Source organism: Thioclava sp. F42-5 (genome assembly GCF_002213195.1).
Lineage (GTDB): Bacteria > Pseudomonadota > Alphaproteobacteria > Rhodobacterales > Rhodobacteraceae > Thioclava > Thioclava nitratireducens.
On sequence record NZ_NBNZ01000001.1, the window covers coordinates 622,835 to 678,119 of the forward strand.

Genomic DNA, 55,285 nt, shown 5'->3' on the forward strand with positions numbered 1-55,285 from the left:
AGAAGAAAAAGAAAAAAGCCGCGCAGGGATAGGCGCGGCTTTCTCGATTTCAGGGGGAAGCCGGGATCACACCAACCGGCTCTGATCCAACGCGGCCTTGATGAAGCCCGCGAACAGCGGATGCGGAGCGAAGGGCTTCGATTTCAGCTCGGGATGGAACTGCACGCCGATGAACCACGGGTGATCCTTGTGCTCGACGATCTCGGGCAGGCGGCCATCGGGCGACATGCCGGAGAAGGTCATCCCGCATTTCTCCAACGGCTCGCGATACTTGATGTCGACCTCATAGCGGTGGCGGTGACGCTCCTCGATATCGGTCGCGCCATAGACCTCGGCGACCTTCGAGCCCTCCTTCAGCGCCGCCGTGTAGGCGCCCAGGCGCATGGTGCCGCCCTTGTCGTCGGTGACCTTGCGCTCGACCCTGTGGTTGCCCTGCACCCATTCCTTGAGGTGATAGACGACCGGGGTGAAGCGCTTCTTGCCCGCCTCGTGATCGAACTCTTCCGAGCCCGCATCATTGACGCCCGCGAGGTTCCGCGCGGCCTCGATGACGGCCATCTGCATACCCAGACAGATGCCCAGGTAAGGAACGCCCTTTTCGCGCGCGAATTGGGCGGCGCGGATCTTGCCCTCGGTGCCGCGCTCACCGAAGCCACCGGGCACAAGGATCGCGTGGTAGTTTTCCAGATAAGGTGCCGGATCTTCGTTCTCGAAAATCTCGGCGTCGATCCATTCGGCCTTCACGCGCACCCGGTTCGCCATCCCGCCATGGGTCAGCGCCTCGGCGATCGACTTGTAGGCGTCTTCGAGCTGAACGTATTTGCCCACGATCGCGACGCGCACCTCGCCCTCGGCATGATCGAGACGGTCCATCACGTCTTCCCAGCGGCTCAGCTCCGGCTTCGGCGCGGGAGAGATGCCGAACGCGTCAAGCACCGCCTGATCGAGACCGACGCGGTGATAGGCCAGCGGCGCCTCGTAGATCGACTTGAGATCGTAGGCGGGGATCACCGCCTCGGGGCGCACGTTACAGAACAGCGCGATCTTGCCGCGCTCCTTGTCGGGGATCGGCTGCTCCGAGCGGCAGACCAGCACGTCGGGCTGGAGGCCGATAGAGCGCAGTTCCTTGACCGAGTGCTGCGTCGGCTTGGTCTTCAGCTCGCCGGACGCCGCCAGATAGGGCAGCAGCGTGAGATGCATGAAGATCACCTGACCGCGCGGTCGGTCCTGGCTGAACTGACGGATCGCTTCGAAGAAGGGTAGACCTTCGATATCGCCCACCGTGCCGCCGATCTCGCACAGCATGAAATCGACCTCGTCATCGCCGACATCGAGGAAATCCTTGATCTCGTTGGTCACGTGCGGGATCACCTGGATCGTCTTGCCCAGATACTCCCCGCGGCGCTCCTTCTCGAGAACGTTGGTGTAGATCCGCCCCGAGGAGATCGAGTCGGTCTTGCGGGCCGACACCCCGGTGAATCGTTCGTAGTGACCAAGGTCGAGATCGGTCTCCGCCCCGTCATCGGTGACGAAAACCTCGCCATGCTCGAACGGGCTCATCGTGCCCGGATCAACGTTCAGATAGGGATCGAGCTTGCGCAGCCGAACCGAAAAGCCGCGTGCTTGCAGCAATGCCCCCAGGGCGGCGGATGCCAAACCCTTTCCGAGCGACGAGACGACGCCGCCGGTAATGAAGACATAACGTGCCATGAAGACCCCCGTGATCTGCGAAATTCGAATGGTTTCCCTGCCCCAAGAGGGCCAGGATCACGGGATTTAATGCTTACACGATTCGCGGCCTGCCCGCAACCAGACCGCAAGCTATTGAGTTTGGACAGGACGCACCCGCAAGTTTTTGTGGGTGCGAACCGATGGTTGACTGAAGTGACGGCTTAGTTGGCGGCGGGCGGCGTGACCGGACCGCTTTGCGTATCCGTCGTGGTTTCGCCCGCGTTTCCGCCGCTCGAGGCGTCCGAACCGCTGGCAGGCGGCGGCATCACCACGTCGAGCGAGGGCGTCGAACCGGTCGTGTCATTGGCCGGCGCGGTATCCGCCGGCGCGCTTTGCTGGGGCGCAGCGGTGTCGACCACCGAGCCGGTGCCCGCTTTCTGCGCGGCCAGAACCGTCAGCGTCACCGAGGTCGCGAAGAAGCCGGCGGCCAGAACCCAGGTCACGCGGGTCAGCGCATTGGCGGCCTGCCGACCGGTCATCAACCCGCCTACGCCACCGCCGGAGCTGTTGGACGACCCCATGCCGAGACCACCCCCTTCGGAGCGTTGCAGGAGCACCACGCCAATCAGCAGCAGCGCGAGGATCAGGTGGATCGAGAGAACGACGTTTTCCATGAACGGGTCCGGGCCTTCTTTCTTGCGACGCGCCTATCTAGGCGGATGAGGCTGAGGGCGCAAGGCCGCATAGGCGGATTTTCGGCTTTCGCGGGGTCAAATCGGCCCACGCCCGGCCTTCACGCGCGCTTTGACTTTCGTATTGGCCCAAATATCCCCGCCGGAGGCTCCTGCGCTGCCCGCCTGCGCGCGGCGTATGGATAGAGCGATCGCCTCTCGCAAATGCGGTCTTTCGCCCCGCGCGCTCAGCCGCTATACCTCGCGCGGTTTTACACCTGCCAAGGAGAGAGCAATGGCCAATGTCGTCGTCGTCGGCGCCCAATGGGGTGACGAGGGGAAAGGCAAGATCGTGGACTGGCTCAGCGAGCGCGCGGACGTGATCGCGCGGTTTCAGGGCGGTCATAACGCGGGCCATACGCTCGTGATCGACGGCAAGGTATACAAGCTCAACGCACTGCCTTCGGGCGTGGTGCGGGGCGGCAAACTCTCGGTGATCGGCAACGGCGTCGTGCTCGACCCGTTCCACCTGCTCGCCGAGATCGAGAAGATCCGCGACCAGGGGGTGGAGATCACCCCCGAGACGCTGATGATCGCGGAGAACACCCCGCTGATCCTGCCGATTCACGGCGAGCTCGACCGCGCCCGCGAGGAAGCGGCCTCGAAAGGCACCAAGATCGGCACCACCGGCCGCGGTATCGGCCCGGCCTACGAAGACAAGGTGGGTCGCCGTTCGGTCCGCGTGGCCGATCTCGCCGATGACGCGACGCTGGAGGCCCGCGTCGACCGCGCGCTGCAGCACCACGATCCGTTGCGCAAGGGGCTCGGTATCGAAGCGATCGACCGCGACGCGCTGATTGCCAAGCTCAAGGAAGTCGCCCCCGAGATCCTCAAATACGCGGCCCCCGTCTGGAAAGTGCTCAACGAGCAGCGCAAGCAGGGCAAGCGTATCCTCTTCGAAGGCGCCCAGGGCTCGCTGTTGGATATCGACTTCGGCACTTACCCCTTCGTGACTTCGTCGAACGTGGTTGCAGGTCAGGCTGCGGCCGGCACCGGCATGGGCCCGGGCGCGATCGATTTCGTGCTCGGGATCGTCAAGGCCTACACCACCCGTGTAGGCGAAGGCCCCTTCCCGACCGAGCTGGACGACGAGGACGGCAACCGCCTCGGCACGCGCGGCCATGAATTCGGCACCGTCACGGGCCGCAAGCGTCGCTGCGGCTGGTTCGACGCGGCCCTAGTGCGTCAGACCTGCGCGATCTCGGGCGTGAACGGCATCGCGCTGACCAAGCTCGACGTGCTCGACGGGTTCGAAACGATCAAAATCTGCACCGGCTACGAACTCGATGGCGAGAAGCTCGACTATCTGCCAACCGCCGCGGAAGAGCAAAAGCGCTGCATCCCCGTCTATGAAGAGATCGAAGGCTGGGCCGAATCGACCGAAGGCGCGCGCAGCTGGGCCGATCTTCCGGCCGCCGCGATCAAATATGTTCGCCGGATCGAGGAGCTGATCGACTGCCCGGTCGCGATGCTTTCGACCTCGCCCGAGCGCGACGACACGATCCTCGTGACCGACCCCTTCGCGGATTGATCCAATGGCGCTGAGCTACAAGGCCCGTCGCCGCCTCTCGCTTCTGGCCCTCGTCGTGGGGTTGCCCGCCTATGTCGTCGTCGCCGTCACGGTGGTGAACTGGGCGGGCGCGCGCTGGGGGCGGCTGCCGATCTGGGCGGAGTTCTGCGTCTATGTCGTGCTCGGCCTGCTTTGGATCGCGCCGCTCAAGCCGATTTTCAAAGGTGTCGGCAAGGACGATCCGGATGATCCACCGCGCGAGTGACACCCTCTGGCGGGCGCGCCGGAAAACGGGCAGGTTAGCCTCATGACCAGCGCGCCTTCCCCCCTCCCGCCCGATAGCCTAACCAATTCCGACATCACGGAATTGACCGCGTGGCGGCATCGTCTGCATCAGGATCCCGAGCTTTCGGGCGAGGAACGCGACACCGCCGCGCGGGTCGTCGCGATGCTGCTGCCAACCGCACCCGACCGGACGCTGACCGAGCTTGGCGGGCACGGGGTCGCCGCAATCTACGACGGCGCGGAGCCCGGACCCACAATCCTCTTGCGCTGCGAACTGGACGCGCTGCCGATCCATGAGACCGGCGCCCCGCCCTACCGCTCCAACTTTCCCGGCAAAGGGCATCTGTGCGGCCATGACGGGCATATGGCGATTCTCGCGGGAGTCGCACGCTGGCTGTCGCGCAATCGTCCCGCCCGTGGCCGCGCGGTCTTGCTGTTCCAACCGGCCGAAGAGACCGGCGCAGGGGCTGCAGCCGTGATTGCCGATCCGCGCTTTGTCGAGATCGCGCCCGACCTGTCCTTCGCCTTGCACAACATGCCGGGTGTCCCTCTCGGAACGGCGGCGCTGCAGGACGGGGTAATGAACTGCGCCTCGCGCGGCATGAAGATCACGCTCACCGGCTGGACCGCTCATGCTTCGTTACCAGAAAGCGGTCGTTCCCCTGCCCCGGCACTGGCCCGGCTGCTGACCGATCTAACGGCGCTCGGCAACGCGTTGCACCAAAGCGATCCCGATTTCGCGCGCGTCACCGTCACCCATGCGCGGCTCGGTGAGCCTGCCTTCGGCGTCGCCCCCGGCGCGGCGGAGCTTTGGGCGACCCTGCGCACCCAGCGCGATGCGGGGATGGCGGGGCTAGTCGACAAGGCCGAGGCGATGGTGCGTGACGCCGCCGATGCGCTCGGGCTGGAGCGCGAGATCACCTATCATGATATCTTTCGCCATTGCGAAAACGCCCCCGAAGCGAATGGCATCCTGCGGGGGGCGCTTCAGGCCGAGGGGATCGAGACCACCGAGACCGATCTACCGATGCGCGCCTCCGAGGATTTCGGTCGTTTTGCCGATCACGGACCCGCGGCGATGGCGCTTCTGGGCGCGGGCGACCGCCCGGCCCTGCACAATCCCGATTACGACTTTCCCGACGAGTTGATCGCCCCCGGCGCGCGCGTGCTGATCCAATGCCTGCGCGCACGGCTCTATTGATCCAATAAGAAAGGGCGGCCCCGAAGGACCGCCCTTTTCTGATCTTTCGCCGGGGTTACTGCCCCGAGGCCATCTTCGCCTCGTCCCAGTAGCGCGAGGCTTCGGTAATCGCGTATTGGCCGCGCTTCACCTTGGTGATCTTGCCCTGACGCAGCAGACGCCCGAAGACACGCATCCGCTCCTCGCGCGGCACATCAACCGCATCGTCCATGAAGGACAGCTTGCGCATGATCTGCGGCGGCGAGAAATGCGGACGCCCTTCGACGGCCGAGGTATAGGCCGCAGCGGCTTCCAGCAGATCGGAGAGACCCTGCGTACCAAGGCTTTCGGCGAATTCGGCGAAGCTCGTCGCCTGCTCGGGGTTCATCGGCATGGCTTCGGCCTCGTCCGCTCCGCCAGCGGCGAACTGACTTGCCGAGACACGGCGCGGGCGGATCGCGGCGGTGGGCTGAGGCGCGGGCTGCTCATCGGCGGCTTCTTCTTCCGCATCGACGCGCTGTTCCGAGACCAGTACCAGCGGCGCCGGTCGCATTGGTTCGGGGCGACGCGAACCCGTCTCGCCCGAGCTGACCGGGCGACGCGGGCGCACGGCTTGGGTCAGGTCGGCACGATAGGGCTCGGACCCGTCCTCGTCCTCGACGCCGCCTTTCGCGGTGTCCTGCCCCTTGGCCAGACGATCCGCGACGGTCGCAGCCACGGCGGCCTTGAGATGCGCGATCGCGGAGAAGCGGCGGCGCGTCTCGACACCTTCGGCCTGCTTGTCGGCCTCGGCGAGGAGGCGATCCATCTCCGCTTCGCGGTCGGTCTCTCTTTCGGAAAGCGACGCGACCTCGCGCGCGGCAACCTCGGTCGGGGCCTGCGCTTCTTCCGTGTCTTCCGCGTCTGCGGTCCCGGTGGCTTCGGTTTCTTCCGATGCCTCGGCAGCGAAAGTGTCGGCGCGGGTATCTTCCTCCGCTTCCGCCATGGCGTCATCTTCCGACATCGCCTCGACCTCGGCTTCCTCGGCCTCGATGATCGTGTTGCCCAGAACCAGCACGTCCTGCGCGTCGAGCGACGCGGTCTCCATGTGTGCCTCAGGCGTTTCCGCTTCGGGCGCCTCGGCCTCGTCCTGCGTCAGAACCAGCGGGGCGTCGACCGACTCGTCTTCCAGTTCGGACAGGTCGATTTCCGGCATCGCGTCGTCTTCGGCCACTTCGCCCTGCGCGACGGCCTCTTGCGGAGCCTCGTCGTCGGTCTCGATCTCGGACCCGGTGAAGAGGTTCTCCATCTGCAGTGCCGCGAGCTCGCGCATGAGATCGGCTTCGGCTTCCGGCGACAGGCCGCCAGGCACACGGCTGCCGTGATCGGCATCGTCCCGGGCGCGTGGCTGCTCTGCCTTCGGCGCCGGGCCTGCCTCCGACGAGGCGTCGCCCAGTTCCGCAGCCAGTCGCGCGGCGAGGTCGTCATCCTCCGCTTCTGCTTCCAGCTCTGCCTCGGTTTCCACCTCCTGCTCGGCCTCTGCGGCGACTTCAGGCTGTTCTTGCGCCGCATCGGCCTCGGCTTCGACCTGCGCCTCGGCCGGGGTCGCCTGATCTTCCTGGACTTCGGTGGTGGCAACTTCGGCGGTGGCACCGTCTTCGGTCTGCTCCGAACCCTCGTCAGTAGCGGCCGATGCTGCTTCCGCAGACTCGATGGTTTCGCGGCGGCGCACCTTGATCACGCGGGCACGCAAGCGCGGCGTGGCGGGTGCGTCGACCGGCGTTTCGGTGTCGAGGGTGACATCTGCCGAGGCCGCCTCGGCGCTGTCCTCGGATTGATCGGCGTCGGTCTCTTCGGTCGCGCCGAGTTCGTCCGCAGCGGCCTTGAGCGCCGCGATGCGTTTGGCACGCTTGGCCGAACGGCGCGCGCGGCGGGTCGCCTGACGGCGCTGCATCTGATCGTCGCTCGTGTTGAAGTCCGTGTCGGCTTCCTCGTCTTCGTCTTCGTCCGCGTCAGCCTCATCCTGCTCGGCGACGGACTCTTCGGCTTCAGCCGCTTCGATGCCTTCCGCGGCCTGTTCGAGCGCGACCTCTGCCGCTTCTTCTGCCACGTCTTCTTCGGGCATCTCGGCGTCGGGCTGCGAAGGCTCGGAGGCTTCGGGTTCGATTTCCTCGGCGCTCAGCGGGCCGGAGATGTCAAGGTCGTAGCCGAAATCCTCGGCTTCGCTCGACGGTTCAGCCTCGAAGCGGCCCAGAAGCGCCTCGGGGGCGGAAACGGGTTCGTCTTCCTCGGAGAAGCTGTCGGCCTGAACCTCGCGAGCACGGGCGACGGCTTCGCGGATACGCTGCAGCTTAGCGGCAACGGTTTCCGGCTGCGCGAAGCCTGCTTCGGGCTCGGCGTGCTGCGCCGCAACCTCGGCTTCGGGCTGCTCTGCGACCGGTTCGGGCGCTGCCACCGGCTCGGGCGTCTCGGCGACCTCCGGCTGCGCGGGCGTTTCGGCGGCAGGCGCGGCTTCTTGCGGCGCTTCCGACGTCACAAGCGGCTCTTCCTGAGCGGGCGCGGGCGCCTCGTCGGCTGCAGCCTCGCCACCCAGGAGCGTGTCTTGCTGGCGCAGCACGACGCCGTTTTCCTGAATTTTTGCCTCGACCCGGCGCTGAATCTCCCGCTCCGCGATACGGTGAAGCATCTCCGCATCGGGTTGGGGCGGCTCTGCGCCGAAATACCGGTCGTCGGCGGCCAGATCGCGGAAATACTCCGCAATCGCCTTCATCGTGTTGAAAGGCTCGTCAAATCCTTCCAAGGTGCACGAAAAGGTGCCGTAGGATACGGTCAGGATCTTGCTCGCACCAACCATGGACCACTCGCTTTCTATTGGACCTCAATGCGTCGACATTCCTGTCCAACTGGTTCTTTCGCGTGGACGAAAGAAGGCATTTGAAAGGTTTTTTACCGGTCTCGATTGTCTTTCTTTGCCACAATCGTCATCAATCAATCCATGATTAGCAGTATTGTCCATTCGTCAACCGGGGTTTCGCTTCTCGGCGCCGGCGCGATCAAACAGGCGGATGTTGACGAAGCGTTGACAATCGCCCCCTGCCTCGTGGCCGCCGATGGTGGCGGAGATCGCGCGCTGGCGATGGGCCTGACCCCGAAAGCGGTGATCGGCGATCTGGATTCTCTGTCGGATGCGGCACGGGCATCGCTGGGCCCACGCGTCCATCAGGTGGCCGAGCAGGACAGCACCGATTTCGCGAAGTCCCTGCAACGGATCGAGGCACCGTTCATCCTCGCGCTCGGTTTCACGGGGATGCGGCTGGATCACACGCTGGCCGCGATGACCGACCTGATCCGCACGCCGCATCGGGTGGTGATGCTTGCTGAGGAGGAGGTGATCTTCCGCTGCCCTCCGTCGCTCTCGCTCGATCTGGCGGAAGGCACGCGCGTATCACTGTTTCCTTTCGGCGAGGTAAAGGCGCGCTCGGAAGGGCTCCATTGGCCGCTCGACGGGATCGGCTTTACCCCCGCCGAGCGGGTCGGCACCTCGAACCGCGCGACGGGCTCCGTGAGGATCGTGATGGACGGCCCGGCACTGATGATGCTGCCGCGCGAGGAATTCGCTGCCGCGCTGGCCGGTTTGGGGATCGGCTGAGCCGCCCTAGCCCGCCTCGACCCGCAACGTCTCCTCCAGCCACGGCGCTTCCGCCAGAGCCGGTTCGACCACGCGTTCTTGCAGCAGCGTCCGCAGTCGGCCCGCCACTTTCGCAGGCCAATCCGCCATCATCCCGTCGCGCGCCGCCAGCACGATCCGCCGGGTCAAAGGCGGCCCGTCGAGCGGCGAGAGCGCCAGCCCCGCGCGCGGCGCATGGCGCACCGCCGAAGGCGTGAGGATCGTCCAACCCCGCCCCGCCGCGACCAGCGCAAGGATCGCTGGGTAGCTGTCGAGTTCCAGTTGATGCGGCGGAGCCTTGCCCGTTTGCGCGAGATGCGTGGCGATCTGTCGGCCCATCAGCGTGCGCTGGGAATAGTGGATCAGCGGCAGCGGCGGATCGCTCTGCGCAGGCGCATCGGCGGGATGGATGGCGAGGAACGGTTCCGTCAGAAGCGGATGCAGCTCGATCCCGTCGAGCGCGGCGCCCTGCGGCTCGGCGGCGACGGCGACATCCAGACCGCGCGCTTCGAGCTTCGACAGCAGGCGGTGGCTCGGCCCGGTTTCCAGCTCGAATCGGCAGGTGCTGAGCTCATCCGCCATCCCCGCCAGCAGAAGCGGCGTCACCTCGGCCTCGAAATCCTCGATCATGCCCAGCCGGAAACTCGTGAGCCCCGCCGGATCGGCTTGGCCCACCCCGGCGCGGCCCCGCGCCAATTCGTCCAACATCGCCTCGGCATGCGGCAGGAAGGCCCGCCCGGCAGCCGTCAGCGCGAACGGCCGGGCCGAACGGTCCACAAGCTCCGCGCCCAAAGCGCTTTCCAGACCTGCGAGTTGCTGGCTGACCGCCGAGGCCGAAACGCCGAGGCGGCGCGCGGCGGCGGTAGTCGCGCCTTCCTCTGCCGTGGCCACGAAGACCTCGACCGCCCAGAGGCTGATGCGGGGATGGGCGGCGGGCATGGGAGGCTCCGTGATCGGGGAGGCGATAAGTCTTGCCGCGCAGACTGCCCTGCCCCGCCCCGGTGCGCAAGCCGCGCGCAACCATGGGACATCGTAGAGCATTGACGCCGACCGCGCCGCGGATAGCCTCGCTTCCATCCATCGCCCATCCCGGAGGAGTCGCGAGATGAAAGACCAAAGCTGGCAGGCCCGCGCCGATGCGCATAGCTTCTACGGTTTCACCGATCTGCCCACGATCCATGACCGGGGCGCGGTCGTCGTGACCCATGGCGAGGGGCCGTACATCTTCGACACCGAGGGGCGGAAATATCTCGATGCGAATTCCGGGCTCTGGAACATGGTCGCCGGGTTCGACCATCCCGGGCTGATCGCGGCGGCGCAGGCGCAATATGCGCGCTTCCCGGGCTATCACGCTTTCTTCGGGCGGATGTCGGACCAGACGGTGATGCTGTCCGAGAAGCTGATCGAGGTCTCGCCTTTCGGCGACGGCAAGGTGTTCTACACCAATTCCGGCTCCGAGGCGAATGACACGATGGTCAAGATGCTGTGGTTCCTGCACGCCGCCGAGGGCAAGCCGCAGAAGCGCAAGATCCTGACCCGCAAGAACGCCTATCACGGGGTCACGGCGGTCTCGGCCTCGATGACGGGCAAGCCCTATAATTCGGTCTTCGGCCTGCCGCTGCCGGGGTTTCTGCATCTCACCTGCCCGCATTACTGGCGCGAGGGACATGAGGGCGAGACGGAGGAGCAATTCACCCAGCGCCTCGCGAACGAGTTGGAAGCGACGATCATCAAGGAAGGCGCGGAGACGATCGCGGGCTTCTTCGCCGAGCCGGTGATGGGCGCGGGCGGGGTGATCACGCCGCCGAAGGGCTATTTCCAGGCGGTCGCGAAGATTCTCAAGAAATACGACATCCCGCTGATCTCGGACGAGGTGATCTGCGGCTTCGGGCGCACCGGCAGCACATGGGGCTGCGAAACCTATGACTTCCAGCCCGACGCAATAATCTCGTCGAAAAACCTCACCGCCGGGTTCTTCCCGATGGGTGCGGTGATCCTCGGCCCGGAACTGTCAGCCCGCCTGCAAGCCGCCTCCGAGGCGATCGAGGAATTCCCTCACGGATTCACCGCCTCGGGCCACCCGGTCGGTTGCGCGATCGCATTGAAAGCGATCGACGTGGTGATGAACGAGGGGCTGGCCGAGAACGTACGCCGCCTGAGCCCGCGACTGGAAGAGGGCCTCGCCCAGATCGCGCAAAACCCCAATATCGGCGAACTGCGCGGCGTGGGCTACATGTGGGCGCTGGAAGCGGTGAAGGACCGCGAGAGCAAGACGCCTTTCGACGGGTCGCTCTCGGTCTCGGAACGCATCGCCAATGCCTGCACCGATCAGGGGCTGATCTGCCGACCGCTCGGGCAATCGGTGGTGCTGTGTCCGCCTTTCATCCTGACCGAGCCGCAGATGGACGAGATGTTCGAGAAGCTGGAGAGGGCGCTGAAGAAGGTGTTTGCGGAGGTGGGGTGAGCCTCCAAGCCGCGAGAACACCAGTTCTCCCGTTAGCCGCCCCGGCACATAACTCGGCCCAACTAACGAAAATTATGCTATCATTACCTTGCCCTTATGGGGCGAGGTAGATTGCGTTGGTCGGAGGAACGCGCATGAGCCGTCTTCTCAGAGTACTTTCCTGCGCCGCCCTGATTGCTCTCGGTGCGCTCTCGCCATCCCACGCCGCCGATAGCATCGGCAATGTCGGGAAGTGGAGCGTTTTCGAAGAGAGAAACGGAACCATCAAGACCTGCTGGGTCGCGACCGCGAATGATCGGCGCATTCTGCTGAATGGCTCGCTTCTCTACGTCGCGGTTACGAAGCATTCGGGGAGGCAACCGGAGGTGTCCGTTTATGCCGACCGACGGCTGCCGCGCTCTGGCGGAATGACCATCACCATCGGGCAGAGCAAATTCCGTCTGCGTTCGACCGGACAATATGCCTGGGTGGATGAACGGACCGACAAGCTTGCGATCAACGCGCTAAAACGAGTCGAGGCGGCAGGCGGGAAGGCGAATTTCTACGTTTCCATTCCGAAAGTGGGCGTTTTCGATTTTTCTGCAAACGGCTTCGCCGCGGCGTTAGACATCACATTGAAGCGATGCAGGTGAAGGCAGTGGATGCGTTTCGGTTGGATCGTTCGGACGCGCCTCACATAGACCGGACGGTCGAACTGAAACGGGCCGCATCTTGCGATGCGGCCCGGTGTCAATTTCATGCAGCGCCTGCGTTGCGCCGACGCGGGCGACGCCGCTTCGGCGTAGCGTTGCCGCCGGCGTCGACCTTGGGCTTGGCTTCCGCGCGCGGTTTCGAGCGCGCTTGGGCCTGAGCTTGACCCTGGCCTTGCCCCTGCCCCTGCGGTTTGTCCTGGGGCTTGCCGCCGCGACCCTTGTTGCCGCCGGAGCGCGGACCGCTGCGACCGCGGCCACGACCTGCGCGCGCGGAGGGGCGCACGGCCTCGGACGGGCGTTCGCCGCTCGCGGTCGGGATCTCGATCTTCATCAGCTTTTCGATCTGCAGGAAGTTATCCGCCTCGTCCGGCGAGCAGAAGGCAATCGCCTCGCCCTCGCGACCGGCGCGCGCGGTGCGCCCGATACGGTGGACATAGGCATCCGGCACGTCCGGCAGGTCGAAGTTCACGACATAGGACACGCCCGGAATGTCGATCCCGCGCGCGGCCACATCGGTCGCGACCAGCACGTTGACCTTGCCATCGCGGAAGCCCTTGATCGCGCGGTCACGCTGGCCTTGTGATTTGTTGCCGTGGATCGATTCCGCGTTGTAGCCGTCTGCGCGGAGGCTCTTCATCAGCTTTTCCGCGCCATGCTTGGTGCGGGCGAAGACGAGCGTCAGCGCGCCCATGTCGGCCGAGAGAATATCGCGCAGCTTGCGGGCCTTCTCGGCCTTGCTGTCGAGGAAGTGCACCGATTGGGTGATCTTGTCGGCGGCCTTGCCGGGGGGCGAGACCTGCACACGCTTCGGATCGGTGAGGTAGGCCTGCGAGATCTCCTCCATCTGCTTCGGCATCGTGGCCGAGAACAGCAGCGTCTGGCGCGGGGTGCCAAGGCGCGATGCGATCTTGCGAAGCGCGTGGATGAAACCGAGGTCGAGCATCTGGTCGGCCTCGTCGAGCACCAGATGGCGGGTGTAGCGCAGGTCGACCGCGCCGCGATCCATAAGGTCGATCAGACGGCCCGGGGTCGCGACGAGAATGTCGTTGCCGCGATGCATCATGGTGATCTGACGGTTGATCGACTGGCCGCCGACGACGGTGGCGACATTCATCTTGGTACCCTGAACGAGCCCCGAGAGGTTGTCGGCGATCTGGTTCACCAGTTCGCGGGTCGGCGCGAGGATCAGCGCCTTGCAGGTCTTGGGCGAAGGTTTGCCCGGCTGCGCCATCAGTTTGTCGATGAGCGGCAGGCCGAATGCCAGCGTCTTGCCGGTGCCGGTCTGGGCGAGGCCCAGCACGTCATGGCCCGCAAGAACCAGCGGAATCGCCTTTTCCTGAATCGGGGTCGGCTGGGTGAATTTTGCGCGTGCGAGCGACTTGAGAATGGCCGGGGAGAGCCCCAGCGAAGAGAAATCGGACAATGCCTATCCTTTATGGCCGAGGCTCCCACGCGGGGATACGCACGGCGATCAGCCCGGACGGGAGTGTCCGGAGCGCAGGTTGACGCAGACCTCGGGACAGGCGGGCTAGTCCCGCGTGGTCCGGTCTCGCGTGTCAGAACCCTGCGTGAATGGGAACTCGGGAGGTATCGCCGGTGCGCCTCTCTCGGGCGCGGCTTGCTCACGCGGCAGCGCGGCGATGTGGGCTAAATGCGCGTGATGGCGCTAAAAGTCAAGGGGGAGCGTGTTTTGGTGGCTTCCCTCGAAGTGATGGCCCGCCCGGGCGACCATCCCGGGCCGCGCCCGACCGCCCCCCAGGGCGCTTTCGCGCAACCTGCGCGCGCTCGGTCTTGGGGAGAAATGGCACGATTAAGTACCCGCCACCTATCGCGTGAGCGCCCACCCGCGATCGGGCGAGGCCCTCAGCACGGATAATGCATCCTCAGCAGTTCGGCACGTTCACCGCTAGCCCACCCAGGCTCGTTTCCTTGTAATGCTCGTGCATGTCGCGGCCCGTCTGGCGCATCGTTTCGATCGCCGCGTCCAGCGGCACGAAATGCGTGCCGTCTCCGCGCAGCGCCAGCGAAGCCGCCGACACCGCTTTGATCGCGCCCAGACCGTTGCGCTCGATACAGGGCACCTGCACCAGCCCCTTTACCGGATCGCAGGTCATGCCGAGGTGGTGCTCCAGCGCGATTTCGGCCGCGTTCTCGATCTGCTCAGGCGTGCCTCCCAGCACGGCGGCCAGTCCCGCCGCCGCCATCGCCGCCGCCGAACCGACTTCGGCCTGACAGCCGCATTCGGCGCCCGAGATCGACGCGTTGGTCTTGATCAGCCCGCCGACCGCCGCCGCGGTCAGCAGGAAATCGGGGATTTTCGCGGAGGATGCGGAAGGCACATGATCGAGCCAGTAGCGGATCACCGAAGGCAGCACACCCGCCGCTCCGTTCGTAGGTGCAGTGACGACCTGCCCGCCGGCGGCATTTTCCTCGTTCACCGCCATCGCATAGGCCGAGATCCAGTCGTTGATCTGATGCGGCGGAGCGAGGTTCTGGCCCCAATCCGCCTTCAGGCTCTCATGGATCGCCTTGGCACGGCGCTTGACCCGCAACCCGCCTGGCAATTCGCCCTCGCTCGTCAATCCGCGCTCCATGCAATCGCGCATCGTGACCCAGATTTTCGAGAGACCCTCGTCGATCTCCTTCGGACCACGGAAGCGCGCCTCGTTGCGCCGCTTCATCTGCGCGATGCTCAGCCCGGAGGCATGGGCCATCGCCAGCATTTCCTCGGCGGTCTTGAAGGGAAACGGCACCGGGCTCGGCGCGTCGCGGGCCGCATCGTCGACCGCGGCCAGTTCGGCTTCTGTGCGCACGAAGCCACCGCCGATCGAGTAATAGACCTCGTGCATCAACACGTCGCCCTGCGCGTCGCGCGCCTCGATCACCATGCCGTTGGCGTGGCCGGGCAGCGACGTGTCGTAGTCGAAGATCAGATCGGCCTCGGGGTCGAAGGCCAGCGGCGGCAATCCGTCAGGCTTCAACAGGTGATCGCGCGCATTCGCGGCCAGCAATTTCTCGGCCAGATCGTTATCGTAGCTCTCGGGCACAACGCCCGCGAGCCCGAGGATCGCCGCGCGGTCCGTCGCATGGCCCTTGCCGGTAAAGGCGAGCGAGCCGTGCAGCCGTACCCGCACCCCATGCGCGGTGAAGGGTGAGGCCCGGAGCGCGTCGAGAAACCGCGCGCCCGCCACCATCGGCCCCATCGTATGCGACGAGGACGGCCCGACGCCGATCTTGAAGATGTCGAATACGCTCAGAAACATGCGACCTCCCTGCCCTGATTTAGGCCCAGACTGCCGGTTTCGCCCGCCGACCAACAGCCCCAAAACGACCCCGTCACGCGCAAAAGCAACATCGTTGACGCGACATGGAGGAGTTTCGCGCAACCTGACGGGCGAAAGGACGCTCGGCAATGACCACGCCTTCGCGGTTCAGGCACGGCACCGACTCCCGATCCGATGCCGCGCGGCTGATGGCGGGCGGGATGCGACAATTCCTCCTGCGCTTAGCACGGATCGACAAAGCCCTCGCCTGAACGCCCCGGATTGCCTATAAGCGTCGGCAACTCAGACTGCCCATGAATGGAGTGCCAAATGGCTGCCGACCTCTCCCCGATCGACAAGGCGAAATTCGCCGCCGCCCGCCGTGCCGTTGACTTCGTCGAAGACGGGATGCGCGTGGGCCTCGGCACCGGCTCGACCGCCGCTTGGATGGTACGCTGCCTTGGCGAGCGTATTCGCGATGAAGGCCTGCAACTGATCGGGGTGCCCACCTCGACCCGCACCGCCGATCTCGCGCGTCAGGTCGGCATCAAGGTCGTGGCCCTCGACGAGGCGAAATGGCTCGACATCACGATCGACGGGGCGGACGAATTCGACCCCGACCTGAACCTGGTGAAGGGTGGCGGCGGCGCGCTGCTGCAGGAGAAGATCGTCGCCACCGCGTCGGACCAGATGATCGTCATCACCGACGCCTCCAAGGAAGTGAACCATCTGGGCGCCTTCCCCTTGCCCGTCGAGGTCGTCCCCTTCGGCTGGCAGGTCACCCGCGCGCTGATCGAGGAGCTGCTGGACTCGATGGATGTAATGGGCCGCCAGACTTCACTGCGCCTGAACGGTCAGCAGCCCTTCGTGACCGACGAGGGCAATTATATCGTCGATCTGCATCTCAACCGCATCGGCAACCCGCGTCAGCTGGCGCTGGTGCTGAACCAGATTCCCGGCGTCGTCGAGAACGGCCTCTTCATCGACATCTGCGACAAGGTCATCATCGGCGGCACCGACGGCAAGGTCGAGATCCGCGACATCAATGAGGGCACGGTCGCCAACGAGACCATCGAGTTCGCCGAGGACGAGAATATCTTCCGCGACATGGATTGATCCGCGCGGCGCGCGCCCGGGGATGCAAAGCTGCGCCGCATCCCCGTTCCGCGCGCCTCCCCCTCCCTCCCCCGCCTTGCTCCTGAGCGCATGGACCGCTAAGCCAATGCGCAAGGACCACAAGGAAGGAAGGCCTCCCATGAGCTTCGACTATGATCTCTTCGTCATCGGCGGCGGCTCGGGCGGGGTGCGAGCGGCCCGGATTTCCGCCGGTCACGGTGCGCGCGTCGCGCTGGCCGAGGAATACCGGATGGGCGGCACCTGCGTCATTCGCGGCTGCGTCCCGAAGAAACTGATGGTCTTCGCCTCCACCGCGCCGGCGGCCATCGAGGAGGCGCGCGCCTATGGCTGGAGCGCCGATGCAGGTCAATTCGACTGGCCCGGGTTCCGCGGCAAGCTGGATGCGGAGCTCGACCGGCTCGAAGCGATCTACCGCCGGGGACAGGAAAACGCGGGCGTGAAGGTCTTTGACCAGCGCGCGACGGTTTCGGGCCCGCATGAGGTCACGCTGGCCGATGGCACGAAGATCACCACCAAGCACATCCTCGTCGCGGTCGGCGGACGGCCCTTCGTACCCGAGTTCCCGGGCTGCGACCTGGTGATGACTTCGAACGACATCTTCAAGCTCGACACCTTGCCTGAGCGCATCCTGATCGTCGGCGGCGGTTATATCGCCTGTGAATTCGCCTGCATCCTCAACGGATTGGGCGTGCACGTCACGCAATACAACCGCTCGCCGCTGCTGCGCGGCTTCGACGGCGAGGCACGCGACCTGATCGTCGACCAGATGCAGGCGAGCGGCATCGAAATTCACACCCATGTCGTCATCACCGAGATCGAGAAGACCGAGAACTGCCTGAAAGTGACCTGCGGCGACGGGCGCGAGGACGAGTTCGACGCGGTGCTCTACGCGACGGGTCGCACGCCGAACACCGAGGGGCTCGGCCTCGAAGCAGCAGGCGTGGAACTGGGCGAGCGCGGCGAGGTCATGGTCGACCAATGGTCGCAGACCAACGTGCCCTCGATCTTCGCCGTGGGCGATGTGACCGACCGCATCAACCTGACCCCGGTCGCGATCCGCGAGGGCCACGCTTTCGCCGATACCGTCTTCGGCGCGAACGCCCGGCGCTCGGACCACGAACTGGTCGCCTCCGCCGTCTTCACCCAGCCCGAATTCGGCACCGTCGGCATCACCGAGGAAGAGGCCGAGGAGCGCGGCAATGCCGAGGTCTACGTCTCCAGCTTCCGGCCGATGCGCTCGAGCTTTGCGGGGTCCGACGCGCGTGTGTTGATGAAACTGATCGTGTGTCGCGAAACGCGCCGCGTGCTGGGTTGCCATATCGTCGCGCCCGAAGCGGGCGAATTGATCCAGATGGTCGGCATCGCCGTCAAGATGGGGGCGACCAAGGAACAGTTCGACGCGACCTGCGCGGTCCACCCGACGATGGGCGAAGAGCTCGTGACCATGCGGAACCCGGTAAGACATTATTGAAATCACGGAAAAGATACCCAACTGTCCGAGAAGATAACGGAAAGGTGAGGAGCATATGAGCAACGGAGGCCCCTGGGGCGGCGGAGGCGGTGGCGGCGACGACCGCGATGACGACCGCGAAGACAAACGCCCCGGTCAGCGACGTCCCGGTGAGGGCGGCCAGATCCCCGAAATCGAGGAATTCATGCGCAAGGGCTCCGAGCAGCTCCGCGTGCTGATGGGCGGCAAGGGCGGCGGCAATCGCCCCAACCGTCCCAATGGCGGCGGAGGCGGCAAGCCCCCCTTCCCGACCAAGATCGCCGTGATCATAGGCCTCGTGGCCGTGGTGGCTATCTGGCTCGGCTCCTCGCTCTACAAGGTAAACCCTGAAGAACGCTCGGTGGAGCTCATGTTCGGGCGATACCACGCGACCAAGGGCCCCGGCCTGAATCTCGCGCCGTGGCCCTTCCTCACCTACACCAAGGTTCCGGTGACCCGCGAACAGACCGTTGATATCGGCTCCGGCCGTGCCGGCACGAACGATACCGGCCTCATGCTGACCGGCGACCAGAACATCGTCGATCTGGAGTTCCAGGTGGTCTGGAACATCAGCGATCCGGCGAAATACCTGTTCAACCTCGGCGATCCGCAGGACACGATCCGCGCGGTCTCCGAATCCGCGATGCGCGACATCATCGCGCGCTCGAACCTCGCGCCGATCCTGTCGACCGCGCGTGGCGAGATCGCGGCCGATCTGCGCACGGCGGTGCAAAAGACGCTCGACAGCTACGATGCGGGCATCAACATCGTCCGCGTGAACTTCAACCGCGCCGATCCGCCGCGCGAGGTGATCGACAGCTTCCGCGAAGTGCAGGCCGCGCAGCAGGAGCGGGACCGTCTCGAGAAAGAGGCCGACGCCTATGCCAACAAGGTGACGGCAGGTGCCCGTGGTGAGGCCGCTCAGGTCAAGGAAGAGGCCGAAGGCTACCGCGCGCAGATCGTGAACGCAGCCGAAGGTGACGCCGCGCGCTTCAACTCGATCCTGACGGAATACGAGAAAGCGCCCGAAGTGACCAAGCGCCGGATGTTCTACGAGACCATGGGCAAGCTGTTGCAAAATGTGGACAAGGTTGTCGTGGACACCAAGGACGGCGCCGGTGGGGTCGTGCCCTACCTGCCGCTCGACCAGTTGCGCAAGAACTCCAGCTCGACGTCGAACAGCTCGGCGCCCAGCACCACCAAATCGACCGCCAACAATGGAGGAAGCAACTGATGCGCGGACCTATCGCAATTGCCGTTCTCGTTGTTCTGATCTTCCTCGGGCTGAACTCGGTCTTCGTGGTGGACGAGCGTGAAAAAGCACTCGTGCTGCGCTTCGGTGAGGTGCAGCAGGTGAAGACGGAGCCGGGTCTCGGTTACAAGATCCCGATCGTGGATACGATCGTCAAATATGACGACCGCATCCTGAGCCTCACCACGCAGCCGCTCGAAGTCACACCCGAGGACGACCGCCGTCTCGTTGTCGACGCCTTCGCGCGCTGGCGCATTGTCGATGCGGTGAAATTCCGCGAAGCCGTGGGCGGGGGCGGCGAGCAGATCGCCAAGAGCCGCATCGATGGCATCCTGAACAACGCGATCCGCGAAGTTCTGGGCTCGGTCCCCTCGACGGCGGTGTTGTCGGACGACCGGACGCCGCTGATGAACCGGATCCGCGATCTAGCACGGCGCGAGGCGCTCTCGCTGGGCGTCGACGTGATCGACGTGCGTCTGACCCGCACCGACCTGCCCGAGCAGAACCTGGCCTCCACCTATGGCCGGATGCGGGCAGAGCGTGAGCGCGAGGCCGCCGACGAGCGCGCCCGCGGCGCCGAGGCCGCGCAGCGCATCCGCGCAACCGCCGACCGTACTGCGGTCGAGGTCACGTCCGAGGCCAAGAAGCAGGCCGAGATCGTGCGCGGCGAAGCCGATGCGCAGGCCAACAAGGTCTATGCGGATGCGTATGGCAAGGATCGCCAGTTCTTCGCATTCGTCCGCGCGCTGCAATTCTACGCGCAGTCGATGAAGACGCAGACTTCCTCGCTGGTGACGCAGCCCGACAGCCTCTACTTCGATTACGGGCGCTTCCTGCGCTCGATCGGGGAGAACCCGGGGCCCGAAACCGGTGCAAGCCGGGGCAACGGATCTGCGAGCCAGGTCGGCCAGTGATGGCGATGCTTTTGACCGGTCTGGGACTGGTCCTTGTGATCGAGGGGCTGGCGCTTGCGCTGGCCCCTTCACGTATCGAGCAGGCGCTGGACGCGCTGCGCGCCATGTCGGCGGGGCAGCGGCGCACGCTTGGCCTTGCGACTCTGGCAGCGGGCGTGGCGATCCTCTGGGCGCTGCGCGTCTTCGGATAACCGCTCAGTTCCCCGCATCTTAGGCGCAAGAGAGCGCCCGCTTCGCCCCCCCTGCGACGCAATTTCCTGTCGTGAATTTTGGCGAATAACTTCCCTTCGTCCCTCGCTGCTCCTACATTTCAACTCAAAGAGAGCATCGCGCCGGCCTCCGGACCGGCGAAGCAAGGGAGAGCTACATGAATTTCCTCACCGGACCCGGATCGACTCTGCGCGCCGGATTCAGCGCCGCGACGCTTGCCGTCGCGCTCGCCTTCGCACCGCTGGCCGCGCCGGCCTATGCCCGCGCCGCCCCCGAAAGCTTTGCAGAACTTGTCGATCAGGTGTCCAATTCGGTGGTAAACATCACCACCTCGACCACGGTGGCCGCACCGACCGGCAACATGCCGAATTTTCCGCCCGGCTCGCCTTTCGAGGATTTGTTCCGCGATTTCGGCCTGCCGAACCCGAACGGGCCAAATGGCCCGAACGGGCGGGGCGCACCGCGCCGCTCGAACGCGCTCGGCTCGGGCTTCGTGATCTCGGAAGACGGCTACATCGTCACCAACAACCACGTCATCGAAGATGCAGACGAGATCGAGATCGAGTTCTTTTCGGGCAAGCGGCTCGATGCGAAACTCGTAGGCACCGACCCGAAAACCGACATCGCTCTGCTGAAGGTCGAGAGCGACTCCCCCCTGCCCTTCGTGGCCTTCGGCGACAGCGACGCCGTGCGGGTGGGCGACTGGGTGATGGCGATGGGCAACCCGCTGGGCCAGGGCTTCTCCGCTTCGGCCGGGATCATCTCCGCACGCAACCGCGAGCTCTCGGGCAGCTATGACGACTACCTGCAGACCGATGCGGCGATCAACCGCGGCAACTCGGGCGGCCCGCTCTTCGACATGGAAGGTGAGGTCGTCGGCGTGAACACCGCGATCCTGTCGCCCAATGGCGGCTCGATCGGGATCGGCTTTTCGATGGCATCGAACGTGGTCCAGAAGGTTGTCGAACAGCTCAAGGAATACGGCGAGACTCGGCGCGGCTGGCTAGGCGTGAAGATCCAGGACGTCACCGCCGACATGGCCGAGGCGATGGGCCTGCCCAAGCCGGAAGGCGCGATGGTCTCGGAAGTGCCGGACGGCCCCGCCAAGGAAGCCGGTATCCAGTCGGGCGACGTGATCACCTCGTTTGATGGCGGCGAGGTCAAGAATACCCGCGATCTGGTGCGCCGCGTGGCCGATGCTCCGGTGGGCGAGAAAGTCCGCGTGACCGTGCTGCGCGATGGAGAGACCAAGACGCTTCTGGTGACGCTGGGCCGCCGTGAGGCCGCCGAGGGCGAGCAGCCCCCGAAAGCCGTTCAGGCGCCGCAGGAGGTCGAGAAGGACATGCTCGGCCTGACCGTGACGCCGCTCACCGATGACCTGCGCACCGAGATGGGCCTGACCAAAGAAGCGAACGGCCTCGTCATCAAGCAGATCGACGAGACTTCCTCGGCCTTCGAGAAGGGCCTGCGTGTCGGTGACCTGATCACCGAGGTCGGACAGAAACCTGTCTCCGCGGTCGGCGATTTCGAAGAGCGCGTGCAGGCGGCGAAAGAGGCCGGGCGCAAGTCGATCCTGCTCTTGATCCGCCGCGCCGGCGAGCCGCGTTTCGTGGCACTCCCCGTGGAGTGATCCGCACCGTTCAAGACGAATGAGAAGGCGCCCCGCAGGGCGCCTTTTTCATTGCATTTCGCGCGCCTGCACCCGGCGGGCGGCAATGGTCAGGCTTCCGGCGGCGATCACGCACCACAGCGCCATGCCCAGCATCTGGGTCGGAAGCTCCACCCCCATATCGATCAGCACGCCGGTGATCCCGGGCCCCACTGCGGTCGAGAGCACCATCGAGGCCACGATGATCGCGCGGATGCCGCCCAGGTTTTTCACGCCGTAGACCTCGGGCCAGAGCGCGCCCATGAGCGTCCCTGTGAACCCGTTCGACATGCCCAGAAGGCCCATGAAGACATAGACGCCCCAGACCGGCGTCACGAGCGCGACCGTCAGCGAGGCCAGCGTCAGCGGCGCCAGTACAAATGGAAGCAGGCGCAGCGCGCCGAACCGGTCAATCAGCCCGCCGCAGACAAAGCCGAAGCCCACAGTGGCCGCCGACATCACCGGAAAGGCCGCGGCGAAGGCGAGCGGGGAGTAGCCGCGCAACTCCGTCAGGTAGCCCTGATGGAAGAAAATCACCGTACCGATGAAGGGCGGTGCGAGCAGCCCTGCCAGCAGCATGTAGAGGACCGGATCGCGGATCACCTCGGCGCGGGTCCAGTCGCGCGCTGTGCCCGATGCGCTCGATTGCACCTCGGTGGCGTTGGGCACCCGCTCGACCTGCATCAGGCGCATCAGGAGCGGCCATGCGATCATCACCAGCAGCGCCGCCGAGAGCCACCATGCGAGGTGCCAGTTGCCGCTCGCCTGCGCGACCAACACCACGAGAACCGGCAACACCGCGGAGCCGAAGGGTTGGCCCGGAACGACCAGCGACATCGCCTTGCCGCGGCTCGCGACGAACCAGCGACCGATCTCGGTGAAAGCGATCTCGGTCATCATGCCCTGCCCGAAGAGCCGCAGCATGTAGATCGCGAGCGTCAGGAAGATCAGGTTCGGCGCGAGCGTGATGCCGACACAGGCCAGCGCGAGAAGCGGGATGGTGAAGCGCACCACCTTCCAGCCGGGCATCAGATCGAGCGTGCGCCCGAGGAAGGGCAACGTCGAGGCCGAGGCCAGCGTCGCCACCATGTAGAGCGCGCCGAAGGTGCCGCCCGACAGGCCGAAAGTCGCCCGGATATCATTGCCCGACAGGCCGATGAAGAAAGTCTGCCCGAAGGACGAGAACAGCGTCAGCAGGAAACCCGCGCCGAGCCAGCGGGCGTTGTCGCGCATGAAGCGCAGGTTACTGCCGAATAACTTTCGCATGGTGCCCCCTGATCCCTTGATCCCCGGTTAGAGACGGTTCCGCCGACCGGCACAACCCCGCCGCCCGCGCAGAGGGCTGTGCGGCGCCGCGATGGCGGCGTGAGAGGGCTCAGTCCGACCAGATATAGAGACCGAGTTCCTGTGCTGCGCGCACCGAGAGCGTCGGGCTGTCGAGGCCGCGCGGCGCCTGATAGGCCGCGATCGCGCGGCCCGTCGCCGGGTCCAGCTTTCCGTCGGCGGGGCCGGAATAGAGCCCGCGCAGCGCCAGCGCACGCTGGGTCATCGCAACGAAAGCGGGCGTCAGATCCTCCGAGCAAACGGATTCGAAATAGCGCGGCTTGCCGCTATCGACGAGCTTCTGGCCGCTCAATTCGCGGTAGATCGCGGGCTGCGTGACCTTGCCGGTCTTCGGATCGCGCTGTTCGGGGATCACCTCTACCTGTCCAGTCACCGTCTCGACCTTGGCAGGGCCTTTGAGTTCGGTGAAGCAGCCCCGCGCATCATCAGCGGACGGACGGCTTTGCAGCACATGGGCGAGCGTCTTGGCGGGCAGGTCCTTCGGAGTAGCGTACGCCCCCTGCGTGCCGGGCTGACAGCCCGCCAGCCCCATCGCAACACCCAGCGCGACCAGCATCGCACGCGCCGTGCCGAAGTTTTCAGCGATCTGCCGCATTCTCGTCTCCGCCTGCCTCGGCGCGCAGAGTAGCCAATATCCACGCCGCGGCAATCCCTTGCCCGTGACCGCCCACCTCTGGCCAAATCGCCGAAAGCAGCTTAGATCACTTGCGACCGGCCCCGCCGGCATTCGCGTTTTGATCACGAACAAGAGGCCCCGAGCTATGGCGAAAATCACCTATGTCGAATTCAACGGCACCCGTCACGAGATCGACGTGAAGCCCGGCATGACCGTGATGGAAGGCGCGCGCGACAATGGCGTGCCCGGCATCGACGCCGATTGCGGTGGCGCCTGCGCCTGCTCCACCTGCCACGTCTATGTCGACAAGGACTGGATCGAGAAACTGCCTCCGCGCGATCCGATGGAAGAAGACATGCTTGATTTCGCGTACGAACCCGATCCCGTCACCTCGCGCCTGACCTGCCAGATCAAGGTCACAGACGAACTCGACGGCTTGATCGTCAACCTTCCCGAAAAGCAGATCTGATGCGCCGCGCGGTGACCCTCGCCTTTGCGCTGGTCACCGCTGCCGCCCTGCCCGCACGGGCCGAAATGTCGGTCGCCGCGCGGTTCACCGAGCCCACGGATCGCTACGGTCACCACGCACTCGGCCCCGAGCATGAATTCGCGAATCTCCAGATCGACGTGACCCGCAAGGCAGGCGACGCCAAGGCGCTCTTCTCAGGCCACAGCACGCTGACCTATGACCTGCGCCTCGATCCCGATCTCGTCTATGAGGACACGGCACCACGCCTGAGCGATCTCGACGGCGACGGGACCGACGAGGTGATCGTGGTGCAATCGCATCTCCGGCTGGGTTCGCGGCTCCTCGTGCTCACGGTAAAATCCGGCAAACCGAAGTTCCTCGCCGCGACCGATTTCGTGGGAGAGCCGAACCATTGGCTCGCGCCCATCGGCGTCGCGGATTTCGATGACAACGGGCATCGCGACATCGCGCTGATCGACGCGCCGCATCGGCTGGGCGTCTTGCGGATTTTCGAATATCGCAACGGCGCGCTGCACCCGAGCTTCGCGGGCGGGAGATTCACCAATCACCACTTCGGCTCGGACACGATCATGGGCGGCCTGCGCGATTGCGGCGCCGGGCCGGAGATGATCGTCGCCAGTTTCGACTGGTCGGGTCTGCTGTCTCTCTCGGTCACGCCCAAGCAAACCGTGGCATGGAGACGCCTCGCTGACGACACCTCGCCCGCGAGTTTCGCGAAGGCGATCGGCTGCGGCATCTGACCTCGCACGCGGGCGGTTCGGGAACCGGCCTGCCCGCACCGTGTTGATCCAGCACGACGACACCGGCGCGAGGTCGTTCCTCCCCGTCTCGCGCCCCGATCCAGGATTCCGTTCATGGCCGAAGCCCAAGCCTCCGAAGAAAAGCCGATTGCCGTCTATGGCGCGCTCGCAGCAAACCTTCTGATCGCCATCGCGAAATTCGTGGCCGCGGCGTTCACGGGCAGTTCGTCGATGCTGGCGGAGGCGTTCCACTCGGTGGTCGATACCGGCAATGAGGGGTTGCTGCTTCTGGGCCACAAGCGCAGCCGCAAGGAGCCGGACGAGAAACATCCGTTCGGCTATGGCAAAGAGTTGTATTTCTGGTCGCTCGTTGTCGCGATGCTGCTCTTCGCGATCGGCGGCGGGCTGTCTGTCTACGAGGGCATGGTCCATATCCAGCATCCAGAGCCGATCGAGAAGCCGATCTGGAACTACGGCGTCCTGCTCGTGGCGTTCTTTGCCGAGGGCACCTCTTGGGTGATCGCGATCCGCCAGCTCCTGAAGCAACGCAAACCGGGGGAAGGTTATTTCAAGGCGTTCCGCCGCTCCAAGGATCCGTCGATCTTCGTCGTCGTCGCCGAAGACAGTGCGGCGCTTCTGGGTATCCTCGCTGCAGCGCTTGGCGTCTATCTCTCGGTGACCTTCGAGAACCCGTTCTTCGACGGCGCAGCCTCGATCGTGATCGGGCTCATCCTGATCGTGGTCGCCATCATTCTGGTTTACGAGACTCGCGCGCTGATCATGGGCGAAGCCGCCGACCGCGACGTGCGCAAATCGATCCGGGAGATCGCGACCGGTTTCGACGAAGTCGCGGAGGTCAAACGGCTTCTGACAATGCATTTCGCCCCCGAGCAGGTGTTGGTGAATATCGAACTGAAAATGCAAAAAGGCCTGTCGCCCGAGGCGATCTTCCACGCGGTCGAGGAGGTTCAGAAGAAAATCCACGAGGCCCATCCCGAGGTCTCCAGCGTTTTCCTTGAGATCGAATCCCTGCGCGGCACACAGCGCGAAAACGCTGCAGCCTGACTCCGCGCGCCTCGCCCCCGACGCGATGCCGCTTTTCACCGCAACGCCGTCGCTTTCTCCCGCGCTCCTCCCCTGACACGGGGTGATTGTGTCCCCACCCCCGGCACGCTAGGAAACCGGGCGAAAGATCAAAAGGGATGCGACATGACCCAGACTGCCGACGCCTACGTTCTCACCGTTGCCTGCCCCTCCACGCGGGGGATCGTCGCGGGGATCGCGAATGTGTTGGCCGATCAGGGCTGCAACATCACCGACTCGCATCAATATGACGACCAGAAGACCGGTCAGTTCTTCATGCGCGTGAGCTTCGTCTCGGAGCAAGGCAAGGATGCGGACGCGATCCGCGCTGCATTCGAGCCGGTCGCCAAGGAGTTCGAGATGGACTGGGCCGTGCGCGACTCGCGCGAGAAGATGAAGGTTCTGGTGATGGTGTCGAATTTCGGCCATTGCCTGAACGATCTTCTCTATCGCTGGCGCATCGGCGCGCTGCCGATCGAGATCGTGGGCGTGGTGTCCAACCACATGACCTACCAGAAGGTCGTCGTGAACCATGACCTGCCTTTCCACCACATCAAGGTGACGAAGGAGAACAAGCCCGAGGCAGAGAAGCGCCTGCTCGACGTGGTCGATGAGTCGGGTGCGGAACTTATCGTTCTGGCGCGCTACATGCAGATTCTGTCGGATGCGCTGTGCCAGAAAATGTCCGGCCGGATCATCAACATCCACCACTCCTTCCTGCCGAGCTTCAAGGGCGCGAACCCCTACAAGCAGGCCTATGAGCGTGGCGTGAAGCTGATCGGTGCGACGTCGCATTACGTGACCGCCGATCTCGACGAAGGCCCGATCATCGAGCAGGACACCGTGCGCATCACCCATGCGCAGAGCCCGTCGGATTACGTCTCGCTGGGCCGCGACGTCGAGGCGCAGGTGCTGTCGCGCGCGATCCACGCCCATGTGCAGCACCGGGTGTTCCTGAACGACAACAAGACGGTTGTCTTCCCCGCCTCGCCCGGCGCCTACGCCTCCGAGCGGATGGGCTAATCAGAAATGTAGGATGCCCACCTCGGTCACGATCATGTCGAGCGGCTGATCCGTCGGCTCGGTGGGCACCTGCGGAACTTCCTGAGCGGCAAAGGCGAAACCGATCGCAGTGACGGGGCCGCGGGCGCGCAGCCCCTCCAGCGTGCGGTCGTAGAAACCGCCGCCATAGCCCAGCCGAAAGCCGTGCGCGTCGAAAGCCAGCAACGGGACGATCAGCACCTCGGGCGTGATCTCCTCGCCTTCCGCCGGAACATGCGCCCCGAAAGCGCCCGCGATCATCTCGGTCTCGGGTGTCCAGCGGTGAAAGACCAGGGGCTGCGCCTGCTCCACCACAACCGGCAGACAGAGCGGCCCGCCATGGTCGATCATCGCAGGGCGCGGATCGGGCTCGGTCCGGATCGGCCAATAGCCCGCCAGCACCTTGCCCGCGAAGGGCTCCAGCGCCGCCGTCAGCGCGCGGGTCGCGGCCCCTTCATCGGCGGCATGGGCGGCTCTGCGCGCCGCGAAAGCGTCCTTGCGCGCGAGATCCTTGCTCATAGCAACACGACGGAGGCGAGGCCGAGGAAGGCGAAGAAGCCCACCACATCGGTCATCGTCGTGACGAACGTGCCCGAGGCCAGCGCCGGGTCAGCGCCAAGCTTCTCCAGCGCGAGCGGGATCAGGATGCCCGACAAGGCAGCCACCACGAGATTGATGACCATCGCCAAGCCGATCACAATGCCAAGCTGCGCGCCCGAGAACCAGAAGGCGGCCACCGCGCCCATCACTACCGCGAAGGCGAGACCGTTCAGCAGCCCGACGATGGTTTCGCGTCGCACGACGCGCCAGACGTTGCTGTCGGTCAGGTCGCGGGTCGCCAGCGCCCGCACCGCGACCGTCAGGGTCTGCGTGCCCGCATTGCCACCCATCGAAGCCACGATCGGCATCAAGACGGCCAGCGCCACAAGTTGCTGGATCGTGCCCTCGAAGATCGAGATCACCGCCGAGGCGAGGATCGCCGTCAGCAGGTTCACGAAAAGCCACGGCAGGCGCTGACGTACGGTTTCCAGAACGGTATCCGAGATCGCGGATTCGTCGCCCACACCGGCGAGGCGGAGGATGTCTTCCTCGTGTTCCTCGTCGAGAACGGACATCGCGTCGTCGATGGTAATCACGCCGACCAGCCTGTCATCCTCGTCCACGACCGGGGCCGAGATCAGGTGATACTGGTTGAACGCGTAGGCCACGTCGCCCTCGTCCTGATAGGCCGAGATCTTGCGGAATTCCTCCTCGCAGATATCGGTCAGCTTCGAGGCACGCGGGGCCGACAGGATTCGTCCCAAGGTGACATTTCCGATCGGGTGGTGCCCCGGATCGACAAGGGTCACGTGATAGAACTGGTCGGGCAGCCATTTCGCTTTCCGCAGGAAGTCGATCGTCTCGCCCACTGTCCAATGCTCGGGCGCGGTCACGACCTCGCGCTGCATCAAACGACCGGCGGAATATTCGGGATAGCCCAGCGATTTCTCGACCGCGGCCCGGTCGGTCTCGTCGAGAGCGCCGAGGATCGCTTCCTGCTGCGGCTCTTCAAGGTCCTCGATCAGGTCGACGACGTCATCGGAGTCGAGCTCGCGCACCGCGTCGGCCAGGACTTCCGGCGGCAGGCTTGCGAGAACTTCCTCGCGAATGCCTTCGTCGATCTCCGTCAGGATCTCGCCGTCGATCTGGCGGCCCCAGAGCCGCAGGATTTCGCGCCGCTCGTGGCCGGAGACCTGTTCGATAAGGTCGGCGATGTCGGCGGCGTGCAGCGGCTCGAGCAGCTCGCTCAACCGCTCCGCATCTTCCTGTTCGACGGCATCGAGAATTTCCTCGACCAGCTCCCCGCTCAGCCGATAATCCTCTTCCTCGCGCTCTGTCTCTTCGGCAAGTGCTTCGGCCATATCGCCCCCGTTCGGATCGCGCGTGAAACATAGCTGTTTTCTCGCAGATGGACAGGGGGCGGAGCCGAAAAAGAAGCGCCGCCACGGCAGAGATTTACCTTCGCCCCGCCCCGCCCTAGCATGACGCGTCGGACAGGAGAGAATGATGGCTGAACTGCATCTTGGGCAGGTTCTGGAATATCGCGGCGACGCGCTCGTCGAAGGGCCCGAAGTGGTTGCACATCGCCGGCGCGGTGGCGTGCTGGTCGAGGGCGGCCTTATCGCCGCCGTAGGCGAGGCCGACGACCTGCGCGAGGATCATCCGCAGGCCGAGATCACCGATCACGGCGATCATCTGCTGTCGCCCGGCTTCGTCGACGCCCATGTGCATTATCCGCAGACTGCGATCGTCGCGAGCTGGGGCAAGCGCCTGATCGACTGGCTCAACACCTACACCTTCCCCGAGGAGATTTCCTTCGCCGATCCCGCCCATGCTGAAGAGATCGCGACACGCTATCTCGATCTGGCGCTGATGAACGGCACCACCTCGATGTGCAGCTATTGCACGATCCATCCCGTCAGCGTCGAAGCCTTCTTCGCAGCCGCGAAGGCGCGCGGGATGCGGGCGGCGGCGGGCAAGACCTGCATGGACCGCAACGCGCCGGAAGCTTTGCGCGACACGCCGCAATCGGCCTATGACGACAGCCGAGTCCTCTTGCAGAAATGGCATGGCGTGGACCGGCTGAGCTATGTCATCACGCCGCGCTTCTCGCCCACCTCGTCGGCCGATCAGCTGGCCGCGCTGGGGGCGCTCTGGGCGGAACATCCCGATTGCCTGATGCAAACCCATCTGAGCGAGCAGGTGGACGAGATCGCATGGGTCCGCGAGCTATATCCCACCGCGCGCGATTACCTCGACACCTACGAGACCTATGATCTACTGGGCGAGAACGCGCTTTATGGCCACGCGATCCATCTGGAGCCGCGCGAAGCCGACCGGATCAAGGAGGTCGGCGCGGCGCTGATCCATTGCCCGACCTCTAACACCTTCATCGGCTCGGGGCTGTTCGACTGGCCGACACGTCTTGCCGAGAGGCAGCGGATCGGGCTGGCCACCGATACCGGCGGCGGGTCGAGCTTCTCGATGCTGCGCACCATGGCCGCAGCTTACGAGATCGGCCAGCTGACGCATCAGCCGCTGCATCCCGCGCAGCTTTGGTGGCTGGCGACGCAAGGCTCGGCCAAGTCGATGCGGATGAGCGACAAGATCGGCGCGCTGGCGCCGGGAATGGAGGCGGATTTCATCGCGGTCGACCTCGCCTCGACGCCTGCCATCTCGCAGCGTGCCGACCGTGCGAACGACGTCTGGGAGGCGATCTTCCCGACGATCATGATGGGCGACGACCGCGCCATCGCGGGAACTTGGGTCGCGGGCAAGCGGCTGCATTGACCGATCCTGCCTTCGAGAGGATCTACGCCCGCGCGCCTTTCACGGTCGATTTACTTGACGGTGGCGGCGACGATCTGGTCATCTCTTTCGCCTCGATCGGACACGATCCCAGCCGCCCGCCCGCACCGGAATTCGTCGCCACCGCCACGGGGCGCGGCACGCCGGGCTTCCCACGCCGGGCGCTGTTCATCAGCGACGACAGCCGAAGCTGGACGAACGATCCTGGCTTCGCCCCCGCCCTGCGTGCAGCCTTGACAGAGGTGCGGCGCCGCCGCCCCGTGACCCGGATCGCTGCCATTGGGCTGTCGATGGGCGCGGTCTCGGCGCTGGTCGCAGCGGAGGTGATCCCGGTTGACGTGGTGCTGGCATTGTCTCCGCAATTCTCGGTAAAACCGGGCGTCGTGCCGGGGGAGGCTCGATGGAGCGAGTGGACGAGACAGATCGCGACCTTCGCGCGCGAGACGACTCCGCTTCCGCCCGCGACCTGCTGGGCGATCCTGTGTCACGGCGCGCAGGACGATCTGGCGCAGGCGATGCCCTTCCCGCACGCATCAAATGTCGATCACCTGATCTTCCCCGATCTCGGCCATTCCGACCTCGCGCCGCATCTGAAGGCGCGCGGAGGCCTCTCGGGGTTGATGGAGTCTGCCCTTGCAGGCGACCGTCGCCGCCTGCTGCGGATCGCCAGCGCCGCCGGGGCCGTGCGGCGCGAGAAATTCAGCCCATGAGTGCTGATGCGAGGCGGTTCTGCGTCTCGATCACGCGCGGCAGGTCGATCGTCACAACCTGCCCGTCGCGCACCACCTGTCGGCCCTCGACGAAGAGGTGTTTCACCTTGGGCGGCCCGCAGAGTACCAGCGCCGCGACCGGATCCCACGCGCCTGCCGCCGCCAGCCCCGAGACATCCCAGATTGCCACATCTGCCCGCTTGCCCGGCGCGAGGACCCCGCAATCGGGACGGCCCAGAACCTGCGCGCCACCTAGCGTCGCGATCTCCAGCGCCTCGCGCGCGGCCATCGCGTCGGCGCCGTTTTGCACCCGCTGCAGCAGCATCGCCATGCGCGCCTCGCCGATGAGGCTCCCTGCATCGTTCGAGGCCGAGCCATCGACGCCAAGCGCCACTTTAACCCCCGCATCGCGCATCTGGCGCACCGGCGCGATGCCCGAGCCCAGACGGCAATTAGAGCACGGACAATGCGCAACCCCGGTCTGCGTGCGCGCGAACAGGTCGATCTCGCCCGCATCCAGCTTCACGCAATGCGCGTGCCAGACATCCTCGCCGGTCCAACCGAGATCTTCGGCATATTGCCCCGGCCGGCAGCCAAACTGCTCCAAGCTGTAGGAAATATCCTCATCATTCTCGGCAAGATGGGTGTGCAGCATAACGCCCTTGTCGCGCGCGAGCAGCGCCGCGTCGCGCATCAGCTCGCGCGAGACGGAAAACGGCGAACAGGGCGCGATCCCCACCCGGCACATCGAACCTTCGTTGGGATCGTGGAACGCGTCGACGACCCGGATGCAGTCGTTCAGGATCGCTTCTTCGCGCTCGACCAGGCTATCAGGTGGCAGGCCGCCGTCGCTCTCGCCGATGCTCATCGCGCCGCGCGTGGGATGGAAGCGCACCCCCAGTTCCGCCGCCGCGTGGATCGTGTCCTCCAGCCGCGCGCCATTCGGATACATGTAGAGGTGATCGGAACTGGTGGTGCAGCCGGTCAGCGCCAATTCCGCCAGTCCGACCTGCGCCGAGACGCGGAGCTCCTCGGGACCCATCTTCGCCCAGATCGGGTAGAGCGTCTGCAGCCAGCCAAAGAGCAGCGCATCCTGCCCGCCCGGCACCGCACGGGTCAGCGTCTGATAGAGGTGATGATGGGTGTTCACGAGCCCCGGCGTGACGACGCAGCCCTTGGCCTCGACCACCTCGCCCATGCTTTCCAGCCCCGGCCCGACAGCTGCAATCTGGCCGTCGCGCAGCAGCAGATCCGAGCCCTTCAACTCGCGCCGGGCGCCGTCCATCGTGACGACCACCTCGGCGCTCCGGATCAAGATCTCGCCCATCGCGCGTTCCTCCTAGCTGGCCCTCTTTCTGATCTTGCCAGACCCTAGACCGCGCGGATGGGCGAAGACCAGAGGCGCTCAGCGCCCCATCGCATAGAACTCGGGGTTCGGCGGGATCGAAGCCATGTTCACCAGCCGGTTCGACAGGCCGAAGAACGCCGTTATCCCGCCGATATCCCAGATATCGTCATCGGTGAAACCATGGGCGCGCAGCGCTTCGTAGTCAGCCTCCTCGACCTCCTGCGCCCGCAGGCTAACCTTCATCGCGAAATCGAGCATCGCCCGCTGGCGCGGCGTGATGTCGGACTTGCGGTAATTCACCGCGACCTGATCGGCGATCAGCGGGTTCTTGGCGCGGATGCGCAGGATCGCCCCATGTGCAATCACGCAATACTGGCACTCATTTGCCGCCGAAGTCGCCACGACGATCATCTCGCGCTCGGCGATCGTCAGGTTGCCAGGCCGCTCCATCAGCGCGTCGTGATAGGCGAAGAAGGCGCGGAACTCGTCGGGGCGATGCGCCAGGGCGAGGAAGATGTTCGGGATGAACCCGGCCTTCTCGTGAACCGCCTCGATCCGCGTGCGGATATCCTCTGGCATGTCGGCGAGTTGCGGCACCGGGTGCCGGCTGATCTGGTCTTGCATCTGGGGTCTCCTCTCTTTCGCCGCCACTATGCACAGTCGCGGCGAGGCCGAGGAAATGACGTTGCGGCAACCGCGATCAGACGTCGAGCGTGATCCAGACCGGAACGTGATCAGAGGGCTTGTCGCGGCCGCGGATTTCCTTGTCGATGCCGACATCGCGCAACAGGTCCGCCGCCTGCGGGGACAGCAGCAGATGGTCGATCCGGATGCCATTGTTCTTCTGCCAGGCGCCCGCCTGATAGTCCCAGAACGAGTAGTGCCCCGGCCCCTGCACCCGGGCACGGAAGGCCTCGGTGAAGCCAAGATTGAGGATACGGCGGAACGCCTCGCGGCTTTGCGGAAGCGCCAGCGCATCGCCGCGCCACGCTTCGGGCTTCGCGGCATCCTCGTCCTGCGGGATGATGTTGTAATCGCCCGCCATCACGAAGGGTTCTTCCAGCGCCAGCAGCGCCTCGGCCTGCGCCTGCATCCGCTCCATCCACGCGAGCTTGTAGGCGTATTTGCCGCCCGCGACAGGTCGCCCCGCATCGTCGAGTTCCACCGGGTTGCCGTTGGGCAGATAGAGGCCACAGAGCCGCACCGCGCCCTTCTCGCCGACGACGGTCGCCTCGATCCAGCGCGCCTGCTCATCACCCTCATCGCCGGGCAGCCCCCGCGTCACATCCTCCAGCGGCAGTTTCGACAGGATCGCAACGCCGTTGAAACCTTTCTGCCCATGTGTCTCGACCGCGTAGCCGAGGTCCTCGAACAGCTCGCAGGGGAAGCCCTCGTCGACCGACTTGATCTCCTGCAGCAGGACCACGTCCGGCTCGGCCTCCTTCAGCCAATCGACCAGCGCCTGATGGCGCGCCTTGATGCCGTTGATGTTGAAGGTGGCGATTTTCATGAGAGGCTCCGGCTTTGACAGTCGCGACAGGTGTAACGGATCGCGGCGGGCGCGGACAGGTCGGAGTTACTTCTCCGCCTCGTCCCCCTCTTCCTTTTCGATGCCGTGGCGCTCGAAAAGCTTGGTCTGCGACATGATGAAGACGATCAGGATGATCGGCAAGCCGAAAGTCTTGAAATCGACCCAGATCTCGTCCGACATCGTGCGCCAGACGATCTCGTTGGCCACCGCGAGCGCGAGGAACAGCCCCACGAAGCGCTTGGTCAGGATCATCCAGCCCTCATGCGCCATCGGGATCGCCTCGTTCATCACCAGCTGCAACCACGCCTTGCCGCGGATCAGCCCCGCCCCGAGAATACCCGCGAAGAGCAGATAGATGATGGTCGGCTTCATCTTGAAGAAGGTCGGATCGTTCAGCCAGACCGATAGCCCGCCGAAAATCAGCACCAGAACCAGCGTCGCGATCTGCATCGCCGAGATCTTGCGCGTCAAGGCCCACAGGATCAGCGTCGAGGCGGCGATCAACGGGATGAACAGCGCGGTGGCCACGACGAAGCCCGAATAGTCGGTGCCGAGGATCGCGTAGGTGCCGTCCTTGAGCCGGTTGAAGGCGACGAAGAAGACGATGAGCGGCCCCCAGTCGAGCGCCGCTTTCACCCACGGGGAAATCTTTTTCTCTGCCATCTGCCTTTACCTGCCTGCTATCTCAACGATCACGGCCCCCGCCGCGATCAGCGCCATCAGGGCCGTACGCCGCGGCCCAACTTTCTCGCCCAGCACGAGCCAGCCGATGAGGGCTGCGAAGACCGTCGAGGTCTCGCGCAGCACCGCCGCCTCGCCCACCTTGTCGAGCCGTGTCGCCAACATGATCGAGCCAAAGGAGAAATAAGCAACAATCGCGCCGATAACACCCCTCTTGATGAGCGGCACCATTTCCGAACTCGGCAGCTTCGTCCAGCGCCGCGCGGTGAAGATCGGCATGAACCAGCCGTCGATGAAGAAGAACCACGCCAGGAAGGTGAAGGGATCGGCGGTCGCCCGGATGCCATAGGCGTCATAGGTGGTGTAGAGCGCGACGAAGGCACCGGTCGCCACGGCGAGCATCAGCGCCGGCACCATCGTCTCTCGATCGACCGTCACATTGCGCAGGTTGTAGATCGCAAGACCGTAGATCCCGGCAAGAAGCGTGGCCACCCCGGCCCATTGGCCGATCGTGAAATGCTCTCCGAAGATAATCCCCGCCCCGATCACCGCGAAAAGCGGCCCGGTACCACGCACGACCGGGTAGACCACCGTATAGGCCCCACGCTGGTAGCAGGCCGCCTGCAGCAGCTTGTAGCCGACATGGATGAAGAACACGCCCACGAAGATCGGCCACATGTAGGGCTCGGGCCACGGCACCACGAAGAGCGCGAAAGGGGCCGCGATGATCCCGTAGCTCGCATCGATCGCGGCGCGGCTGAGCCACGGGTCGTGCCGCCCCTTCTGCAACGCCCCGAACAGCGCGTGCAGAAAGGCCGCGAGCAGCGCGAGGCCCAGCGCGAGGTGCTTGCCGGTCTCGGTGCCCGAGACAGATATGATCCAGTCGCTCAAGGGGAAGTCCTTCGTGATCTCGGGCGCTAGGGGGCGCTGCCCCCTCTGGCCTCAGGGCCATTCACCCCCGGGATATTTCCACCAAGGGGAAGAGGAAAGGCGCAGGGCTCTATTCGGGCTTGCACAAATATCCCGGGGGGCGCGCGCAAGCGCGGGGGGCAGCGCCCCCAAATCGCGGGTTCAGTCTTCGAGGCCCACGAGGGCCTGCGCGAATTCCTCCGGATCGAAGGGCGCCAGATCGTCGAGTTGCTCTCCCACCCCGATCGCGTGGATCGGCAGGCCGAACTTGTCGGCCAGCGCGACCAGCACGCCGCCTTTCGCAGTGCCGTCGAGCTTGGTCATCACCAGCCCCGACACGTTCGAGATCTTGCGGAAGACATCGACCTGCTGCAGCGCGTTCTGCCCCGTCGTCGCATCGAGCACGAGAAGCGTGTTATGCGGAGCGGTCTCGTCGACCTTGCGGATCACGCGGACGATTTTCGCCAGCTCCTCCATAAGATCGGCGCGGTTCTGCAACCGGCCTGCCGTGTCGATCATCAGAAGGTCCGCCCCCTCGGCCTCGGCCTTCTTCATCGCGTCATAGGCTAGCGAAGCCGGGTCGGAACCTTCGGGCGCGGTCAGGACCGGCACGCCGGCGCGATCGCCCCAGACCTGAAGCTGTTCGACGGCGGCTGCGCGGAACGTGTCACCCGCCGCGATAACGACCTGCTTGCCGGCTGCGCGGAATTGCGAGGCGAGCTTGCCGATCGTCGTGGTCTTGCCCGACCCGTTGACGCCCACCACCAGCACGACCTGCGGCTTCTTGGGGTAAAGCGGCAGAGGTTTCGCGACCGGCTCCATGATCCGGGCGACCTCTTGGGCCAGAAGCCCCTTGATCTCGGAAACCGAGAGCTTGCGACCCATCCGCCCCTCGGCAAGGTTTGCCGAGACGCGCAGCGCGGTGTCGACGCCCATGTCTGAGGCGATGAGCAGCTCTTCGAGGCTTTCCAGCATCTCGTCATCGAGGACACGGCGCGGCTCGGCGGGTTTCGCCTCTCCGCCGCCGAAGATGCGGCCTAGAAGGCCGGGCTTCTTCGACTCGGAGCTGGGACGCTCGGGCGCGGGCTCGACGTCGAGCGGTGCCTTTGCGATCTGCGCGTGTTCCTCTTCGACCGGTTCGGTCACCGGCGCGGGCACGTAGCCGGGTGCGGGCGGCGTCGGATCGGGGAGGTTGATCGTCTCATCATGCCGGGGCTCGGGTTCCTGCTCGGGCTCGGGTTCGGCACGGCTCCGCGGCGCGGCCTCGGGGGAGGTCTCTGCGGGCGTCGCGGGCGCCGAAGGTTCCGGCGTCTCGGCGACCTCGTCTTCACTGGAGGCATTCTCGGCGACGATATCCTCGAGCCCCTGCTCGAGCTTTGAGGAAGAACGCGTCAGACGCGATTTGAGCTTTTTGAAAAACGACATGGATCAGGCCTTTCCTTACGCTCCACCTAGTTCATCGCAGTCCCGGATGGAAGGCTTATCCCCCGGCGAAACCCGATCCCGCGCCCCAGCCGATCAGCGCCTGACCGCCCCAGTAGAGCACCCAGAGCGCGCGCGCCGCGATCCGCTTACGTCCGGCGTCGTGCAGCACGAACATCTCCAGCGCGAGGATCAGGTCGGAAAGCACGAAGGCGAGGCTACCCAGGATCACCAGCAGATAGCCCGCGGGCAGGCCCATCGCCACCGCCGCCATCGCGACGATGATCCAGATGTAGGCCCGCACCGGCCAGCACAGCCCGCCCGTCCGCGGCAGCAGCCAGAACTCCGCCGAGAGTCCCAGGGCGATGAGAGGGATGGTCCATGCCGAGGGCTGCGCGCCCATCTCGAGAAAGCCGATCAGATAGGCCAGATGCCCCGCCGCAAAGGCTGCCATGCCAATCAGGAAGGCGCGCTGGCCAGAGCGCGACAGGGCGAAGTCGCCCGCTGCACCAAGGGCGAGCCCCGCGAGGATCGCAAGCGGCGCGCCCAGGGCGGCCGCCATCGGGATCAGCGCTACGACGGAGGCGGTCTTCACGAGGGTTTTCGCGCTGCTTTCCCCCGCCCCCGCATGGCGTACGAGGTAGATTGCCGCGAAGACGGCGGCGATAACGAGGCTGATCGGAGCTGCGGACATCATCGCCACATCTGGCGCAGAAAAGCCCCGCCCCCGCAAGCTGAGTCACAAAATGGTCGAAATCGCCGAAAGAATGGCGCAAAACGATGGAACTTCCCATGTCGAGCGAACCGGACCCGCAGCACGTGACCCAAGGCAATGACCCGACGCGCAAGCGCCGCCTTCGCGGTTCGTTTGCAAATCTGCTGCGGCTCTCGCGCGAGATTCCGGGCGTCGACAGCTTCGCGGTCGTGACGCTTCTGCCGGTGCCGCTTTTGCTGGTGGCGGGCGTCTTCGGCGGGCTCGCGGCCAGGGCGGCGCTGGTCTGGATCGCGCTGTGCATGTTCCTCCTCGACGAGGCACTGAAGCATCCCTCTCCAGATGCGCCGGAGGGCTCGGAATTCCCGGCGGCCGATGCGCTGTCGACGACGCTGGCGGTGGTGCATTTCGTGCTGCTCGTGCTCGGCGTGGCGGCGATGTCAGGACATACGATGCTGGAGGGCCCGAGCTGGATCGCGGTCTGGCTGGCCTTCGGGCTGTTCTTCGGACAGGTGTCGAATTCCAACGCGCACGAGCTGATCCACCGGCCGGACAAACGGCTGTTTCTGCTGGGCAAATGGGTCTATATCTCGCTGCTCTTCGGCCATCACACCTCGGCGCATCGGCTGGTCCATCACCGTTTCGTCGCTACGCCGGACGATCCGAACTCGGCACAGCTTGGCGAGGGCTTCTGGTCCTTTGCGCCCCGGGCCTGGATCGGTAGCTTCGTCGGCGGCTACGAGATGGAGCGCAACCGCTTCGCCCGCCTGCCCGCGATCGATCCGAACGCACCGCTGAGCGCGCAGATCAAGGCGAGGATCGCGCGGCTCGGCCCCTACCCGTCCTATCTGCTGGGCGGGCTGTGGTTCGCGGTGCTGTTCGGACTGCTCTTCGGGGCCGAGGGCGTGGTGGCCTATATCCTGCTCTGCGCCTATGCGCAGCTGCAGATCCTGCTCGCCGATTACGTCCAGCATTACGGGTTGTCGCGGCGGCGGCGGGGCGATGGCAGCTTCGATCCGGTCGATGCGCATCACAGCTGGGACGCGCCCGCGCCGATCACCTCGCTGTGGATGCTCAACGCGCCGCGCCATTCGGATCACCATGCGCATCCGGCGCGGGAATATCCCGCCCTTCGGCTTGGCGATCTGACCGAGCCGCAACGGCCCGTCCTGCCGCGCAGCCTACCCGCGATGGCGGCGCTGGCGCTGTTCCCGCCGCTCTGGCACCGCGTCATGGACAAGCGCGTGAAGGCGCTGCAGCAGGACGAGCCACGCGGCGCCGAAAGGGCGAGCGCGCGCTAGGCAAGCGGGCCGCGATCTGGCAGGTTGGATCAATGCAACAGCCGGAGCCTCCCTCGATGCGGCCGATACTGATCCTGATGCTGGCCCTCGCGCCGAACCTGTCAGCTGCGGCCGACCCGCTCGGTCCGCCTCTCAATGCAGAGCAGTTCGATCAGCGCACCGTCGGGCGCACCATCACCTATTCGGTCTTCGGCCAGCCCTACGGGTCCGAGCAATACAAGCCCGGCCACAAGGTGATCTGGGCCTTCACCGAAAGCGAATGCAAGGAAGGTGACTGGTATCAGGACGGGCAGTATATCTGCTTCGATTACGGCGAATACGCGCCGCTGCAATGCTGGACCTTCTATGACACGGCGAAGGGGCTGGTCGCGCAGTTCAAGGGAGATCCCTCGCAGGAACCACTGGTGAGCCTGTCGGAAAGCCACGACCCGCTGATCTGTCAGGGGCCGGACGTCGGCGTATAGGTTTCAGAACAGGCTACCCTGAGACGGTCCCGGATCGGGCTTTTTCTTCTTCGGCTTCGGCGGCGTCGCACTGCCGCCACCGCCCGGAATGACCGCGAGCTTGCCATCGGCGAACTCGATCTCGAGACCGGACTGTTTCTCCGCCACCACCTGCGACGTCACCACGCCGTCGGGCCCGCGCACCACCGCATAACCACGCTTGAGCGTCTCTCGATAGCCCAGCGTCTGGCGCATCCGGTCGAGCCGCTCGAGCCGTTCGCGCTGCGCTTCGATCCGTGCGGGCAGGCATCGCTCCAGCCGGGTTTCCAGTCCCGTCAGCCGCTCCGCCCCTTCGCGGTTGCGCCTTTGCGCATCGCCGATCATCCGCACCCGCGCCGCATCCAACCGCCGCGCAAGCTGCGTGTGATCTTGCTTGGCGCGCCGCATCCGCGCCGCAGGTGCCGGAGCGAGCCGCGCCGACAGTCCGTCGATCTCCCGCGACCGATCCCGGATGAAGCGCCGAAGCAGGTTCGGCGAGATTTGCGCAGCCAGCGGCGCGAAACGGGTATTCTTGCGCAGGACCAGCGTGCGCAGCGCAGGCCCCAGCCGCTCGGCCCAGAGATCGAAGCTTTGCCTCGCCGGTTGCGTCAGCGCCTCGGGACGGCCCAGACCACGGGCCAGATCGCGCAGTCGCTGGCCCCGCTGATCGAGCCGCCCACGCGCCGCCCGCATCATCCGCGTCTGCGCCTCCGACAGCCAGGCGGCCAGTTCGGCGCGCACCGGCACCGCCATCTCAGCTGCGGCGGTGGGCGTGGGCGCGCGCCGGTCGGCGGCGTGATCCACAAGCGTCGTATCGGTCTCGTGGCCCACCGCCGAAATCACCGGGATGTCGCTTTCGGCCACGGCGCGGACCACGGCCTCTTCGTTGAAGCCCCAGAGGTCTTCGATCGAGCCGCCGCCGCGCGCGACGATGATCAGATCGGGGCGCGGGATTTTCCCGCCCGGCGCCAGCGCGTTGAAGCCCCGCACCGCGCGCGCCACTTCCGGAGCGCAAGCCTGCCCCTGAACCGCCACCGGCCAGATCAGCACATGGCGCGGGAAGCGGTCAGCGAGGCGGTGCAGGATGTCCCGGATCACCGCCCCCGAGGGCGAGGTCACCACCCCGATCACCCGCGGCAGCCACGGGATCGGCTTCTTGCGGCCCGCATCGAACAGCCCCTCGGCGGCCAGCGCCTTGCGCCGCGCCTCCAGCATCGCCATCAGCGCGCCTGCGCCCGCCGGCTCGACATTCTCGACGATCAGCTGGTATTTGGATTGGCCCGCGAAGGTCGTCATCCGGCCCGTGGCGATGACCTCCATCCCCTCCTCTGGGCGGACCTGCATTTTCGCCACCTGCCCCTTCCAACTGACGGCAGCGATCACCGAGCGGTCGTCCTTTAGGTCGAAATACATATGGCCCGAGCGCGGCGTCGAGACACGGCCTACTTCGCCGCGCACCCGGACGCGGCCGAATTCCCCCTCGATCACCCGCTTCACCGCCCCCGAGATCTCGGAGACCGTGTAGTCATGCGCGTTCGAGCCGTTTTCGTCGTCGAGAAGGTCCATCTGCCCGCCTTGTTTCGCGTTGGTCCGGGGCGCCTTGCCTCGGGGTTTCGCGCAGCTTAGAAGGCAGCAAAGCGAAGGCCAAGGGGGCGAGCGATGAACATTCTGGTTCTGGGCGGCGGCGGGCGCGAACATGCACTTGCTTGGGCGATCAAGCAAAATCCGAAATGCGACCGGCTGATCGTGGCCCCAGGCAATGCCGGGATCGCGCAGATCGCCGATTGCGCGGCGATCGACCCGAGCGATGCGGCGGCGGTGCTCGAACTTTGCGAAGCGAATGCGATCGATTTCGTGGTGATCGGGCCGGAAGCGCCGCTCGCCGCGGGTGTGGCCGATGCGCTGCGCGATCAGGGCATCCTGACCTTCGGCCCCTCGGCGGAGGCCGCGAAGCTGGAAGCCTCGAAAGCGTTCACCAAAGAGATTTGCGACGCCTGCAACGCGCCCACCGCAGCCTATGCCCGCTTCACCAGCGCGGAAGTCGCGAAGGGCTATGTCCGCGAACAGGGCGCCCCGATCGTGGTCAAGGCAGACGGTCTGGCCGCCGGCAAGGGCGTGATCGTCGCGATGACGCTCGATGAGGCCTTCAACGGCATCGACGAGATTTTCGGCGGCGCCTTCGGAAGCGCGGGCGCGGAAGTCGTGATCGAGGAATTCATGGAGGGTGAGGAAGCCTCTCTCTTCGTGCTTTGTGACGGCGAGAACGTGCTGGCCGTCGGCGGCGCGCAGGATCACAAACGTGTCGGCGAAGGCGATACCGGCCCGAATACCGGCGGTATGGGCGCCTATTCCCCCGCCCCGATCCTGAGCCCCGAGATCGAGGCGAAGGCGATGGACGAGATCGTCCGCCCCACCGTCGCCGAGATGGCCAAGCGCGGCACCCCTTTTCAGGGCGTCCTTTATGCCGGTCTGATGATCGAGAACGGCCAGCCGCGTCTCGTGGAATACAACGTACGCTTCGGCGATCCCGAATGTCAGGTGCTGATGCTGCGGCTCGGCGCACAGGCGCTCGACCTGCTACTGGCCTGCGCGGAAGGGCGGCTGAACGAAGTGCAGGCGCAATGGGCGCCCGATCATGCGATGACGGTGGTTATGGCGGCACAGGGCTATCCCGGCGCCTATGAGAAAGGCTCGGTGATCGGCGGCCTCGACGCGCTGCCCGAGGACGGCTCGCACATGGTCTTCCACGCTGGCACCTCCGAAAAAGACGGCAAGATCGTCGCGAGCGGCGGCCGGGTTCTCAACGTGACAGCCCGCGGCGCGAACCTGCAGGAAGCGCGCGACCGCGCCTACGCGATGGTCGACGCGATCGACTGGCCCGAAGGCTTCTGCCGCCGCGATATCGGCTGGCGGGCGCTGAACTGACCTGATGCATGGAGGGGGCTCTGCCCCCGCTCGCGTTCCGCGCGCCCCCCGGGATATTTCCACCAAGTCGAAGGCGCGCAACGAAGTCTTAACGACAGCTGCGTTAACAAAGAATCGCGGAACAGGCGGGGACGCCGATGACCGCCCAAGACGAAAGTGCCCGGCTCGCCCGCCCTTCTGCGGATCGAGTCGGGCATTTTTCGTTTTCGGCTTGGGTCAAACATCCCGGGGGGACTGGCGCAGCCAGCGGGGGCAGAGCCCCCTCGCTTGGCGCATCCTGAGCCCGCCGGCTTGCGGTCCTCTTACCTCGCGAGGCGCTTCCAACGCACCTCACTGCCGCCTGCCGAAACGTCAGGCAGAAATTTTCCCCTTCGCGCAAAATTTCCTCTTGCAGCCTACGCCGCTATCCCCTAAATCCGCCTCCACCGAACCGGCGCGGGCGTAGCTCAGGGGTAGAGCATAACCTTGCCAAGGTTAGGGTCGGGCGTTCGAATCGCCTCGCCCGCTCCAGTTCGGTCAAATACCCAAGGATGCGGGCGTAGCTCAGGGGTAGAGCATAACCTTGCCAAGGTTAGGGTCGGGCGTTCGAATCGCCTCGCCCGCTCCAATACAAAAAAGCCTCCCTTCGGGGAGGCTTTTGTTTTTCCGCCGCACCGATCCTGCAATCGACAGCAGCCTGCTTGAGCGCGCCCCCTGCCCCGGCCTATAAGGCAATGAGTTTCAAGGAGGCGCCCAATGCGCAAGGCCACGATCAGCCGCAACACCGCCGAGACCGAGATCAGCGTCGAGATCGATCTCGATGGCACCGGTCAGTATGACAACAAAACGGGTGTGGGCTTCTTCGACCACATGCTCGACCAACTCGCGCGGCACTCGCTGATCGACATGACCGTGCGGGCGAAGGGCGATCTGCATATCGACGATCACCACACGGTCGAGGATACCGGGATCGCGCTGGGTCAGGCCTTGGTGCAGGCGCTTGGCGACAAGCGCGGCATCCGCCGCTACGGCCATTTCGCACTGGCGATGGACGACACGCAGGTCTCCTGCGCGCTGGATCTGTCCGCGCGGCCGTTCTTCGTGTGGAATTGCGACATGCCCACCCCGAAGATCGGCACGTTCGACACCGAGCTGGTACGCGAGTTTTTCCAGGCCCTCGCCACCCATGGCGGGATCACGCTGCATATCGACCGCCTGCATGGCTTCAACAGCCACCACATCGCCGAAGCCGCGTTCAAATCGGTCGCCCGCGCCCTGCGCATGGCGGTCGAGCCCGATCCGCGCATGGGCGGCGTGCTGCCCTCGACCAAAGGGGCGCTTTGATGCTCACGGCACTGGTCGATTACGATTCGGGCAACCTTCACTCGGCAGAGAAGGCGTTTCAGCGCATGGCGAACGAGACGGGTCACGGCACGATCGTCGTGACCTCGGAGCCCGACGTCGTCGCGCGCGCCGACCGGATCGTGCTGCCGGGCGACGGGGCGTTTCCGTCCTGCAGCGCGGCGCTCTATCGCTTCGAGGGGCTGGCGCAGGCGATCGAGGAGGCGGTGACCGTGAAGGGCCGCCCCTTCCTCGGGATCTGCATCGGCATGCAGATGCTCGCGACGCGCGGGTTGGAATTCCGCGAGACCGAGGGCTTCGGCTGGATCCCCGGCGAAGTGGTGAAGATCGAACCCTCCGATCCGTCGATGAAAGTCCCGCATATGGGCTGGAACGATCTGGTGGTCGGCTACAATCACCCGGTTCTGAGCGGCATCAACACCGGCGATCACGCCTATTTCGTGCATAGCTACCACTTCAACGTAGCCGAGCCTGAGCACCGTCTGGCCTATGCCGAATATGGTGCGGAGATCACCGCGATCGTGGGCCGTGACAATATCGTGGGCACCCAATTCCACCCCGAGAAGTCGCAGGCGACCGGGTTGCGGCTGATTGCGAATTTCCTCGGCTGGAAGCCCTGATGGCCCCCAAGGCGGTTCTGTCGTGGTCGTCGGGCAAGGATTGCGCGATGGCGCTGCATGCTTGCCGGACCGAAGGCCACGCGGATGTCGTGGCGCTGCTGTCGACGACCAACGAGGCTTTCGACCGGGTCGCGATGCACGGCACCCGCAATGAGTTGCTGCGCCGTCAGGCGAAGGCCACGGGCCTGCCGCTGATCGAGGTGCCGCTTCCCTGGCCCTGCTCGAACGAGGATTACGAGGCGCGGATGGCCTCTGCCATGGATCAGGTGAAGGCGCTTGGCGTAGAGACGATGGTCTTCGGCGATCTCTTCCTCGAAGACGTGCGCGATTACCGGATCGAGAAGCTGAAGCCGCTCGGCGTCGAAGCGCTGTTTCCGCTCTGGCAGCGCCCTACGGATCAGCTGGCGCGTGAGATGATCGCGGCGGGGTTCGTCACGCATCTGGTGACGGTGGACCCGAGCAAGCTCGAGCGAAGCTTCGCGGGGCGGCGGTTCGATGAAAGCCTGCTGGCCGATCTACCTGAAGGCGTCGATCCCTGCGGCGAGAATGGCGAGTTTCACACCGCCGTCAGTGCGGGCCCGATCTTCGACGCGGCGATCCCGGTGCGGGTGGGCGAAACCGTTATGCGCGACGGCTTCGCCTATGCCGATCTGATCCCGGACTAAGTCCGGCGAGAAATCCCGGCCCGCCGCATCCGCGCAAGGCCGGGGAGAAAAGTCACTTCACGCGCTGCCAGTCCTGCGATTTGCAGAAGAGGCCGCCGGCCACACAACCCGCCAGCGCCATCGCGTTGCCCTGAACGGTAATCTTGCCGAGGTAGATCTTGTTGTTCGACGGACGCCAGACCTTGCCCTTGTACTTGTTGTCGCCCTGGGGCTCCATTCCGATCACGAGTTGCTTGCCGAGATTCTCCGACTTGTACTCGCTGCCGCCCTTGAAGGTGCGCACGATGGTCCCGCAGAATTTCGCACCGCAGGGCGCGATATCCACATAGGCATAGGCGCCGTCATCGGGCTGCGTCTTCCAGGTGCCCTCGATCGGGTCGGCCAGCGCCGCGCCTGCGCCCAATGCCAAAGTCACCGCGGCGATCATCAATGTCTTCATGGCAAATCTCCTCCCTTTTGCCTGCTGGCCGCATCAGGCCATGCAAGACCGATTCCCGGCAAGACTGACGTGACGTCCGCGTCAGGCTTGGAAAATCCGCGAACCCGTGGCAAGAGGCGACGCGACAAATCAGGAGAGCCCCGATGATCCTCTACCCCGCGATCGACCTCAAGGATGGCCAATGCGTGCGCTTGCTGCATGGCGAGATGGACAAGGCCACGGTCTTCGGCGACGACCCCGCGGCGCAGGCGGCCAAATTCGAGGCGGCGGGCTGCGAATGGGTGCATCTGGTGGACCTCAACGGCGCCTTCGCGGGCGAGCCGGTGAACGCCGCCGCCGTCGAGGCGATCCTGTCGCGCGTCAAGGTGCCCGCACAGCTGGGCGGCGGTATCCGCGACATGGCGACGATCGAGCGCTGGCTGGATAAAGGGCTTGCGCGGGTGATCCTCGGGACCGTCGCAGTCGAGAACCCCGATCTGGTGCGCGACGCGGCGAAAGCCTTCCCCGGCCAGGTGGCCGTCGGAATCGACGCGCGCAACGGCAAAGTGGCGACCAAGGGCTGGGCGGAAGAGACCGATGTGATGGTCACCGATCTGGCGAAATCGTTTGAGGACGCGGGCGTCGCCGCAATCATCTACACCGACATCATGCGCGATGGCGCTATGGGTGGACCGAACATCGCCGCGACCGAGGCGCTGGCGCGCGCGGTCGAGATCCCGGTGATCGCGAGCGGTGGGGTCTCCTCCCTGCCCGACCTGATCGCACTGCGCGACACCGGCGTGATCGCGGGCGCGATCTCGGGGCGCGCGATCTATGACGGGGCACTCGATCTGACCGAGGCGCTGGCTGCGTTGCGCGCCTGACGCAGCGCAGAGGAAATCCCGCAAAAGTGACACAAATCATTGCGTGGTGTGATTTTCCGCGTGAGGCTGGAGCCAGCGTTAACACCAAGTGTGGAGTGTGCCATGAAACGCATGATGACGATTGCCGCGGTGACTGCTTGCCTCGCAAGCGCCGCGCTAGCGAATGATACAAAGGGGTTTGTGGGTCTGAACTGGACCTTCGGCCCGGGCGCGAGCGGCCTCGAAGGGGTGTTCGGGGCGATGAATTACGACCTCGATCCGGATGGTGACATCCACGGGGCGAAACTTTCGCTGCATCTCGGCATGGGCCCGGGGCCCGTGCAGGGCAAGATCAAGTTCGCGGGTGTCGCCGGTCAGGACGACGCGATGGCCGAGCTGGGCATGGGCTATGGCAGCCGTGGCTGGTTCGGCACGGGCGGGCTGATGGGCAAACATTGGACCGTTGGCGGCGATCTGTTCTTCAACGGCGGTTGGGAAGGCTTCGGCGGTATTCACAGCCTGAAATTCGATCCTCCGAAGGCTCCGCTGTCGCCCGGCTGAGTCAAATCGGGCAATCGATCGCATAAAGAGAGGGCGGCTTCGGCCGCCCTTTCACATGGCTCAGGCGCCCACGGACTTGCGCACCATATCCCAGTAGATATCGGCGACCATGGCGCGGCTCAGGCGTCCGCCTTCGCGGAACCATGTATTCACGCCGGTCAGCATCGCGATGATCGCCATCGTCGCGAGTTTCGTGTCCGGGATTAGGAACACGCCTTCGTCCTGCCCCGCCTTCAGGATCTCTTCCAGCTCGGTCTCGTAGGTCTTGCGCAGCCCCTCGATCACCGCGAAATTCTCCGGGCTCAGGTTGCGCAGTTCCATGTAGCTGAGGAACACAGCCTCGGCCCGCTCGAGGTTGAAGCGGATGTGGAAGCGCACGAAACGCTCCAGCCGCGCATGGGCGTCGCCCCCGGCAGACTCGGCGCGCCATGCGGCGATCAGCTCGTCCATATGGGTCTTGAGCAGATCGAAAAGCAGCGCTTCCTTGTCGGGCGTGTAGAGGTAGAGAGCCCCCGCCTGCACCCCCACCGCGCCCGCGATCTGGCGCATCGAAACGGCGGCAAAGCCGTACCGCGCAAAGAGCCTTTGCGCCTCGGCGCGGATCTTCGGGCCGGTAATCTCGGAATGGGAGCCTGTCTTGCGTGCCATGATACCGACGCTAACTGAACAAGCGTTCAATATCAAACCCGATTTGCGGTCCAATCGGCACTGGCAATGGGGCCGCGCGCGCAATAGTTTGGCAGCGTCCCGAGAGGAGAGACCATGCGCGCCCCTGCCCTGATCGCCCTGTTTGCCCTGCTGGCCTCGCTGACCGCCTGTTCGAAGCGGTCGACGGAGGGCTATCCGGCGCTGCTGCCGATGGACGAGATCCTGACCGATCAACCTCTCACCCCCGATCCGGCCCCCGAGCTGGAGGCGCGCGCCGATGCGTTGCGCGCCCGCGCAGACACGATGCGCAGCCAATAAAATCTCGCCACGGCGCGGTTGAAGCCGCACGCCGCGTTGCCCTGCCTGCGCTTTCCCGCTAACAGGGCGCAAACCACCAAGTTTCGCTCATGAGGTCCCTATGTCCGCCGTCTCCGATACCGCACCCTTGCGTCTTGGCATCGCGGGTCTCGGCACCGTGGGCATCGGTGTGGTGAAGATCGTGCAGCGCCATGCCGATCTGCTGGAAGCCCGCGCGGGCCGCCCGATCGAAATCACCGCCGTCTCGGCGCGCGACCGCACCAAGAACCGCGATGCGGACCTGTCGAGCTATGCATGGGAAGACGATGCGGTGACGCTCGCGCAGCGCGACGATATTGACGTCTTTGTCGAACTGATGGGCGGCCATGAAGGCCCCGCGAAGGACGCCACCGAAGCCGCGCTGAAAGCGGGCAAGGACGTGGTCACCGCGAACAAGGCGCTGCTCGCGCACCACGGTCAGGCGCTGGCGGAACTCGCCGAAAGCCTCGGCCGCACGATCCGCTACGAGGCCGCCGTCGCAGGCGGCATCCCGGTCATCAAGACGCTGACCGAAGGGCTTGCGGGCAACGGCATCCGCCGCGTGATGGGCGTGATGAACGGCACCTGCAACTACATCCTGACACGGATGGAAGATGCTGGCCTGCCTTATGACACGGTGTTCGAGGAGGCGCGCGCGCTTGGCTATCTCGAGGCCGATCCGAACCTCGATGTGGGCGGCATCGACGCGGGCCACAAGCTTGCCATCCTCGCCGCCATCGCCTTTGGCACGCAGGTCGCCTTCGACGACGTGACGCTGGAAGGGATCGGGCGCATCTCGATCGACGATATCCGCCGCGCGGGCGATATGGGCTACAAGATCAAGCTGCTGGGCGTCGCGCAGATGACCGGCCGCGGGCTGGAGCAGCGCATGACGCCGTGCCTCGTGCCCGCCACCTCGCCACTGGGACAGCTGACCGGCGGGACGAACATGACCGTGCTGGAAGGCGACTCGGTCGGCCAGATCGTGCTGCGTGGCGCAGGCGCGGGCGAAGGCCCGACCGCGAGCGCCGTGATGGGCGACGTGATGGACCTCGCACGCGGGCTGCGGCTGCCGGTCTTCGGCCAGCCCGCCGACAAGCTCGAGGCCCCCACCCCCGCCGTGACCGCGATTGCGGCACCCTATTACCTGCGCCTGCAGCTGTCGGACAAACCCGGCGCGCTGGCGAAAGTCGCGACCGTTCTGGGCGAGGCGGGCGTCTCGATCAGCCGGATGCGCCAATACGGCCATGCCGACACCTCGGCTCCGGTGCTGATTGTCACCCACAAGACGACGCGCGACGCGATCGACGCGGCGATCAACGCGCTGCCCGCGACCCGCGTCGTCGAGGGTGAGCCGGTCGCAATCCGCATCGAAGAAGTCTGAGCATCGCGCGGCGAGAGCCATTTCGCCGCGCACCGCATTCCTGCTGATCTGACGCCGGGCGGCACCATAAGGCGCGCCCTATCCTCTCACGCCGGTTACATCGCCGTATCTTTTCACACCGCAAACGGCATAAGACCCCGGCTTGCGCGCCATTTTTCGCCGCGACAGGGGCTCGCCCCGCATGTTAGCGCTCCCGGGGTTGCCCTTCGGTCTCCCACAGGCTTTACCTGTCCGCAGCCCGTAACGCCCAGGCAGACAGGAAGACCTAAATGACCCCTCCGATTGATTTCAACGACCGCATGCTTTCGCTGGGCCTCGCCCGCGTGTCGGAAGCGGCGGCTCATGCATCAGCCGACCTGATCGGTCGCGGCGACGAGAAGGCCGCCGATCAGGCCGCGGTGAACGCGATGCGCGATCAGCTCAACAAGCTGGAAATCCGGGGCACCGTGGTCATCGGGGAAGGCGAGCGCGACGAGGCGCCGATGCTCTATATCGGCGAGGAAGTCGGCCAGGGCGTCGGCCCCGAGGTGGATATCGCGCTCGACCCGCTGGAAGGCACGACTCTGACTGCGAAGGACATGCCCAACGCGCTGACCGTGATCGCGATGGCGCCGCGCGGCACGATGCTGCACGCGCCCGACGTCTACATGGACAAGCTCGCGATCGGCCCGGGCTACGAGAAGGACGTGGTCTCGCTCGATATGACCCCGACCGAGCGCGTTCAAGCACTGGCCAAGGCGCAAGGCGTCGAAACCAAGGACATTGCGGTCTGCATCCTCGACCGTCCGCGCCATGAAGACATGATCGCCGAGGTTCGCGAGACCGGCGCGAAGATCCGCCTCATCACCGATGGCGACGTGGCGGGTGTCATTCACTGCGCCGAGCCCGATTTCACTGGCATCGACATGTATATGGGTTCGGGCGGCGCGCCCGAGGGCGTGTTGGCAGCCTCGGCGCTGAAATGCATGGGCGGCCAGATGTGGGGCAAGCTGTTGTTCCGCAACGACGACGAGCGGGGCCGCGCGAAGAAGGCGGGCATCACCGACCTCGACAAGGTCTATGCGCGCGACGACATGGTGCGCTCGGACGTGATCTTCGCCGCGACCGGCGTGACCGACGGGTCCATCGTGAAGGGCGTGAAGCGCGAGCCGACCTATATCGAATCCGAGACGATGCTGATGCGGTCGAAGACCGGCTCGCTGCGCCGCGTGATCTACCGCAACCCTGTGAAGTAACCGGCGCGCCTAGGTATTTTTATCGAGAAGAAGAGAAAGGCCGGAGCGCGGTGCTCCGGCCTTTCGTCATTTTGGCTGGCGGTTACTCTGCCGCGTCGGCGTAGCTCTCGACCGGCGGGCAGGTGCAGATCAGGTTGCGGTCGCCGAAGACGTTGTCGACCCGGCCCACGGGCGGCCAGTATTTGTCGACGCGGAAGGCGCCTGCCGGGAAGCACCCCTGCTCGCGGGTGTATTTCCGGTCCCAATCGGCCACGAGGTCTTCGACCGTGTGCGGCGCGTGGCGCAGCGGACTGTCCTCGGGGGTGATCTCGCCCGCCTCGATGTCGCGGATCTCATCACGGATCGAGAGCATCGCGGTGATGAAGCGGTCGATCTCGGCCTTGGTCTCGGATTCGGTAGGCTCCACCATCAGCGTGCCCGCCACCGGCCAGCTCATCGTGGGGGCGTGGAAGCCGTTATCCATCAGGCGCTTGGCGATGTCGTCCACCGTCACGCCCACCTCCGAGAAGGGCCGCGTGTCGATGATGCATTCATGCGCGACACGTCCACGATTGCCCATGAAGAGGATCGGGTAGCCCTCTTTCAGCTTCGCAGCGATGTAATTGGCAGCGAGGATCGCCACGCGGGTCGCCTGCGTCAGGCCCGGCCCGCCCATCATCAGGATATAGGCCCAGGAGATCAGCAGGATCGAGGCGGAGCCATAGGGCGCGGCACTCACCGGTCCCTCTTCGCCGCCGGTCTCGGGGTGGCCGGGCAGGTAGGGTGCGAGGTGCGATTTCACCCCGATCGGCCCCATGCCCGGGCCACCACCGCCATGCGGGATCGCGAAGGTCTTGTGCAGGTTGAGGTGGCTCACATCCGAGCCGACCTCGCCCGGTTTCACCAGCCCCACCAGCGCGTTGAGGTTCGCACCATCGAGATAGACCTGACCGCCATATTCGTGGGTGATGTCGCAGATGCGCTTTACCGTCTCCTCGAACACGCCATGGGTCGAGGGATAGGTGATCATGCAGGCCGCGAGCTTGTCGCCCGCCTCTGCAGCCTTCGCTTCGAAGTCTTCGAGATCGACGTCGCCGTTGGGCGCCGATTTCACGACGACAACCTTCATCCCCGCCATATGCGCCGAGGCCGGGTTCGTGCCATGCGCCGACATCGGGATCAGGCAGACATCGCGCTGATCGTCGCCATTGGCGCGGTGATAGGCGGCGATGGTGAGAAGCCCTGCATATTCGCCCTGTGCGCCCGAATTGGGCTGCATCGAGAAGGCATCATAACCGGTGATCTCGCACAGTTTCGCGGTCAGATCGTCGATCATCTCCGCATAACCCTGCGCCTGATCGAGCGGCACGAACGGATGCAACGTGCCGAATTCCGGCCATGTGAGCGGCATCATCTCTGCCGCTGCATTCAGCTTCATCGTGCACGAGCCCAGCGGGATCATTGCGCGGTCGAGCGCGAGGTCGCGATCCGAGAGCCTGCGCATGTAGCGCATCATCTCGGATTCGGCGCGGTTCATGTGGAAGACCGGATGGGTGAGGTAGTCGCTCTCGCGCAGCAGCGCATCGGGCACCGCGGGCTGCGTCGCCTTCGGCGCGGGGTCGGTGATCCCGAAGGCGTCGAGCACCTTGGCGACGACGCCCGGATCGCTGGTCTCGTCGAGCGAGATACCGACCCGATCGCGGCCCACCTTGCGCAGGTTGATCCCGCGATGGCGGGCGGCGGCGAGGATACCCTGCTGGCCCACGCCCACCTCGACGGTGATCGTGTCGAAGAAATTCGAGGGCTCTACCACAGCGCCTGCGGCTTTCAGCGCCTCGGCCAGTTGCACCGTCAGCAGGTGCACACGTTCGGAGATCGCGCGCAGACCGACGGGACCGTGGAACACGGCGTAGAAGCTCGCCATCACGGCGAGGAGCGCCTGCGCGGTGCAGACATTCGAGGTCGCCTTCTCGCGGCGGATATGCTGCTCGCGAGTCTGAAGGCTCAGGCGGTAGGCGCGGTTGCCTCGGCTGTCGATGGAGACGCCGACGATCCGCCCGGGCATCGCGCGTTTCATCGCGTCGGTGGAGGACATGAAGGCCGCATGCGGGCCGCCATAGCCCATCGGCACACCGAAGCGCTGCGCGGAGCCTACGGCGATATCGGCGCCCATCGCGCCCGGCTCTTTCAGCAGGCACAGCGCGAGCAGATCGGTCGCGACCACGGCCACGGCCTTCGCGGCATGAAGCGCCTCGCATTCGGCGGTGAAGTCGCGGACATGGCCATAGGTGCCCGGATATTGGAAGATCGCGCCGAAGACCTTCTCGGCTTCGAGCGTTTCGGGCGCGCCCACGATCACCTCGATCCCCAGCGGCTCCGCGCGGGTCCGGATCACGCCGATGGTCTGCGGGTGGCAATTCTCATCGACGAAGAAGGCAGTGGCCTTCGATTTCGACACGCGCTGCGCCATCGCCATGGCTTCCGCCGCCGCCGTCGCCTCATCGAGCAACGAAGCATTGGCGACCGGCAGCCCGGTCAGATCCGACACCATCGTCTGGAAGTTCAGAAGCGCCTCGAGACGCCCCTGCGCGATCTCGGGCTGATAGGGCGTATAGGCCGTGTACCAAGCCGGGTTTTCCAGAATGTTGCGCTGGATCGCGGGCGGCGTGACGGTGCCATAATAGCCCTGACCGATCAGGCTGGTCATCACGCGGTTCTTCTTCGCGACGCCTTCCATCTTCTGCAGCAGCCCGTATTCGGTCAGCGGCGCCCAGCCCAGCGGCTCGGCCTGACGGATGCTTTTCGGCACCGTCTCGGCGATCAGCGCGTCGAGGTCCGGCGCCCCCACGGCCTTGAGCATCTCCTCCATCTCGGCCGGTGAGGGGCCGATATGGCGGCGATTGGCGAAATCGTAACTGTCGTAAGTCGTGGGGGTGAAGGTCATGGATATTACCCGATGAAGTCTTTGTAAGCGGCCTCGTCCATAAAGCCGTCGAGCGCGGAAGCGTCGGTGAGTTTCATCTTGAAGAACCACGCCTTGCCCAGCGGGTCTTCGTTCACGAGCGCCGGGTTGTCGGCCAGATCCTCGTTGATCGCGACGATCTCGCCGTCGAGCGGCGCGAGGATGTCGGAGGCGGCCTTGACCGACTCGATCACGCAGATCTCGTCGCCCTTCTCGACCGTGTCACCCACATCGGGCAGGTCGACGAATACGACATCGCCCAGCTGCTCGGAGGCGTGCTCGGTGATGCCCACGATCACGACGTCGCCTTCGGTCTTGAGCCACTCGTGGTCTTCGGTGAATTTCATGGAATGTCTCCCGGTTGGTTGTTCAGCGTTTGTAGGTTGCAGGGCGGAAAGGCATCGCCACGACCCTGGCGGGCAGACGCTTGCCGCGCACCTCGCCATAGACGGTGGCGCCTTCCTTCGTGTCTGCGGGCAGATAGGCCATCGCCATCGGTGCCTCGATCGAGGGGCCGAAACCGCCCGAGGTCACACGCCCGATAGGCTGACCGCCCTCGGGTCCGGCGAAGATTTCCACGCCTTCGCGCATCGGCGCGCGACCCTCGGGGCGAAGCCCCATACGGAGGCGGCTCGGGCCGTTTTCCAGTTCGCTCAGGATGCGATCCGCGCCAGGGAAGCCGCCTTCGCGCTCCCCACCCTTGCGTCGCACCTTCTGGATCGCCCAGGCGATGTTGCCCTCGACCGGAGTCGTCGTGGTGTCGATGTCATGGCCGTAGAGGCAAAGCCCAGCTTCCAGTCGCAGGCTGTCGCGCGCGCCGAGCCCGATCGGCTCGACCGCCTCATCGGCGAGCAGTTTGCGGGCAAATTCCACCGCGCGGTCCGCGGGCACGGAAATCTCGTAGCCGTCTTCACCGGTATAGCCCGAGCGCGAGATCCAAAGCTCCGTCCCGTTCCAGTGATAGACGCCCAGGTCCATGAAGCGCATCTTGGCGGTGCCGGGCACGAGAGCCTCAAGAACGCCTTCGGCGGCAGGCCCTTGCAGCGCCAGAAGCGCGCGGTCGGTGAGTTCCTCGACCGATTCCAGATGCGCCCGCATATGCGCGATGTCGTCTTCCTTGCAGGCCGCGTTCACCACGACGAAGAGATGATCGCCTCGGTTCGCCACCATCAGGTCATCGAGAATGCCGCCATTCTCATCGGTGAACATCGCATAGCGCTGGCGACCCTCTTTCAGGCCCATCAGGCTGACCGGCACCAGCGCCTCGAACGCCTCGGCAGCGTCTTCGCCCGGCACGATCACCTGCCCCATATGGCTGACATCGAACAGCCCGGCCTTGGCGCGGGTGTGCAGGTGTTCCTTCATCACGCCCAGCGGGTATTGCACAGGCATCTCGTAGCCCGCGAACGGCACCATCTTGGCGCCCAGTTCCAGATGCAGATCGTATAGCGGTGTGCGTTTCAACTCGCTCATCGCGGCCTCCCCTTCAGCCGGATGA

The 55,285-nt window shown here is 65.3% G+C and carries 54 protein-coding genes and 2 tRNA genes (1 of these 56 only partly in view); 33 read left to right on the forward strand and 23 right to left on the reverse strand.

The window, feature by feature from the left end:
• Nucleotides 1-32, forward strand: the 3' portion of a protein-coding gene (locus B6V74_RS02715; protein ID WP_075776093.1) for a MarR family transcriptional regulator. It extends 499 nt beyond the left edge of the window; 32 of the gene's 531 nt are visible here — the last part of the coding sequence; the start codon falls outside the window, past its left edge; it ends in the stop codon at nucleotides 30-32.
• A gap of 34 nt (nucleotides 33-66) precedes the next feature.
• On the opposite strand, the gene B6V74_RS02720 is transcribed toward B6V74_RS02715, so the two are convergent.
• Together B6V74_RS02720 and secG are read right to left on the reverse strand one after the other, a co-directional pair.
• Complete coding sequence (locus B6V74_RS02720) at nucleotides 67-1,710, reverse strand: CTP synthase (RefSeq protein WP_075776094.1); 1,644 nt, start codon at nucleotides 1,708-1,710, stop codon at nucleotides 67-69.
• 182 nt (nucleotides 1,711-1,892) lie between these two features.
• A complete protein-coding gene (secG, locus tag B6V74_RS02725; RefSeq protein ID WP_088721892.1) occupies nucleotides 1,893-2,345 on the reverse strand; it encodes a preprotein translocase subunit SecG in 453 nt (150 codons plus the stop codon).
• Nucleotides 2,346-2,637: 292 nt separating this feature from the next.
• Here secG and B6V74_RS02730 point away from each other — a divergent pair, with 292 nt between their 5' ends.
• The 3 genes from B6V74_RS02730 to B6V74_RS02740 are packed head-to-tail and all read left to right on the forward strand — an operon-like array spanning nucleotide 2,638 to nucleotide 5,398.
• Nucleotides 2,638-3,933, forward strand: a complete 1,296-nt coding sequence (locus B6V74_RS02730) for an adenylosuccinate synthase (RefSeq protein ID WP_075776096.1) — start codon at nucleotides 2,638-2,640, stop codon at nucleotides 3,931-3,933.
• Nucleotides 3,934-3,937: 4 nt separating this feature from the next.
• The gene (locus tag B6V74_RS02735) at nucleotides 3,938-4,177 is read left to right on the forward strand and encodes a DUF2842 domain-containing protein (RefSeq protein ID WP_088721893.1); all 240 of its coding nucleotides are present in this window, start codon (nucleotides 3,938-3,940) and stop codon (nucleotides 4,175-4,177) included.
• A gap of 42 nt (nucleotides 4,178-4,219) precedes the next feature.
• A complete protein-coding gene (locus B6V74_RS02740; RefSeq protein ID WP_088721894.1) occupies nucleotides 4,220-5,398 on the forward strand; it encodes an amidohydrolase in 1,179 nt (392 codons plus the stop codon).
• Between the two features lie 55 nt (nucleotides 5,399-5,453).
• Here the strand turns inward: B6V74_RS02740 and B6V74_RS02745 are convergent, their stop codons facing one another.
• Entirely contained in the window at nucleotides 5,454-8,210 is a 2,757-nt protein-coding gene (locus tag B6V74_RS02745; RefSeq protein WP_088721895.1) for a hypothetical protein, read from the reverse strand.
• Nucleotides 8,211-8,351: 141 nt separating this feature from the next.
• On the opposite strand from B6V74_RS02745, the gene B6V74_RS02750 reads away from it, so the two are divergent.
• Nucleotides 8,352-9,005: a thiamine diphosphokinase gene (locus B6V74_RS02750; RefSeq protein WP_088722176.1), complete on the forward strand. Its 654-nt coding sequence runs from the start codon at nucleotides 8,352-8,354 to the stop codon at nucleotides 9,003-9,005.
• Between the two features lie 6 nt (nucleotides 9,006-9,011).
• Here the strand turns inward: B6V74_RS02750 and B6V74_RS02755 are convergent, their stop codons facing one another.
• The gene (locus B6V74_RS02755; protein WP_075776100.1) at nucleotides 9,012-9,962 is read right to left on the reverse strand and encodes a LysR family transcriptional regulator; all 951 of its coding nucleotides are present in this window, start codon (nucleotides 9,960-9,962) and stop codon (nucleotides 9,012-9,014) included.
• A 166-nt stretch (nucleotides 9,963-10,128) separates the two neighbouring features.
• Between B6V74_RS02755 and B6V74_RS02760 the strand changes: the two genes are divergently transcribed.
• Nucleotides 10,129-11,487 carry an aminotransferase gene (locus tag B6V74_RS02760; protein WP_088721896.1) on the forward strand — a complete coding sequence of 453 codons (1,359 nt, stop codon included), beginning with the start codon at nucleotides 10,129-10,131 and terminating at the stop codon, nucleotides 11,485-11,487.
• Between the two features lie 134 nt (nucleotides 11,488-11,621).
• Entirely contained in the window at nucleotides 11,622-12,119 is a 498-nt protein-coding gene (locus tag B6V74_RS02765) for a hypothetical protein (protein ID WP_075776102.1), read from the forward strand.
• A 103-nt stretch (nucleotides 12,120-12,222) separates the two neighbouring features.
• Here the strand turns inward: B6V74_RS02765 and B6V74_RS02770 are convergent, their stop codons facing one another.
• Both B6V74_RS02770 and B6V74_RS02775 read right to left on the reverse strand, forming a co-directional pair.
• Nucleotides 12,223-13,602 (reverse strand): DEAD/DEAH box helicase, encoded by a 1,380-nt coding sequence (locus B6V74_RS02770; protein WP_088721897.1) that lies wholly within the window; start codon nucleotides 13,600-13,602, stop codon nucleotides 12,223-12,225.
• A 460-nt stretch (nucleotides 13,603-14,062) separates the two neighbouring features.
• The gene (locus B6V74_RS02775) at nucleotides 14,063-15,442 is read right to left on the reverse strand and encodes an L-serine ammonia-lyase (protein WP_088719032.1); all 1,380 of its coding nucleotides are present in this window, start codon (nucleotides 15,440-15,442) and stop codon (nucleotides 14,063-14,065) included.
• Between the two features lie 149 nt (nucleotides 15,443-15,591).
• Here B6V74_RS02775 and B6V74_RS19195 point away from each other — a divergent pair, with 149 nt between their 5' ends.
• From B6V74_RS19195 to B6V74_RS02805, 7 genes are all read left to right on the forward strand, one after another.
• Nucleotides 15,592-15,714 (forward strand): hypothetical protein, encoded by a 123-nt coding sequence (locus tag B6V74_RS19195; RefSeq protein WP_255415015.1) that lies wholly within the window; start codon nucleotides 15,592-15,594, stop codon nucleotides 15,712-15,714.
• 58 nt (nucleotides 15,715-15,772) lie between these two features.
• Nucleotides 15,773-16,558, forward strand: a complete 786-nt coding sequence (rpiA, locus tag B6V74_RS02780; protein WP_075776105.1) for a ribose-5-phosphate isomerase RpiA — start codon at nucleotides 15,773-15,775, stop codon at nucleotides 16,556-16,558.
• 139 nt (nucleotides 16,559-16,697) lie between these two features.
• Nucleotides 16,698-18,050, forward strand: a complete 1,353-nt coding sequence (gor, locus tag B6V74_RS02785) for a glutathione-disulfide reductase (RefSeq protein WP_088721898.1) — start codon at nucleotides 16,698-16,700, stop codon at nucleotides 18,048-18,050.
• 55 nt (nucleotides 18,051-18,105) lie between these two features.
• A complete protein-coding gene (hflK, locus tag B6V74_RS02790) occupies nucleotides 18,106-19,302 on the forward strand; it encodes an FtsH protease activity modulator HflK (RefSeq protein WP_075776107.1) in 1,197 nt (398 codons plus the stop codon).
• Nucleotides 19,299-20,234 (forward strand): protease modulator HflC, encoded by a 936-nt coding sequence (locus B6V74_RS02795; protein WP_077701158.1) that lies wholly within the window; start codon nucleotides 19,299-19,301, stop codon nucleotides 20,232-20,234. Before hflK ends, B6V74_RS02795 begins: the two co-directional genes overlap by 4 nt.
• The gene (locus B6V74_RS02800) at nucleotides 20,234-20,425 is read left to right on the forward strand and encodes a DUF2065 family protein (RefSeq protein ID WP_075776108.1); all 192 of its coding nucleotides are present in this window, start codon (nucleotides 20,234-20,236) and stop codon (nucleotides 20,423-20,425) included. The genes B6V74_RS02795 and B6V74_RS02800 overlap by 1 nt, the downstream gene beginning before the upstream one ends.
• Nucleotides 20,426-20,601: 176 nt before the next feature.
• Complete coding sequence (locus tag B6V74_RS02805; protein WP_077701157.1) at nucleotides 20,602-22,074, forward strand: DegQ family serine endoprotease; 1,473 nt, start codon at nucleotides 20,602-20,604, stop codon at nucleotides 22,072-22,074.
• 48 nt (nucleotides 22,075-22,122) lie between these two features.
• Here the strand turns inward: B6V74_RS02805 and B6V74_RS02810 are convergent, their stop codons facing one another.
• Nucleotides 22,123-23,358, reverse strand: coding sequence for an MFS transporter (locus tag B6V74_RS02810; RefSeq protein ID WP_088721899.1), 1,236 nt, complete (start codon nucleotides 23,356-23,358; stop codon nucleotides 22,123-22,125).
• Nucleotides 23,359-23,467: 109 nt separating this feature from the next.
• A complete protein-coding gene (locus B6V74_RS02815) occupies nucleotides 23,468-24,031 on the reverse strand; it encodes a peptidoglycan-binding domain-containing protein (RefSeq protein WP_088721900.1) in 564 nt (187 codons plus the stop codon).
• 166 nt (nucleotides 24,032-24,197) lie between these two features.
• On the opposite strand from B6V74_RS02815, the gene B6V74_RS02820 reads away from it, so the two are divergent.
• The 4 genes from B6V74_RS02820 (at nucleotide 24,198) to purU (ending at nucleotide 27,388) form a co-directional block, all read left to right on the forward strand.
• On the forward strand, nucleotides 24,198-24,521 hold the full coding sequence (locus B6V74_RS02820; RefSeq protein WP_075776110.1) for a 2Fe-2S iron-sulfur cluster-binding protein: 324 nt from the start codon (nucleotides 24,198-24,200) through the stop codon (nucleotides 24,519-24,521).
• Nucleotides 24,521-25,282 (forward strand): VCBS repeat-containing protein, encoded by a 762-nt coding sequence (locus tag B6V74_RS02825; protein ID WP_088721901.1) that lies wholly within the window; start codon nucleotides 24,521-24,523, stop codon nucleotides 25,280-25,282. The genes B6V74_RS02820 and B6V74_RS02825 overlap by 1 nt, the downstream gene beginning before the upstream one ends.
• Before the next feature lie 114 nt (nucleotides 25,283-25,396).
• Nucleotides 25,397-26,347, forward strand: coding sequence for a cation diffusion facilitator family transporter (locus B6V74_RS02830; protein WP_075776112.1), 951 nt, complete (start codon nucleotides 25,397-25,399; stop codon nucleotides 26,345-26,347).
• 144 nt (nucleotides 26,348-26,491) lie between these two features.
• Nucleotides 26,492-27,388 (forward strand): formyltetrahydrofolate deformylase, encoded by an 897-nt coding sequence (gene purU / locus B6V74_RS02835; protein WP_075776113.1) that lies wholly within the window; start codon nucleotides 26,492-26,494, stop codon nucleotides 27,386-27,388.
• Here purU and B6V74_RS02840 read toward each other — a convergent pair whose 3' ends face one another.
• On the reverse strand, nucleotides 27,389-27,925 hold the full coding sequence (locus tag B6V74_RS02840) for a 5-formyltetrahydrofolate cyclo-ligase (RefSeq protein ID WP_088721902.1): 537 nt from the start codon (nucleotides 27,923-27,925) through the stop codon (nucleotides 27,389-27,391). It lies immediately after the preceding gene.
• A complete protein-coding gene (gene mgtE / locus B6V74_RS02845; RefSeq protein WP_075776115.1) occupies nucleotides 27,922-29,307 on the reverse strand; it encodes a magnesium transporter in 1,386 nt (461 codons plus the stop codon). Before mgtE ends, B6V74_RS02840 begins: the two co-directional genes overlap by 4 nt.
• 145 nt (nucleotides 29,308-29,452) lie before the next feature.
• On the opposite strand from mgtE, the gene guaD reads away from it, so the two are divergent.
• The gene (gene guaD / locus B6V74_RS02850; RefSeq protein ID WP_088721903.1) at nucleotides 29,453-30,736 is read left to right on the forward strand and encodes a guanine deaminase; all 1,284 of its coding nucleotides are present in this window, start codon (nucleotides 29,453-29,455) and stop codon (nucleotides 30,734-30,736) included.
• The gene (locus B6V74_RS02855) at nucleotides 30,733-31,464 is read left to right on the forward strand and encodes a hypothetical protein (RefSeq protein WP_088721904.1); all 732 of its coding nucleotides are present in this window, start codon (nucleotides 30,733-30,735) and stop codon (nucleotides 31,462-31,464) included. Before guaD ends, B6V74_RS02855 begins: the two co-directional genes overlap by 4 nt.
• Here the strand turns inward: B6V74_RS02855 and B6V74_RS02860 are convergent.
• From B6V74_RS02860 to B6V74_RS02890, 7 genes are all read right to left on the reverse strand, one after another.
• Complete coding sequence (locus B6V74_RS02860) at nucleotides 31,454-32,791, reverse strand: 8-oxoguanine deaminase (RefSeq protein WP_088721905.1); 1,338 nt, start codon at nucleotides 32,789-32,791, stop codon at nucleotides 31,454-31,456. The two genes, B6V74_RS02855 and B6V74_RS02860, sit on opposite strands and share 11 nt — an antisense overlap.
• A 78-nt stretch (nucleotides 32,792-32,869) precedes the next feature.
• A complete protein-coding gene (locus B6V74_RS02865; RefSeq protein WP_075776119.1) occupies nucleotides 32,870-33,436 on the reverse strand; it encodes a peroxidase-related enzyme in 567 nt (188 codons plus the stop codon).
• A 76-nt stretch (nucleotides 33,437-33,512) separates the two neighbouring features.
• A complete protein-coding gene (xth, locus tag B6V74_RS02870; RefSeq protein WP_088721906.1) occupies nucleotides 33,513-34,322 on the reverse strand; it encodes an exodeoxyribonuclease III in 810 nt (269 codons plus the stop codon).
• Between the two features lie 66 nt (nucleotides 34,323-34,388).
• Nucleotides 34,389-35,006, reverse strand: coding sequence for an inner membrane-spanning protein YciB (locus B6V74_RS02875; protein ID WP_075776121.1), 618 nt, complete (start codon nucleotides 35,004-35,006; stop codon nucleotides 34,389-34,391).
• A gap of 6 nt (nucleotides 35,007-35,012) precedes the next feature.
• Entirely contained in the window at nucleotides 35,013-35,915 is a 903-nt protein-coding gene (locus B6V74_RS02880; protein ID WP_075776122.1) for an EamA family transporter, read from the reverse strand.
• 180 nt (nucleotides 35,916-36,095) lie between these two features.
• On the reverse strand, nucleotides 36,096-37,358 hold the full coding sequence (ftsY, locus tag B6V74_RS02885) for a signal recognition particle-docking protein FtsY (RefSeq protein ID WP_088721907.1): 1,263 nt from the start codon (nucleotides 37,356-37,358) through the stop codon (nucleotides 36,096-36,098).
• Nucleotides 37,359-37,413: 55 nt separating this feature from the next.
• A complete protein-coding gene (locus tag B6V74_RS02890) occupies nucleotides 37,414-38,052 on the reverse strand; it encodes a lysoplasmalogenase (protein ID WP_088721908.1) in 639 nt (212 codons plus the stop codon).
• Between the two features lie 95 nt (nucleotides 38,053-38,147).
• On the opposite strand from B6V74_RS02890, the gene B6V74_RS02895 reads away from it, so the two are divergent.
• Nucleotides 38,148-39,368: an alkane 1-monooxygenase gene (locus B6V74_RS02895; RefSeq protein ID WP_088721909.1), complete on the forward strand. Its 1,221-nt coding sequence runs from the start codon at nucleotides 38,148-38,150 to the stop codon at nucleotides 39,366-39,368.
• A 56-nt stretch (nucleotides 39,369-39,424) separates the two neighbouring features.
• Nucleotides 39,425-39,832, forward strand: coding sequence for a hypothetical protein (locus tag B6V74_RS02900; protein WP_075776124.1), 408 nt, complete (start codon nucleotides 39,425-39,427; stop codon nucleotides 39,830-39,832).
• A gap of 3 nt (nucleotides 39,833-39,835) precedes the next feature.
• Here the strand turns inward: B6V74_RS02900 and xseA are convergent, their stop codons facing one another.
• Nucleotides 39,836-41,416 (reverse strand): exodeoxyribonuclease VII large subunit, encoded by a 1,581-nt coding sequence (gene xseA, locus B6V74_RS02905; protein ID WP_088721910.1) that lies wholly within the window; start codon nucleotides 41,414-41,416, stop codon nucleotides 39,836-39,838.
• 93 nt (nucleotides 41,417-41,509) lie between these two features.
• On the opposite strand from xseA, the gene purD reads away from it, so the two are divergent.
• The 6 genes from purD to B6V74_RS02935 all read left to right on the forward strand — a co-directional run bounded on the left by purD (nucleotide 41,510) and on the right by B6V74_RS02935 (nucleotide 45,401).
• Complete coding sequence (gene purD, locus B6V74_RS02910; RefSeq protein WP_088721911.1) at nucleotides 41,510-42,775, forward strand: phosphoribosylamine--glycine ligase; 1,266 nt, start codon at nucleotides 41,510-41,512, stop codon at nucleotides 42,773-42,775.
• A gap of 435 nt (nucleotides 42,776-43,210) precedes the next feature.
• Nucleotides 43,211-43,285, forward strand: a tRNA-Gly gene (locus tag B6V74_RS02915).
• 22 nt (nucleotides 43,286-43,307) lie between these two features.
• Nucleotides 43,308-43,382 (forward strand) — tRNA-Gly (locus B6V74_RS02920).
• Between the two features lie 128 nt (nucleotides 43,383-43,510).
• Nucleotides 43,511-44,098 (forward strand): imidazoleglycerol-phosphate dehydratase HisB, encoded by a 588-nt coding sequence (gene hisB / locus B6V74_RS02925; RefSeq protein ID WP_088721912.1) that lies wholly within the window; start codon nucleotides 43,511-43,513, stop codon nucleotides 44,096-44,098.
• The gene (gene hisH / locus B6V74_RS02930; RefSeq protein WP_075776128.1) at nucleotides 44,098-44,736 is read left to right on the forward strand and encodes an imidazole glycerol phosphate synthase subunit HisH; all 639 of its coding nucleotides are present in this window, start codon (nucleotides 44,098-44,100) and stop codon (nucleotides 44,734-44,736) included. Before hisB ends, hisH begins: the two co-directional genes overlap by 1 nt.
• Nucleotides 44,736-45,401, forward strand: a complete 666-nt coding sequence (locus tag B6V74_RS02935; protein WP_240497033.1) for an adenine nucleotide alpha hydrolase — start codon at nucleotides 44,736-44,738, stop codon at nucleotides 45,399-45,401. The genes hisH and B6V74_RS02935 overlap by 1 nt, the downstream gene beginning before the upstream one ends.
• Before the next feature lie 52 nt (nucleotides 45,402-45,453).
• On the opposite strand, the gene B6V74_RS02940 is transcribed toward B6V74_RS02935, so the two are convergent.
• Nucleotides 45,454-45,840 (reverse strand): DUF2147 domain-containing protein, encoded by a 387-nt coding sequence (locus B6V74_RS02940; RefSeq protein ID WP_075776130.1) that lies wholly within the window; start codon nucleotides 45,838-45,840, stop codon nucleotides 45,454-45,456.
• Between the two features lie 143 nt (nucleotides 45,841-45,983).
• Here B6V74_RS02940 and hisA point away from each other — a divergent pair, with 143 nt between their 5' ends.
• Nucleotides 45,984-46,703 (forward strand): 1-(5-phosphoribosyl)-5-[(5-phosphoribosylamino)methylideneamino]imidazole-4-carboxamide isomerase, encoded by a 720-nt coding sequence (hisA, locus tag B6V74_RS02945; protein ID WP_088721914.1) that lies wholly within the window; start codon nucleotides 45,984-45,986, stop codon nucleotides 46,701-46,703.
• A gap of 102 nt (nucleotides 46,704-46,805) precedes the next feature.
• A complete protein-coding gene (locus tag B6V74_RS02950) occupies nucleotides 46,806-47,243 on the forward strand; it encodes a hypothetical protein (RefSeq protein WP_088721915.1) in 438 nt (145 codons plus the stop codon).
• Between the two features lie 60 nt (nucleotides 47,244-47,303).
• On the opposite strand, the gene B6V74_RS02955 is transcribed toward B6V74_RS02950, so the two are convergent.
• Complete coding sequence (locus B6V74_RS02955; RefSeq protein ID WP_088721916.1) at nucleotides 47,304-47,891, reverse strand: TetR/AcrR family transcriptional regulator; 588 nt, start codon at nucleotides 47,889-47,891, stop codon at nucleotides 47,304-47,306.
• Nucleotides 47,892-48,005: 114 nt separating this feature from the next.
• Here B6V74_RS02955 and B6V74_RS02960 point away from each other — a divergent pair, with 114 nt between their 5' ends.
• From B6V74_RS02960 to glpX, 3 genes are all read left to right on the forward strand, one after another.
• On the forward strand, nucleotides 48,006-48,209 hold the full coding sequence (locus B6V74_RS02960) for a hypothetical protein (RefSeq protein ID WP_088721917.1): 204 nt from the start codon (nucleotides 48,006-48,008) through the stop codon (nucleotides 48,207-48,209).
• Between the two features lie 100 nt (nucleotides 48,210-48,309).
• Nucleotides 48,310-49,611, forward strand: coding sequence for a homoserine dehydrogenase (locus B6V74_RS02965; protein WP_088721918.1), 1,302 nt, complete (start codon nucleotides 48,310-48,312; stop codon nucleotides 49,609-49,611).
• Nucleotides 49,612-49,880: 269 nt separating this feature from the next.
• Nucleotides 49,881-50,846, forward strand: coding sequence for a class II fructose-bisphosphatase (gene glpX / locus B6V74_RS02970; protein ID WP_075776136.1), 966 nt, complete (start codon nucleotides 49,881-49,883; stop codon nucleotides 50,844-50,846).
• A gap of 82 nt (nucleotides 50,847-50,928) precedes the next feature.
• On the opposite strand, the gene gcvP is transcribed toward glpX, so the two are convergent.
• From gcvP to gcvT, 3 genes are read right to left on the reverse strand one after another with little or no spacing between them, the layout of a single operon-like run.
• A complete protein-coding gene (gene gcvP / locus B6V74_RS02975) occupies nucleotides 50,929-53,769 on the reverse strand; it encodes an aminomethyl-transferring glycine dehydrogenase (protein WP_088721919.1) in 2,841 nt (946 codons plus the stop codon).
• Between the two features lie 5 nt (nucleotides 53,770-53,774).
• Nucleotides 53,775-54,134, reverse strand: coding sequence for a glycine cleavage system protein GcvH (gene gcvH / locus B6V74_RS02980; RefSeq protein WP_088719058.1), 360 nt, complete (start codon nucleotides 54,132-54,134; stop codon nucleotides 53,775-53,777).
• A 22-nt stretch (nucleotides 54,135-54,156) separates the two neighbouring features.
• The gene (gcvT, locus tag B6V74_RS02985; RefSeq protein ID WP_088722177.1) at nucleotides 54,157-55,260 is read right to left on the reverse strand and encodes a glycine cleavage system aminomethyltransferase GcvT; all 1,104 of its coding nucleotides are present in this window, start codon (nucleotides 55,258-55,260) and stop codon (nucleotides 54,157-54,159) included.
• Between the last annotated feature and the right edge of the window lie 25 nt (nucleotides 55,261-55,285).

Excerpts from the sequence above, each read along its gene's own strand:
- B6V74_RS02720 (WP_075776094.1), bottom strand. The coding sequence starts at position 1,710 with ATGGCACGTTATGTCTTCATTACCGGCGGCGTCGTCTCGTCGCTCGGA.
- secG (WP_088721892.1), bottom strand. The coding sequence starts at position 2,345 with ATGGAAAACGTCGTTCTCTCGATCCACCTGATCCTCGCGCTGCTGCTG.
- B6V74_RS02730 (WP_075776096.1), top strand. The coding sequence starts at position 2,638 with ATGGCCAATGTCGTCGTCGTCGGCGCCCAATGGGGTGACGAGGGGAAA.
- B6V74_RS02735 (WP_088721893.1), top strand. The coding sequence starts at position 3,938 with ATGGCGCTGAGCTACAAGGCCCGTCGCCGCCTCTCGCTTCTGGCCCTC.
- B6V74_RS02740 (WP_088721894.1), top strand. The coding sequence starts at position 4,220 with ATGACCAGCGCGCCTTCCCCCCTCCCGCCCGATAGCCTAACCAATTCC.
- B6V74_RS02745 (WP_088721895.1), bottom strand. The coding sequence starts at position 8,210 with ATGGTTGGTGCGAGCAAGATCCTGACCGTATCCTACGGCACCTTTTCG.
- B6V74_RS02750 (WP_088722176.1), top strand. The coding sequence starts at position 8,352 with ATGATTAGCAGTATTGTCCATTCGTCAACCGGGGTTTCGCTTCTCGGC.
- B6V74_RS02755 (WP_075776100.1), bottom strand. The coding sequence starts at position 9,962 with ATGCCCGCCGCCCATCCCCGCATCAGCCTCTGGGCGGTCGAGGTCTTC.
- B6V74_RS02760 (WP_088721896.1), top strand. The coding sequence starts at position 10,129 with ATGAAAGACCAAAGCTGGCAGGCCCGCGCCGATGCGCATAGCTTCTAC.
- B6V74_RS02765 (WP_075776102.1), top strand. The coding sequence starts at position 11,622 with ATGAGCCGTCTTCTCAGAGTACTTTCCTGCGCCGCCCTGATTGCTCTC.
- B6V74_RS02775 (WP_088719032.1), bottom strand. The coding sequence starts at position 15,442 with ATGTTTCTGAGCGTATTCGACATCTTCAAGATCGGCGTCGGGCCGTCC.
- B6V74_RS19195 (WP_255415015.1), top strand. The coding sequence starts at position 15,592 with ATGACCACGCCTTCGCGGTTCAGGCACGGCACCGACTCCCGATCCGAT.
- rpiA (WP_075776105.1), top strand. The coding sequence starts at position 15,773 with ATGGCTGCCGACCTCTCCCCGATCGACAAGGCGAAATTCGCCGCCGCC.
- gor (WP_088721898.1), top strand. The coding sequence starts at position 16,698 with ATGAGCTTCGACTATGATCTCTTCGTCATCGGCGGCGGCTCGGGCGGG.
- hflK (WP_075776107.1), top strand. The coding sequence starts at position 18,106 with ATGAGCAACGGAGGCCCCTGGGGCGGCGGAGGCGGTGGCGGCGACGAC.
- B6V74_RS02800 (WP_075776108.1), top strand. The coding sequence starts at position 20,234 with ATGGCGATGCTTTTGACCGGTCTGGGACTGGTCCTTGTGATCGAGGGG.
- B6V74_RS02805 (WP_077701157.1), top strand. The coding sequence starts at position 20,602 with ATGAATTTCCTCACCGGACCCGGATCGACTCTGCGCGCCGGATTCAGC.
- B6V74_RS02810 (WP_088721899.1), bottom strand. The coding sequence starts at position 23,358 with ATGCGAAAGTTATTCGGCAGTAACCTGCGCTTCATGCGCGACAACGCC.
- B6V74_RS02815 (WP_088721900.1), bottom strand. The coding sequence starts at position 24,031 with ATGCGGCAGATCGCTGAAAACTTCGGCACGGCGCGTGCGATGCTGGTC.
- B6V74_RS02820 (WP_075776110.1), top strand. The coding sequence starts at position 24,198 with ATGGCGAAAATCACCTATGTCGAATTCAACGGCACCCGTCACGAGATC.
- B6V74_RS02825 (WP_088721901.1), top strand. The coding sequence starts at position 24,521 with ATGCGCCGCGCGGTGACCCTCGCCTTTGCGCTGGTCACCGCTGCCGCC.
- B6V74_RS02830 (WP_075776112.1), top strand. The coding sequence starts at position 25,397 with ATGGCCGAAGCCCAAGCCTCCGAAGAAAAGCCGATTGCCGTCTATGGC.
- purU (WP_075776113.1), top strand. The coding sequence starts at position 26,492 with ATGACCCAGACTGCCGACGCCTACGTTCTCACCGTTGCCTGCCCCTCC.
- B6V74_RS02840 (WP_088721902.1), bottom strand. The coding sequence starts at position 27,925 with ATGAGCAAGGATCTCGCGCGCAAGGACGCTTTCGCGGCGCGCAGAGCC.
- mgtE (WP_075776115.1), bottom strand. The coding sequence starts at position 29,307 with ATGGCCGAAGCACTTGCCGAAGAGACAGAGCGCGAGGAAGAGGATTAT.
- guaD (WP_088721903.1), top strand. The coding sequence starts at position 29,453 with ATGGCTGAACTGCATCTTGGGCAGGTTCTGGAATATCGCGGCGACGCG.
- B6V74_RS02860 (WP_088721905.1), bottom strand. The coding sequence starts at position 32,791 with ATGGGCGAGATCTTGATCCGGAGCGCCGAGGTGGTCGTCACGATGGAC.
- B6V74_RS02865 (WP_075776119.1), bottom strand. The coding sequence starts at position 33,436 with ATGCAAGACCAGATCAGCCGGCACCCGGTGCCGCAACTCGCCGACATG.
- xth (WP_088721906.1), bottom strand. The coding sequence starts at position 34,322 with ATGAAAATCGCCACCTTCAACATCAACGGCATCAAGGCGCGCCATCAG.
- B6V74_RS02875 (WP_075776121.1), bottom strand. The coding sequence starts at position 35,006 with ATGGCAGAGAAAAAGATTTCCCCGTGGGTGAAAGCGGCGCTCGACTGG.
- ftsY (WP_088721907.1), bottom strand. The coding sequence starts at position 37,358 with ATGTCGTTTTTCAAAAAGCTCAAATCGCGTCTGACGCGTTCTTCCTCA.
- B6V74_RS02890 (WP_088721908.1), bottom strand. The coding sequence starts at position 38,052 with ATGATGTCCGCAGCTCCGATCAGCCTCGTTATCGCCGCCGTCTTCGCG.
- B6V74_RS02895 (WP_088721909.1), top strand. The coding sequence starts at position 38,148 with ATGTCGAGCGAACCGGACCCGCAGCACGTGACCCAAGGCAATGACCCG.
- B6V74_RS02900 (WP_075776124.1), top strand. The coding sequence starts at position 39,425 with ATGCGGCCGATACTGATCCTGATGCTGGCCCTCGCGCCGAACCTGTCA.
- xseA (WP_088721910.1), bottom strand. The coding sequence starts at position 41,416 with ATGGACCTTCTCGACGACGAAAACGGCTCGAACGCGCATGACTACACG.
- purD (WP_088721911.1), top strand. The coding sequence starts at position 41,510 with ATGAACATTCTGGTTCTGGGCGGCGGCGGGCGCGAACATGCACTTGCT.
- hisB (WP_088721912.1), top strand. The coding sequence starts at position 43,511 with ATGCGCAAGGCCACGATCAGCCGCAACACCGCCGAGACCGAGATCAGC.
- hisH (WP_075776128.1), top strand. The coding sequence starts at position 44,098 with ATGCTCACGGCACTGGTCGATTACGATTCGGGCAACCTTCACTCGGCA.
- B6V74_RS02935 (WP_240497033.1), top strand. The coding sequence starts at position 44,736 with ATGGCCCCCAAGGCGGTTCTGTCGTGGTCGTCGGGCAAGGATTGCGCG.
- B6V74_RS02940 (WP_075776130.1), bottom strand. The coding sequence starts at position 45,840 with ATGAAGACATTGATGATCGCCGCGGTGACTTTGGCATTGGGCGCAGGC.
- hisA (WP_088721914.1), top strand. The coding sequence starts at position 45,984 with ATGATCCTCTACCCCGCGATCGACCTCAAGGATGGCCAATGCGTGCGC.
- B6V74_RS02950 (WP_088721915.1), top strand. The coding sequence starts at position 46,806 with ATGAAACGCATGATGACGATTGCCGCGGTGACTGCTTGCCTCGCAAGC.
- B6V74_RS02955 (WP_088721916.1), bottom strand. The coding sequence starts at position 47,891 with ATGGCACGCAAGACAGGCTCCCATTCCGAGATTACCGGCCCGAAGATC.
- B6V74_RS02960 (WP_088721917.1), top strand. The coding sequence starts at position 48,006 with ATGCGCGCCCCTGCCCTGATCGCCCTGTTTGCCCTGCTGGCCTCGCTG.
- B6V74_RS02965 (WP_088721918.1), top strand. The coding sequence starts at position 48,310 with ATGTCCGCCGTCTCCGATACCGCACCCTTGCGTCTTGGCATCGCGGGT.
- glpX (WP_075776136.1), top strand. The coding sequence starts at position 49,881 with ATGACCCCTCCGATTGATTTCAACGACCGCATGCTTTCGCTGGGCCTC.
- gcvP (WP_088721919.1), bottom strand. The coding sequence starts at position 53,769 with ATGACCTTCACCCCCACGACTTACGACAGTTACGATTTCGCCAATCGC.
- gcvH (WP_088719058.1), bottom strand. The coding sequence starts at position 54,134 with ATGAAATTCACCGAAGACCACGAGTGGCTCAAGACCGAAGGCGACGTC.
- gcvT (WP_088722177.1), bottom strand. The coding sequence starts at position 55,260 with ATGAGCGAGTTGAAACGCACACCGCTATACGATCTGCATCTGGAACTG.